General features: G+C 43.6%; 49 protein-coding genes and 1 tRNA gene (1 of these 50 running past the window's edge). 30 read left to right on the top strand and 20 right to left on the bottom strand.

Annotated elements, in window-relative coordinates; translation table 11 throughout:
- Nucleotides 1-178 precede the first annotated feature (178 nt).
- Together QUB39_RS07590 and QUB39_RS07595 are read left to right on the top strand one after the other, a co-directional pair.
- Nucleotides 179-697 (top strand): hypothetical protein, encoded by a 519-nt coding sequence (locus QUB39_RS07590; RefSeq protein ID WP_333208018.1) that lies wholly within the window; start codon nucleotides 179-181, stop codon nucleotides 695-697.
- Between the two features lie 434 nt (nucleotides 698-1131).
- Nucleotides 1132-2076: a glutathione S-transferase C-terminal domain-containing protein gene (locus QUB39_RS07595; protein WP_333057075.1), complete on the top strand. Its 945-nt coding sequence runs from the start codon at nucleotides 1132-1134 to the stop codon at nucleotides 2074-2076.
- Between the two features lie 538 nt (nucleotides 2077-2614).
- Here the strand turns inward: QUB39_RS07595 and QUB39_RS07600 are convergent.
- From QUB39_RS07600 to thyD, 3 genes are all read right to left on the bottom strand, one after another.
- Nucleotides 2615-3397, bottom strand: a complete 783-nt coding sequence (locus tag QUB39_RS07600; RefSeq protein WP_333208019.1) for a hypothetical protein — start codon at nucleotides 3395-3397, stop codon at nucleotides 2615-2617.
- Nucleotides 3398-4135: 738 nt separating this feature from the next.
- On the bottom strand, nucleotides 4136-4582 hold the full coding sequence (locus QUB39_RS07605; protein ID WP_333208020.1) for a transposase: 447 nt from the start codon (nucleotides 4580-4582) through the stop codon (nucleotides 4136-4138).
- 508 nt (nucleotides 4583-5090) lie between these two features.
- Entirely contained in the window at nucleotides 5091-6017 is a 927-nt protein-coding gene (gene thyD, locus QUB39_RS07610) for a thylakoid membrane protein ThyD (RefSeq protein WP_333208021.1), read from the bottom strand.
- A gap of 148 nt (nucleotides 6018-6165) precedes the next feature.
- Here thyD and QUB39_RS07615 point away from each other — a divergent pair, with 148 nt between their 5' ends.
- The gene (locus QUB39_RS07615; RefSeq protein WP_333057071.1) at nucleotides 6166-7800 is read left to right on the top strand and encodes a DUF3352 domain-containing protein; all 1635 of its coding nucleotides are present in this window, start codon (nucleotides 6166-6168) and stop codon (nucleotides 7798-7800) included.
- 509 nt (nucleotides 7801-8309) lie between these two features.
- Here the strand turns inward: QUB39_RS07615 and QUB39_RS07620 are convergent.
- The 3 genes from QUB39_RS07620 to QUB39_RS07630 all read right to left on the bottom strand — a co-directional run bounded on the left by QUB39_RS07620 (nucleotide 8310) and on the right by QUB39_RS07630 (nucleotide 9598).
- A complete protein-coding gene (locus tag QUB39_RS07620) occupies nucleotides 8310-8507 on the bottom strand; it encodes a hypothetical protein (RefSeq protein WP_006632682.1) in 198 nt (65 codons plus the stop codon).
- A gap of 195 nt (nucleotides 8508-8702) precedes the next feature.
- Complete coding sequence (locus tag QUB39_RS07625) at nucleotides 8703-9119, bottom strand: tetratricopeptide repeat protein (RefSeq protein ID WP_333055586.1); 417 nt, start codon at nucleotides 9117-9119, stop codon at nucleotides 8703-8705.
- A 125-nt stretch (nucleotides 9120-9244) separates the two neighbouring features.
- A complete protein-coding gene (locus tag QUB39_RS07630) occupies nucleotides 9245-9598 on the bottom strand; it encodes a HesB/IscA family protein (protein ID WP_006632680.1) in 354 nt (117 codons plus the stop codon).
- A 245-nt stretch (nucleotides 9599-9843) separates the two neighbouring features.
- Here QUB39_RS07630 and QUB39_RS07635 point away from each other — a divergent pair, with 245 nt between their 5' ends.
- The 11 genes from QUB39_RS07635 (at nucleotide 9844) to QUB39_RS07685 (ending at nucleotide 25937) form a co-directional block, all read left to right on the top strand.
- Entirely contained in the window at nucleotides 9844-11490 is a 1647-nt protein-coding gene (locus QUB39_RS07635; RefSeq protein ID WP_333055585.1) for a DUF6930 domain-containing protein, read from the top strand.
- Nucleotides 11491-11605: 115 nt separating this feature from the next.
- Entirely contained in the window at nucleotides 11606-11860 is a 255-nt protein-coding gene (locus QUB39_RS07640; RefSeq protein ID WP_333055584.1) for a hypothetical protein, read from the top strand.
- A gap of 4 nt (nucleotides 11861-11864) precedes the next feature.
- Nucleotides 11865-12221, top strand: a complete 357-nt coding sequence (locus tag QUB39_RS07645; RefSeq protein WP_333055583.1) for a type II toxin-antitoxin system PemK/MazF family toxin — start codon at nucleotides 11865-11867, stop codon at nucleotides 12219-12221.
- Between the two features lie 62 nt (nucleotides 12222-12283).
- Nucleotides 12284-13720, top strand: coding sequence for a 9,9'-di-cis-zeta-carotene desaturase (zds, locus tag QUB39_RS07650; protein WP_333055582.1), 1437 nt, complete (start codon nucleotides 12284-12286; stop codon nucleotides 13718-13720).
- A 193-nt stretch (nucleotides 13721-13913) separates the two neighbouring features.
- Nucleotides 13914-14360 carry an SRPBCC family protein gene (locus QUB39_RS07655; RefSeq protein WP_015175311.1) on the top strand — a complete coding sequence of 149 codons (447 nt, stop codon included), beginning with the start codon at nucleotides 13914-13916 and terminating at the stop codon, nucleotides 14358-14360.
- A gap of 106 nt (nucleotides 14361-14466) precedes the next feature.
- Entirely contained in the window at nucleotides 14467-16554 is a 2088-nt protein-coding gene (locus tag QUB39_RS07660; protein ID WP_333208024.1) for a serine/threonine-protein kinase, read from the top strand.
- 86 nt (nucleotides 16555-16640) lie between these two features.
- Nucleotides 16641-16714 (top strand) — tRNA-Val (locus tag QUB39_RS07665).
- 266 nt (nucleotides 16715-16980) lie between these two features.
- Entirely contained in the window at nucleotides 16981-20325 is a 3345-nt protein-coding gene (locus QUB39_RS07670) for a helicase-related protein (RefSeq protein WP_333055580.1), read from the top strand.
- Complete coding sequence (locus QUB39_RS07675; protein ID WP_333208025.1) at nucleotides 20318-24133, top strand: Eco57I restriction-modification methylase domain-containing protein; 3816 nt, start codon at nucleotides 20318-20320, stop codon at nucleotides 24131-24133. Before QUB39_RS07670 ends, QUB39_RS07675 begins: the two co-directional genes overlap by 8 nt.
- Nucleotides 24130-25611: an AAA family ATPase gene (locus QUB39_RS07680; protein ID WP_333208026.1), complete on the top strand. Its 1482-nt coding sequence runs from the start codon at nucleotides 24130-24132 to the stop codon at nucleotides 25609-25611. The genes QUB39_RS07675 and QUB39_RS07680 overlap by 4 nt, the downstream gene beginning before the upstream one ends.
- A gap of 176 nt (nucleotides 25612-25787) precedes the next feature.
- Nucleotides 25788-25937: a hypothetical protein gene (locus QUB39_RS07685; RefSeq protein ID WP_333055577.1), complete on the top strand. Its 150-nt coding sequence runs from the start codon at nucleotides 25788-25790 to the stop codon at nucleotides 25935-25937.
- A 1-nt stretch (nucleotide 25938) separates the two neighbouring features.
- Here QUB39_RS07685 and QUB39_RS07690 read toward each other — a convergent pair whose 3' ends face one another.
- Together QUB39_RS07690 and QUB39_RS07695 are read right to left on the bottom strand one after the other, a co-directional pair.
- Complete coding sequence (locus QUB39_RS07690) at nucleotides 25939-26166, bottom strand: hypothetical protein (RefSeq protein WP_333181070.1); 228 nt, start codon at nucleotides 26164-26166, stop codon at nucleotides 25939-25941.
- Nucleotides 26108-27106: a hypothetical protein gene (locus QUB39_RS07695; protein WP_333208029.1), complete on the bottom strand. Its 999-nt coding sequence runs from the start codon at nucleotides 27104-27106 to the stop codon at nucleotides 26108-26110. Before QUB39_RS07695 ends, QUB39_RS07690 begins: the two co-directional genes overlap by 59 nt.
- Nucleotides 27107-27382: 276 nt before the next feature.
- Here QUB39_RS07695 and QUB39_RS07700 point away from each other — a divergent pair, with 276 nt between their 5' ends.
- The 4 genes from QUB39_RS07700 (at nucleotide 27383) to QUB39_RS07715 (ending at nucleotide 30272) form a co-directional block, all read left to right on the top strand.
- Nucleotides 27383-27625, top strand: a complete 243-nt coding sequence (locus tag QUB39_RS07700; protein ID WP_293176868.1) for a helix-turn-helix domain-containing protein — start codon at nucleotides 27383-27385, stop codon at nucleotides 27623-27625.
- Nucleotides 27626-28039: 414 nt separating this feature from the next.
- A complete protein-coding gene (locus QUB39_RS07705) occupies nucleotides 28040-29356 on the top strand; it encodes a transposase (RefSeq protein ID WP_333208030.1) in 1317 nt (438 codons plus the stop codon).
- 130 nt (nucleotides 29357-29486) lie between these two features.
- The gene (locus tag QUB39_RS07710; protein ID WP_333055574.1) at nucleotides 29487-29768 is read left to right on the top strand and encodes a helix-turn-helix transcriptional regulator; all 282 of its coding nucleotides are present in this window, start codon (nucleotides 29487-29489) and stop codon (nucleotides 29766-29768) included.
- Nucleotides 29769-30002: 234 nt separating this feature from the next.
- A complete protein-coding gene (locus tag QUB39_RS07715) occupies nucleotides 30003-30272 on the top strand; it encodes a helix-turn-helix transcriptional regulator (protein ID WP_333038826.1) in 270 nt (89 codons plus the stop codon).
- A gap of 123 nt (nucleotides 30273-30395) precedes the next feature.
- Here the strand turns inward: QUB39_RS07715 and QUB39_RS07720 are convergent, their stop codons facing one another.
- The 3 genes from QUB39_RS07720 to QUB39_RS07730 form a co-directional block, all read right to left on the bottom strand.
- Nucleotides 30396-30635: a hypothetical protein gene (locus tag QUB39_RS07720; protein ID WP_333208032.1), complete on the bottom strand. Its 240-nt coding sequence runs from the start codon at nucleotides 30633-30635 to the stop codon at nucleotides 30396-30398.
- 71 nt (nucleotides 30636-30706) lie between these two features.
- Nucleotides 30707-31120 (bottom strand): alternative ribosome rescue aminoacyl-tRNA hydrolase ArfB, encoded by a 414-nt coding sequence (arfB, locus tag QUB39_RS07725; RefSeq protein ID WP_333208034.1) that lies wholly within the window; start codon nucleotides 31118-31120, stop codon nucleotides 30707-30709.
- 3 nt (nucleotides 31121-31123) lie between these two features.
- A complete protein-coding gene (locus tag QUB39_RS07730) occupies nucleotides 31124-31594 on the bottom strand; it encodes a restriction endonuclease (protein ID WP_333208036.1) in 471 nt (156 codons plus the stop codon).
- 77 nt (nucleotides 31595-31671) lie between these two features.
- On the opposite strand from QUB39_RS07730, the gene QUB39_RS07735 reads away from it, so the two are divergent.
- Both QUB39_RS07735 and QUB39_RS07740 read left to right on the top strand, forming a co-directional pair.
- A complete protein-coding gene (locus QUB39_RS07735; protein ID WP_333055570.1) occupies nucleotides 31672-31869 on the top strand; it encodes a hypothetical protein in 198 nt (65 codons plus the stop codon).
- Nucleotides 31853-32083 carry a hypothetical protein gene (locus tag QUB39_RS07740; protein ID WP_333055569.1) on the top strand — a complete coding sequence of 77 codons (231 nt, stop codon included), beginning with the start codon at nucleotides 31853-31855 and terminating at the stop codon, nucleotides 32081-32083. The genes QUB39_RS07735 and QUB39_RS07740 overlap by 17 nt, the downstream gene beginning before the upstream one ends.
- Nucleotides 32084-32186: 103 nt before the next feature.
- Here QUB39_RS07740 and gnd read toward each other — a convergent pair whose 3' ends face one another.
- On the bottom strand, nucleotides 32187-33641 hold the full coding sequence (gene gnd, locus QUB39_RS07745; RefSeq protein WP_333055568.1) for a decarboxylating NADP(+)-dependent phosphogluconate dehydrogenase: 1455 nt from the start codon (nucleotides 33639-33641) through the stop codon (nucleotides 32187-32189).
- Nucleotides 33642-33934: 293 nt separating this feature from the next.
- On the opposite strand from gnd, the gene QUB39_RS07750 reads away from it, so the two are divergent.
- The gene (locus tag QUB39_RS07750; RefSeq protein ID WP_333055567.1) at nucleotides 33935-34357 is read left to right on the top strand and encodes a hypothetical protein; all 423 of its coding nucleotides are present in this window, start codon (nucleotides 33935-33937) and stop codon (nucleotides 34355-34357) included.
- A 296-nt stretch (nucleotides 34358-34653) separates the two neighbouring features.
- Here the strand turns inward: QUB39_RS07750 and QUB39_RS07755 are convergent, their stop codons facing one another.
- The 7 genes from QUB39_RS07755 to QUB39_RS07785 all read right to left on the bottom strand — a co-directional run bounded on the left by QUB39_RS07755 (nucleotide 34654) and on the right by QUB39_RS07785 (nucleotide 46716).
- Nucleotides 34654-35250, bottom strand: a complete 597-nt coding sequence (locus QUB39_RS07755; RefSeq protein ID WP_333055566.1) for a Uma2 family endonuclease — start codon at nucleotides 35248-35250, stop codon at nucleotides 34654-34656.
- Nucleotides 35251-35725: 475 nt separating this feature from the next.
- Nucleotides 35726-37591, bottom strand: a complete 1866-nt coding sequence (locus QUB39_RS07760; RefSeq protein ID WP_333208038.1) for an ABC transporter ATP-binding protein — start codon at nucleotides 37589-37591, stop codon at nucleotides 35726-35728.
- Nucleotides 37592-37666: 75 nt separating this feature from the next.
- Complete coding sequence (locus QUB39_RS07765; RefSeq protein ID WP_333208040.1) at nucleotides 37667-42397, bottom strand: Ig-like domain-containing protein; 4731 nt, start codon at nucleotides 42395-42397, stop codon at nucleotides 37667-37669.
- A 221-nt stretch (nucleotides 42398-42618) separates the two neighbouring features.
- On the bottom strand, nucleotides 42619-43233 hold the full coding sequence (locus tag QUB39_RS07770) for a Uma2 family endonuclease (protein ID WP_333208042.1): 615 nt from the start codon (nucleotides 43231-43233) through the stop codon (nucleotides 42619-42621).
- On the bottom strand, nucleotides 43233-43589 hold the full coding sequence (locus QUB39_RS07775; RefSeq protein ID WP_333208043.1) for a hypothetical protein: 357 nt from the start codon (nucleotides 43587-43589) through the stop codon (nucleotides 43233-43235). The genes QUB39_RS07770 and QUB39_RS07775 overlap by 1 nt, the downstream gene beginning before the upstream one ends.
- Nucleotides 43582-43926, bottom strand: a complete 345-nt coding sequence (locus QUB39_RS07780; protein WP_333208044.1) for a DUF433 domain-containing protein — start codon at nucleotides 43924-43926, stop codon at nucleotides 43582-43584. Before QUB39_RS07780 ends, QUB39_RS07775 begins: the two co-directional genes overlap by 8 nt.
- A gap of 342 nt (nucleotides 43927-44268) precedes the next feature.
- Nucleotides 44269-46716, bottom strand: coding sequence for a glycoside hydrolase family 31 protein (locus QUB39_RS07785; RefSeq protein ID WP_333208046.1), 2448 nt, complete (start codon nucleotides 46714-46716; stop codon nucleotides 44269-44271).
- A 158-nt stretch (nucleotides 46717-46874) separates the two neighbouring features.
- Here QUB39_RS07785 and QUB39_RS07790 point away from each other — a divergent pair, with 158 nt between their 5' ends.
- Together QUB39_RS07790 and QUB39_RS07795 are read left to right on the top strand one after the other, a co-directional pair.
- Entirely contained in the window at nucleotides 46875-47288 is a 414-nt protein-coding gene (locus QUB39_RS07790) for an element excision factor XisH family protein (protein ID WP_333102649.1), read from the top strand.
- On the top strand, nucleotides 47276-47611 hold the full coding sequence (locus QUB39_RS07795; protein WP_333102648.1) for a XisI protein: 336 nt from the start codon (nucleotides 47276-47278) through the stop codon (nucleotides 47609-47611). The genes QUB39_RS07790 and QUB39_RS07795 overlap by 13 nt, the downstream gene beginning before the upstream one ends.
- Nucleotides 47612-47940: 329 nt before the next feature.
- Here QUB39_RS07795 and QUB39_RS07800 read toward each other — a convergent pair whose 3' ends face one another.
- Nucleotides 47941-48300 carry a group 1 truncated hemoglobin gene (locus tag QUB39_RS07800; protein ID WP_333055558.1) on the bottom strand — a complete coding sequence of 120 codons (360 nt, stop codon included), beginning with the start codon at nucleotides 48298-48300 and terminating at the stop codon, nucleotides 47941-47943.
- 650 nt (nucleotides 48301-48950) lie between these two features.
- On the opposite strand from QUB39_RS07800, the gene QUB39_RS07805 reads away from it, so the two are divergent.
- The 7 genes from QUB39_RS07805 to QUB39_RS07835 form a co-directional block, all read left to right on the top strand.
- Nucleotides 48951-49553: a 2OG-Fe(II) oxygenase gene (locus tag QUB39_RS07805; RefSeq protein ID WP_333208048.1), complete on the top strand. Its 603-nt coding sequence runs from the start codon at nucleotides 48951-48953 to the stop codon at nucleotides 49551-49553.
- A gap of 250 nt (nucleotides 49554-49803) precedes the next feature.
- Nucleotides 49804-51093, top strand: coding sequence for an AAA family ATPase (locus tag QUB39_RS07810; protein WP_333055555.1), 1290 nt, complete (start codon nucleotides 49804-49806; stop codon nucleotides 51091-51093).
- A 4-nt stretch (nucleotides 51094-51097) separates the two neighbouring features.
- Nucleotides 51098-51754 carry a DUF4276 family protein gene (locus QUB39_RS07815; RefSeq protein ID WP_333055554.1) on the top strand — a complete coding sequence of 219 codons (657 nt, stop codon included), beginning with the start codon at nucleotides 51098-51100 and terminating at the stop codon, nucleotides 51752-51754.
- Between the two features lie 632 nt (nucleotides 51755-52386).
- Entirely contained in the window at nucleotides 52387-53661 is a 1275-nt protein-coding gene (locus QUB39_RS07820) for an alpha/beta hydrolase (protein ID WP_333208050.1), read from the top strand.
- Nucleotides 53662-53827: 166 nt separating this feature from the next.
- A complete protein-coding gene (locus QUB39_RS07825; RefSeq protein ID WP_333208051.1) occupies nucleotides 53828-54001 on the top strand; it encodes a hypothetical protein in 174 nt (57 codons plus the stop codon).
- Between the two features lie 663 nt (nucleotides 54002-54664).
- Nucleotides 54665-56839: a glutamine synthetase III gene (locus tag QUB39_RS07830; protein WP_333231102.1), complete on the top strand. Its 2175-nt coding sequence runs from the start codon at nucleotides 54665-54667 to the stop codon at nucleotides 56837-56839.
- Between the two features lie 252 nt (nucleotides 56840-57091).
- Nucleotides 57092-57671 carry the 5' portion of a BMP family protein gene (locus tag QUB39_RS07835; protein WP_333055551.1) on the top strand. It continues 491 nt past the right edge of the window, so 580 of the gene's 1071 nt are visible here — the first part of the coding sequence; it begins with the start codon at nucleotides 57092-57094; the stop codon falls past the right edge of the window.

A 57671-nucleotide genomic window follows, 5' to 3' on the forward strand; every position in this document is an offset into this window, starting at 1 on the left:
AGAATTGCCGAAATAGCTTCTACATGTGTTTGAATCGCCTGTTGCTCTTCGTCCGTCATAGTTCAATCGCCATTAATTAAGACATCATTATTATCGCCGATTTTGCCCAAAAATAGCTCAAAACCTCTGCCCTAGTATTTTTGGGTATTTATACTCATTGCAAAAGTGACACGCTCCCGTGGCGATCGAGCTAATTGCCTACTGCAAACTTAACAATATTTCCCTTAACAATGTGGGAAGCTTTGGTAATTATTTATCCCATTACAAAGACGAATCTCTGATGCGGATGGCTGCTTTAGTTTGTGCTGACGGTTTAATTCCCCTTGGCCCGGACTTCCTTAGAGTAGCACAAAATACCCTAGGCGGATTGAATCCTTCAACCTTGCAGCAAAACTCAACATTCCAAAATATCAGCAACCTAATTCCCGGCGCTAATAATGCAGCAAAATTTGGATTCGTGACAACAACTTTCGCCTCAGCGCAAGGTTGGATGAACAATTTAGTACAGTCTCGCGGCTTAACTCCCGCCATAGTTTTAGGCCATCTCAAGCAATACATTGATGTTACCGATGACAAATTGGATTATGTGGCGGCGTTTTTAGACATGAGTACCAATTATTACGAACATACCGGAATTCAGACGGTTGCTCGCCGATTGATCGATCGAGCTTATGGCGAAATAGCCTCGGATAGATAGTATAAAACTCGTCGCTCATCATTCTCGCTTAACAGGCTTTCCGGCCTGTTCCACAAAAATTAAATTTTATTGTGGGGAGTAGGGGTTGGGCTTCTAGCCCGCCCTGAAGGGCATTATTGCAAATGATCCAAGATATAAAGGGAACAAACCTCGTCGCTCATCATTTTAAAGAACAGGCCGAAAAGCCTGTTCTACAAAAATTAAATTTATTGTGGGCCGTTGCTCCTAGCCCGCCCGGAAGGCGGGAGTGCATTATTAATTGCTGAAACCATTGCTTAGTTTGCCTTCTTCCTTCTTCCTTCTTCCTTCTTCCTTCGGCTGTGAGTTAAAATAAGCAGATTATGTTTAGCAAACCTCTTTTAATCGCCGCCGTGAAAAACAAATCGCTTCCTTCATCCGTAACAGTCAAGCTAGGTAAATTTGTCTGGACATCAATGTGGCAATTAATGATGTCAAAACTAGCGCCGCCCGATCGCACGGGAGCATACATTCGCCCCAGCAGCAGTTTCCGGAACTTTGTCAGCACTGCACCAGACAACCCTCACGGGCCCGCCACGGGACGGTATCGCCTCTTCGTGGGTAAAGGGTGCCCTTGGGCGCACCGCACTCTGGTGACGAGGGCGCTCAAAGGGCTTGAAGATGCGATATCCGTATCTATTGTCTATCCCTCGGAAGGGGGAATGTGGGTGATGGAGTCGGAGACTTTTGGCTGCAACACGATGCCGGAACTTTACCAGTTGGCTTTACCGGGCTATCAGGGGCGGTGTACGGTGCCGGTGCTGTGGGATGACTCGAAAAAGGCGATCGTCAATAATGAGAGTTCGGAAATTATTGTGATGCTAAACTCGGAGTTTAACGAGTTTGCTAGCAATCCTCAAATGGATCTTTATCCTCTGGATTTGCGAGAACAAATTGACGAGTGGAATGAGAAGATTTACCAATCGGTGAATAACGGCGTTTATCGCTGCGGTTTCGCGCAATCTCAAGCTGCTTATGACTCGGCTTGCAGTGAATTGTTTGCTGTTTTAGACGAGATCGATCGCTCGCTCTTGAGGAGTCGTTACTTGTGTGGCGATCGGGTGACTTTAGCAGACGTGCGGCTTTTTACTACTCTATTCCGTTTTGATGCCGTTTACTACAGCTTATTCAAATGCAATCTGCGCCGCATTCAAGATTACGAGCATTTGGGAGCTTATCTGCGCGATTTGTACCAGTTACCGGGAGTTGCCGGCACTTGCGATTTGGAGGCTGTCAAGCGCGATTATTACGGCAATTTGTTCCCGCTGAATCCCGGCTGCATTATCCCGGCTGGGCCCGATCCGGCGAGTTTGCTCAAAGCTCACGATCGGGCAGGGTTCAGAAACCGGGTTTCTCCATAAATCTCTGTGATTATCGAAATTGAAGCGAATAAAATGACCTCGTTCGGGGATATATTTTAGCAAAATTCTTCTCCTTCTGGTTTTCCCCAAGAGATTTCTTCGCCCGGTTCTATTTCGCCTGCTAATAATTCATCTAGGGTATATTTGGAAACTTTCTGATTTACAGGCTCTATGACTATTTTTCCATTTTCTATACTGCAAATTACTGCATCATCTGCTTTCAGGTTGAAATATTTGGTTCTTCAGTACGTAGTATGCTAAACAACCCAAAATCAAGCTGTAAACCTTGTTATATCAAATCCGGTAGCATCGGAATTATTCATCTCTCTTATCTCCCTCTGTGTTCTCTGCGTTCTCTGTGGTTAAATCATTCCGATGCAACCGGAAACAATATTAAATAAGGATTAAACGAAATATCGCTCATTCTAGCCCAATTCATCTAAATAAATAGTCAAAACCTTTGCTCCGCAAAGGTTTTGACTACATTTCTATACAATTTGGCATACCAAGTAATGAAGAGCCATTATTTTTTGTATACTCATCCAAAGATTTTATAATAATTAGGATCTTTTTTAATAAAAACTCTCAGTCTAAATAATCGATAATAAAACACAACCTGTTTACTTAGTTTGTTGTTGATTTTCTTCCAAAGAGAACGTTTGGGATATTCAATCTGTTTATGGATGTCGAAGTAAATTTGTTTCTCCTGAATAATTGCTTGTCCATTTTGGATTCTTACTCGTTCAATATTATCCTTAAAGAATGGAAATTTGTCTTCGCGGAAAAAATCAAATGTCATCCCAATTCGAGCCGCAGCTAGCCCCATAGCATAACCCTCACCATGATAGATTTCTTGCATTTCAAAAAAGTAAGAAATTGTCTGCCAAAGTTCAAAAAATTCTCCTTCTAATCCATTCTGTCTCTTCATGACAAACATAAACTCGTGAAGCCACTTCACTTGTTGAAGATCGATATTTAGTTTTTGCCCTGCTGCTTTTATAACTTCAATTTCTTTCGGATTTTTAATGTTTTGTATGTGTTTGACCAAATCAGTACCTGCTCTTGCTGTAATTCCAGGAGACCAATTCATTTCTTCTACTAGAGGGCCTAGCAATCTAACATCAGAGTCTAAAAACATACAACTCTCAAATAGTGAGAGAGCTTTTTCAAGAACGAAACGTTTGTCATGATACCCTTTCACACTCTGGAGGTGGTGCTTGAACACCAGAACATGAGGGAAATTTTTAAACTGCTCTGGTTGATCGCTTAGGATACATAAAGTTGTGGAAGGCATATGGGTCTGGATATCTTGAGCTAGCATCTTTACATGAGCACGATACCTATCACCTACAGCTAGAGTACAAAAACAAAACTTTTCAGATGTGTCCATATGATTTGAGCGCAAGAGATGTGAGTTAAACTTGCAGAAATTTTTCGTGAATCCAACTTATGAAAATATTATAACTGACTTATGGTTACTAGATTACTCTGAAACAGTTTCAATAGCAAGGAATAAACAGAATATTAAGAATGCGTTTATATTGCGATCGCAATATTGAAGATTAAACCCTATATCCCTCTTCTGTCACTCTCCGGGGGGGGATCGCGCTTAATCTTCATCTGGCAATTAATACAAGCTATTCTATTAGAAGAAAAAATGCTCAGGTTTATTTATTATAACAACTAGATATAGTCGCGCGTGGGGCTCAGAAACCGGGTTTGAAACCCAAATCTTGGGTAGGATGCCTAAATTATCACAGAAACCCGGTTTCTTGGCTCAGGGTTAGGCGCGATCGCGTGGGGGGTTGAGAAACCGGGTTTGAAACCCAAATCTTGGGTAGGATGCCAAAATTATCCCAGAAACCCGGTTTCTTGGAGTTTCTGGGAACACGCGTGGGGATTCAGAAACCGGGTTTCTTACCCAAATCGGGCGTGAGGATGTCAAAATTATCCCAGAAACCCGGTTTCTTAAAGCCTTCAATTCTTCAAATGTTAAGTCACGATAAGCATCGGCTGAAAAAAATTGCGATCGCACTCCATCTATTTTAGGTAAACTTCCCTAACGCAAATCAATATATTCCTGATAGCTGGAAAACTCCCAATCCTCTGCTTTTTCAACTATATTAGCACAGACTGGGTTTAAGTAAATATATCGAGTTAAGTGTAATAAATAGTCTTCTCCATCCACATGAATCGCCTGAAACCGTCCCTGAAATAGTGAACCCACCCTTTGATAGCGTTTATTGAGAGCCTTAGCATAAGACAGAGTAAATGACTGCATCAGCTTGGAAAAATCATCCGTTTGCAGGTAAACTAATAAATGATAGTGGTTCGGCATCAAACAATAAGCAATAATATCGACACCATGAATAATCAGATGGTTTCTTAATTGACGTAAAAAATAAATATAGTTTTCTCGCTCAAAAAAGATAAGCTGACGGTTATTACCTCGGTTATAAACATGGTAGTAATTACGCGCTTGGAAGATAATTTGGCGACGTGGCATATCAGAGGATAGGTGAGTGGCTAGCGGAAGGGGAGGGTTCAGAAACCGGGTTTCTTACCCAAATCGGGCGTGAGGATGCCAAAATTATCGCAGAAACCCGGTTTCTTGGCTGAGGCTGAGGGGCGCGCGCGTGGGGTTCAGAAACCGGGTTTCTTACCCAAATCGGGCGTGAGGATGCCAAAAGTATCGCAGAAACCCGGTTTCTTGGCTGAGGCTGAGGGGCGCGCGTCGGGGAGTCAGAAACCGGGTTTCTTACCCAAATCTTCGGTAGGATGCCAAAATTGTCGCAGAAACCCGGTTTCTTGGCTGAGGCTGAGGGGCGCGCGTCGGGGAGTCAGAAACCGGGTTTCTTACCCAAATCTTCGGTAGGATGCCAAAAGTATCGCAGAAACCCGGTTTCTTGGATGGTTGGCAGGGCCTCAGAAACCGGGTTTCTTCACCAAATCGGGCGTGAAGATGCCAAAATTATCGCAGAAACCCGGTTTCTTGGACAACGAGGATGCGACTTCTAACTTCCCGATAAAATCTCTTCGAGTGCTAATTTCAGCGTCGGATATTGATATTGAAAACCACTAGCTAAAGTTTGTTTCGGCAACACTTTCTGCCCTTCCAAAACAACTTTTGCCCCGTCTCCCAAAAGCATTTCTAAAGCAAAACCTGGCACCGGCAACCAAGAAGGCCGCTTTAAAACTTCCCCTAAAGTTTGGCACAATTCATTCATCCGCACCGGATTCGGTGCTGTTGCATTCAAAACGCCTTCAACTTGCGAATTTTGCAAAGCGTACAAAATTAAATCAACCACATCCTCGCGATGAACCCAAGAAAACCACTGTTTTCCTGTCCCAATTGGGCCGCCTGCAAATAGTTTAAAAGGTGGCAGCATTTTTGCCAACGCGCCTCCCATTCCCAAAACTATCCCCAGCCGCAAAATTGCTAACCGCGTTCCCGCATTTTTTGCAGGTTGGGCGGCTGCTTCCCAGTCTTTGCAAACTGTTGCTAAAAAATCGTTTCCCGCGAGGCTCGTTTCGTCAAACTCAGCGGTTTCGCTGGTTCCGTAATAGCCGATCGCCGATGCGCTCACAAACACCGATGGTCTAGGATTAGCATTGACGATCGCCTCGACCAATTTTGCCGTAGTCAGTTTGCGACTGTCCAGAATTGCTTGCTGGCGCGCCTCCGTCCACCTTTCCTCCGCAATCGGAACCCCAGCTAAATTGACAACAGCGTCGCAGCCCGCGATCGACTTTTGCCAATCACCAGACTCCGCTGGAGTGTAGGCGACAACTTCCAAATTCGGATAAGCTGAAGCCGGAAAAACTCGGCTAGCCTTCGCCCCATCCCTGCTCAAAACCACAACTTGATGTCCCGCAGCTTGCAGCTTCTCCACCAGCCGGCTACCTACAAATCCCGTTGCTCCCGCGATCGCTACTTTCATCTTTTACCCGCAATGCACATTTTTAGTAGTTTAGACGATCGTCCAAACTTGTGTTAAATCATACAAAAATAAACAGCAGCCTCGATCCCCTCCCGACAAGCCAAGTGTATTTTCATTAAACTGATAAAGGACACGAGGAACACAAACCATGCCTGCAAAAAAATCAAAGCTTCTAATTGCTGCCTCCATCGCCGCAGCAGGTAGCGCTGCGGTCTACTTTTACTTCCAGGGTTTGAGCCAACAAGTATCCAACCCTCAAGACAGCGCCAAAGTTGTACCCGACGAAGCAATGATGGCCGCGTTTATCTCCCCCAATCCCCAAGCGCTGTCACAATTGCAGCGATTTGGCACGCCAGGGGCTCAAAAGTTGATCGGTCAGGGTTTGAAGGCCTTTCAAGAACAAAGCTTGGCAGGCACTCAAATCGACTTTGACAGGGACTTAAAGCCTTGGCTGGGGGGGGTGATGGTCGCTTTGCTACCCCCTGATGCTGTCACGAATACAGAGCCTCCAAAACTGCTGGTAGTAGTCAGCGTCAAAAATAAAATTAGCGCTTGGAATTTTGCGAATAAATTAAAATCTCAGCCCGGTGCAACTACTCAAGAAACCGAGTATAAAGGAGTTAAAATTTTTGAGATTGCAGAGCCAACTGGCAAGCGCTACAGTGTGGCTTTGCTGAACGACCAATTAGTGATGGCTCCTTTGAGACAGCCTGTGGAATTGGCGATCGATACTTTTAAAGGAGAACCCTCCCTCGCTACGCAGCAGAGCACAACTAAGTTTTTTGCAGAGAGTGCTGGTGTCAAGAATCCGATCGCAACTGTTTATATTGCTGACTATCCTGCGGCAATTGAGCAATTGAAAGCTAATTTGCCCGCTGATATCCAGTTGCCTTGGACAGTGTTTTCGCAGTTCAAACAGGTTAAGTCTTTGGTTGCGGGAATTGGTGCGGATAGTGCGGGATTGAGGGTAAAAACTATTGCTCAGTTAGACCCTAAATTCGTGCAGCAAACTCCACAATTTACATCAAAATTGTTGCCCAGATTTCCTGGTGAAACTCTTGCTTTAGTCGGCGGCAAGGGAATCGATCAAATTTGGTCGCAAGCAACCGCTGAGGCACAAGATAGCCCGGAAGTTGACAGGGGAGTTCAGCAGGTGAGGGATAGTTTTAAGCGGTTGGATTTGGATGCGGATCGAGAGGTTTTTGGTTGGATGAATGGGGAATTTGCGATCGGGGCGATCGGTTCGGATCAAGGGATTTTGTCTCAGTTGGGCATGGGGGCGGCGATGATTTTTGAAACCAGCGATCGCCCTGCTGCAGAAGCAACTCTGAAAAAACTCGATGCGATCGCCAAAAGCAATCCTACAGTCAGTGTCGCCCCCAGACAAGTTCAAGGAAAGGAAGTTACGGAATGGAAAATACCCCAGCAAGGCACTTTATTCGGGCACGGTTGGCTGAATGAAAATTCTGTGTTTGTAGCTTTCGGCGGGCCTTTAGTTGATGTGATTACTTCGACGCCGCCCCAGCCGTTAAGCAGCAGTCCGAGTTTTCAGGCGATCGCCACTTCTTTACCGCAAGCCAACCAAGGTTACTTTTACATAGATATGGAAAAAACCCTGTCTTGGGCTAACCAATATTTGCTTGCAGTACAGCCAAATTTAGTTTCCCCGCCCGCCGCTGAATTGCTGAATTCTCTCCGAGGAGTTAGCGTAGCCACAGCTTCTACGCAACCGACAACTGCTGAGTTGGAGATGCTTTTTGCCTTGAAATCTAACAACAATTAGGCAATTTGTAATCGGTAATTTGTAATCGGTAATTCTTCCTTCTATCCTTCTAAGGATCGCGAATTAAATAACTTACAATTTTAATTGTTATTGTGGGATGGGCCTGAAAGCCCATCCCACAAACTTTTGGAAGTTATTTAATTCTCATTCCTAAGCTGTTGCGGCCTTAAATTGTGTGTCAAAAAAAAATCAAAGTCTTGTGGGGAGTAGGGGCCCTAGCGTCCCGCCCGCCCAAAAATACAATCTAGATTCGTAACAGCCTATCCCTTAAATCCCGATTCATATCATGTCCGGTGAATCGATCGTGATTGTTGTAGGGGCGGGTTCACCGTGATATTCAACACAAATCCCAAATCCAATAAACCCGCCCCGACCGGATATTATGGTTGAGCGACCTGACATGAGCTCACTGCGCGTTGCCGGACTTTTTTCTTACTAAAAAAGATGCTGCCCTCCATGGAGGGCAGCTACTCAAATAAAGCATCTTAAAGTCTCTCACAACTTCAGAATTAACCTTCAGACATTCCTGATTTATTGGGCAATTGCAAATCATCCGGGTCTACGTAGTGACAAACTGCTTTGTCCATGCAAATCAAGGCCCAACCGGATTTATCGATGCTCATCAACTTGTAAGAAGCTGGCTGAATAAAGAAACCTTTGTGGTTGCGGGTTGCGGGTTTGATGTTAACGTGGCTGTCAGTGCTCATGTTTTTACAACTCCTAGTATTATCGTAGTAAAATCTGAAAACCGCTGAGCGGGTTTGTCAATCGTCTAAGTCTTCAAATACTAGCACTGACTTTCTGAGTTTTCCATAAAGTTATTTATTGATTTATTACGATGTCGTAATAAACCGCAAAGCCACTTTCGTCGATCCCCGCCCCAAATAGACTTGTTTGCGCGGTTACGGCTCCAGAAGCCACTGTTTAACGCGGGCGAGACTCTTCCAGTCGGGTTTTCTACTTAATCCTTCTTCAAAATTTTTTTTAACTTCGTCGAGTAACTCTTCGGAAGCCATCAGAAGTTGCTGAGCCACTTCTACGTGGGGACGCACTCCTTTCTCTTTGAGATCGAGGATCGCTACTGCTAGGTTGATGCGAGCTTGGGGGTCATGAGGGTTCAATTTAACGGCTGTTTTCGCTGCTTTTTGAGCCGAAGATGGTTTATTTTCCAACAGGTAGAGCCACGCGAGGCTAGCCCAAGCATTGCCATTTTTGGGAGCTTTTTCGCACACTTCTTTAAACACGGGGATCAGATTAGCCGGGGCTTCGCCAGCTTGGTAGCGATCGAAACCGTCTTTAAACAATTCTTCAGGGGTCATTCGATTTTAGATTTGGGATTTGAGATTTTAGATTGGAAAGAGCATTGGGTGCCGGACGCCGCAAGGCAGTCCGAGGCATTCTCAGCAATTAGCAATTACCAATCCCCAATGCCCTATTTTCCAATTTATGTAGAAAATGAACTGCCACAACCGCAAGTTTGAGTTGCGTTGGGGTTAGTAAACTGAAAACCGCCCCCGATCATAGCATCGCTGAAGTCGAGAACCAAACCGTAGAGATAAAGAATGCTCTTGCGATCGCAAACTACCTGAAAACCATCGTAGTCGAACACTTCATCGTCGGATTTCACAGTGCTCGGATCTGCGAAATCCATGACGTAAGACATACCAGAGCAGCCGCCCTGGCGCACCCCTACCCGCAAGCAGAGGTCTTTACCTTGTTTCTCTCTCAGAGCTAAAACTTGACGGACAGCAGAGTCCGTCATTTGAATGCCGCGCTTTTCAGAAATGGCTTGAGTCATAATTTGCCGAACTCCTGAGATTGTCTAATGCTAAGAGTGTAATCTTATCCCTCCATTGTACAGGCATTCGCCAGAAGGCATAAGGTTAGATGCTGAAGGCCGAATTTTTAGCTTCTAATTTTTAATTCCCGTGGGGCCTCGTTCCCCAGCTCGATGTCCTCTCCCCCTATAGGGTTTATGATTGATAAGCAGCGGTTGACCGGCTACCGGCACCGCAACAATGCTTCACCCAACGGGCTTACTCTATGGCAGCGCTGAATCGCACTACTCTTCGTCGGCTACAAAACTTACCTCAAATTCCCAGCGTGTGGGAGGGCGATCGCCGACCCTTATCTAATGCTGACTCACACATGATGCTAGATGACGATGACGTTCTAGAAGCTGGTGGCGAGTGCATTCTCTGGGTCGATGGCTCCGAAGGAGTCGTGAGGGCTATGGACATGGTAGGCCCAGATGCCGGCCCAGAGGCGCTCGTCCGGGCCCTGCTACGGGCAATGGAACATCCCCAAAGTCCGGCTCCCGCAGTCCGCCCCCAAAAAATAGTAGTCAAAAACCGAGAAATTCAATTTTATCTGCGGGGCGTACTTCAAGATTTAGGCATTTCCATTGACTACGTGCCGGAATTGCCCCTAATTGACGAAATATTTCGCGGCATGGAAGAGGTCGCCATCAACAGACCTCCTGAGTTGCCACCTCAGTATGCTGAAGTTTTAATGGAAAAAGCTGCTCAAATTTGGCAAGACGCTCCGTGGCGGACTTTGAGGGAACACCAAATTATATCTATTGAAATCAATCAGTGGGATGTCGCCAGCCTCTACGTGTCCGTATTGGGGCAAGGCAGAATGGATTACGGAGTTTTACTGTACCGTTCTCTAGAATCCTTGAAGCGGTTTCGAGAACGAGTCGTCAACGATGAATCTTTTGAAGATTTAGAACAGGCTTTTTTAGGGCAAGACTGTTTGTTTGTTACCTTTGAAAGTGCAGCAGATATTGATGAGGACGACGAGGACGAAATTGATTTAGCCGATTTGCCTCCCTCGGAAATTGAACCAAATTTCGGCAACCTACATCCTTTAGAAGGATTGCGATCGATCCTTTACGAAGAAGAAGCCCTCACGATGTTAGTTGCTCTCGAAGCATTTCATCGCTTTTTCCGCAACGGCCGCCGGAAATTGGGCTCAGACACTTTTCCCACTCTTAGCAGCCGCTACCGCATCCCTGTTCCGCAGCCTGACGGAGAAATTCAACAGGTATCCGTTAAAGTTTCCACGATGCCCGATGTGTCAGACGAATTATTACAGATGCTCGGTGATGACGATGATGACGATGATGACGATGATGAATTTGACAAGCCACTGCTGCGGGACGATTTAGTACCGCAAAATTCATTTTTGAGTCTCGGTGCCGTACCTTGGGAAACGGTAGATTTCCTGCGCCAAAGTGTCCAGTTTCACCAAGGTGCAGAAGTTGATATTAATACCGCCGGAGATGGTTTGCCGGTGGTGATGATCCAAACTTCTCATCCGAAGGCAAAAACTATGATTCAGGATTTGAAAGAAGCTGGAGGTGTGAAGGGGATTGGTTTTAATCCGGGCGAAAATCCTTTTCAGGATGAGCAATTCGACTTGGGTATTTTGCAAACTAAAAATGGGGAGCTGTATTTGTTTGGGGAGTTTAATGAAGACGATCCGGTGCATCAGGAAGCTCGCAAGAAATGGGACCGTCGCTGTAAATTAACCAACGGTTGGTGCGGTTTGATTATTGCTAAAGGGTTGATGGGTGCTTCTCGCGGTCAGCCTCAGTTTAAGGATATGATCGCTTTGCTTGAGGTTCGCTGGGTGTCTGCTAAAGAGTTGGGAATTGGGCCACTTCAGTTAATGCCGATGTTTTGAAGGAATAAAGAAGCAGGAAGAAGGAAGAAGGAAGAAGGAAGAAAGAATATGTAAAAGTAATTTGTAAGGTGCGCCCCAGCGCACCCTAGTTTTTAAATTATAAAGGAAAATGATTATGTCAAATTCTACTCAAAAGCGAGAAGTGTTAGTCGCCCTTGATGCTGAATTCGCGGAGAAAATAGACCAACTTACTGATGATTGGACGGAGGCGATCGAACAAGCTCTCCGTCTCTGGTACGCTAAGCAAATAGAAGATAAGTTGCGGAAGTTTTATCAAAACTGCAGCCAAGAAGATATTGAGTTTGAGGAAGAATGGGCAACATTTGCTCAGGAACAAATGGAAGAAATTTTAATAGAGGAAGGTCTTTGATACAATGACAGAAGCTTATCCGCGACAAGGCGAAGTTTATCTTGTTAGAGCTTTGCGAACGATCGGAGATACCAAAAAGCGTCCTGTTGCTGTCGTTTCCATAGATAGCCGGAATGAATTGAGCCGTACTGTACTGATTGTCCCTTTTACTAGCGATTTGAGAGGGGGCGAAACTCCGAGTCGGGTTTTGATTCCGCCTGGTGAAGGAGGGTTAGAATCTGACTCGCTGGCTGTCTGCGAGCAAATTATAACTGTCCAAAAGACTTATCTGGAACAAGGCGCTTACGGTCAACTTAGTGCCGATGTCCTAGCCAGAATTCAGAGGGCTATACAAGTGTCGATCGGCATTTACGAACTTTAATAATATTTCTAATATTCTAAATTTTGTTACAATTTGTAAAAATACTGTAAAGGATAGGTAAAATGCGGGTTGCGATCGCAGGTGCGGGACTGGCTGGAATGACCACAGCAGTCGATTTAGTGGAGGCCGGCCACGAAGTAGAAATTTTTGAATCCCGCCCCTTTGTTGGCGGCAAAGTCGGCAGTTGGGTAGATCCCGACGGCAATCACGTTGAAATGGGTTTGCACGTCTTCTTCGGTTGCTATTATAACTTATTTGCCCTGATGAAAAAAGTGGGAGCTTTTGACGACTTGCTCGTCAAAGAACACGTCCACACTTTTATCAATCGAGGCGGCGAAACTGGTTCTTTGGATTTTCGCTTTCCGGTGGGTGCTCCTTTGCACGGATTGAAGGCATTTTTTACTACATCTCAGCTATCGGTACAGGACAAAATCCAAAATTCGATCGCCCTGGGAACTAGCCCGATCGTCCGAGGTTTGATCGACTTTGACGGAGCGATGAAAACCATCCGCGATTTGGATAAAGTTAGCTTTGCTGACTGGTTCCGCAGTCATGGCGGCAACCAAAACTCGCTCAAAAGAATGTGGAATCCGATCGCCTACGCACTGGGTTTTATCGACACCGAAAATATTTCTGCTCGGTGTATGCTGACAATATTTCAATTCTTTGCTACCAAAACAGAAGCATCAAGGATGCGAATGCTGGCCGGTTCTCCCAGCGAATATTTGCACAAGCCAATTGTGGAATATTTGGAAAAGAAAGGAGCAAAAATTTACACGCGGCGCAGAGTCCGAGAAATTCAGTTTGAAGAAGGTGCAGAAACCCGCGTCACAGGCTTGGCAGTAGCTAGCGGCGAAACTGAAGAAACTATTACCGCTGATGCTTATCTTTTTGCATTAGACGTACCAGGAATTCAGAAAATATTGCCCCCAGCTTGGCGCAAATGGTCAGAATTTGACAACATTTATAAATTAGATGCGGTGCCAGTTGCTACAGTGCAATTGCGGTTCGACGGTTGGGTAACGGAATTGGAAGACGAAGCCAAGCGCAAACAGTTGAGCCACGCTGTCGGCATCGATAATTTGCTATATTCAGCAGATGCAGATTTTTCCTGTTTTGCTGATTTGGCGCTGACAAGTCCCAAGGATTATTATAAGGAAGGACAAGGTTCTCTGTTGCAGTTGGTGTTGACTCCGGGAGATCCGTTTATTAAACAAAGCAATGAGGCGATCGCCCAACACGTACTTAAGCAAGTTCAGGATTTATTCCCGTCAGCGCGGGAATTAAACATGACTTGGTACAGTGTAGTGAAGCTAGCTCAATCTTTGTATCGCGAAGCACCGGGAATGGATGTTTTCCGCCCTGCTCAAAAAACTCCGATCGCCAATTTCTTTTTAGCAGGAAGTTACACTCAGCAAGACTACATTGATAGTATGGAAGGAGCGACACTTTCAGGCCATCAAGCCGCTAAGGCAATTCTCGAAGCTTACAGTCATTAGTCCTTAGTCTTCTATCGTTTTCTCTCGTTCCCAGGCTCTGCCTGGGAAGGGCGATCGGGAGGCTCTGCCTCCAGTATTCGAGAGGAAAAGTGAGGCGGAGCCTCTGGATCTGCGTTACCAGGCTCTTCCTGGTAACAAGAAAAAAAGAAACAATTCTTCAATCTAAAATCTAAAATCTAAAATCTAAAATCCCATGACTGATTGGTTAGAACACAGTGTCCAAGTAGAAGTGGCAATTCCCATCGAATTAGCGTGGCAACTCTGGTCAGATTTAGAGCAAATGCCGCGCTGGATGAAGTGGATAGAATCTGTTCATGTTCTCGAAGAAGATCCAGAGTTGTCTCGCTGGAAACTCGCAACTGGCGGGTTAGAATTTAGCTGGCTTTCTCGGATTCTCAAATTAGTGCCGAATCAGATAATTCAGTGGGAATCGGTAGACGGCTTACCAAATCGAGGTGCCGTAAGATTTTACGATCGCAAAGACAGCAGTATCGTCAAGCTGACAGTGGCTTACGGAATTCCCGGCTGGCTGGGAAAATTGATGGATAACCTATTTCTGGGCCGCGTGGTTGAATCGACAATTCAGGCTGACTTGGAAAGGTTTAAAGAGTATGCTCTGAAAGTAAAAGCCACATCTTAAATTCTGACGACTCAAGTCCTTTGGTTTTTAATTGTAACGCGAGAGTCGATCGCGCTTGGGCGTCAGTATCATAGAGATGTGCTGCTGATTCCTTCTCGGTTTAGTTATGAGTTATTGCCTAAACCCCGCCTGTCAAAACCCGCAAAATGCCGATCGTACCCAATTCTGCCTGAATTGCGGCTCCAAACTGTTGCTCAGAGAGCGTTACCGCGCCATCAAACCCCTTGGGCGCGGCGGTTTTGGCCGCACTTTTTTAGCAATAGACCAAGACAAACCCTCAAAACCGCGCTGTGCAATTAAACAGTTTTTTCCCCTATCCCAAGGTACCAGCAGCAGCGAGAAAGCAGCAGAATTATTCAACCGAGAAGCGGTGCGGCTAGACGAATTGGGGAAACACCCGCAAATTCCCGAACTGCTGGCGCACTTTCAGCAGGAACGCTATCAGTATTTGGTACAGGAATTTATAGAAGGTCAGAATTTACAGGAAGAGTTGGCGCGGAGTGGGCCTTTCAGCGAAAGTCAGATTCTTAGTCTGCTGAAGGATTTATTGCCAGTATTGCAGTTCGTGCACGATCGCAGTGTAATTCACCGAGATATTAAACCCCCCAATATTATCCGCCGCCGCCTTTCTCAAACTCCCACCATTTATACTTACCCAACATTAACCGGGGAATTAGTTTTAGTTGATTTTGGCGCTGCAAAACTTGTGGAGGGTTTGAGAGAAACCGGTACAGTCATCGGTTCTCCCGAATTCGTCGCGCCGGAACAAATTAGAGGTCAAGCGGTTTATGCCAGTGATTTGTATAGTTTGGGAGTAACTTGCATTTATTTGCTGACTCAAATATCTCCTTTTGATTTGTTCGATATCAATCAAGATGCTTGGGTTTGGCGAGACTTTTTGAAGGTTCCAATTGATCCGAAATTAAGTCGCATCCTCGACAAAATGATCGAATCGAGTCTCAGTCGGCGCTACAAATCTGTAGCTGAGGTATTGAAAGATTTGCAGCCGCAGCAGTCGGCGGGGGCGGGCACGGGGGCGGGCACGGGGGCACCGCCCCTACCAGCGCCTAAAATTTCCGTGCCGCAGAGGACGCCTGTGGTGCAGAATGCAGTGCCGCCAACGGTTGCAGGCACCATTTTACCTGTGCCGCCGATGCAGCGGGTTGTGCCCGCACGCGCGCCTACTTGGAGGTGTGTTCATACTCTGGTAGGGCATTCTAATGCTGTTACGTCGGTAGCTTTCAGTCCTGATGGCGCGACTTTAGCTAGCGGCAGTGAGGACAAGACGATTGAGATGTGGAAGTTGGAGACTGGTAGGCGGTGGTACACTCTTACGGGTCATTCTGACTGGGTGACTTGTGTGGCGTTTAGTCCTGATGGCGCGACTTTGGCTAGTGGCGGCCGGGACAAAATGATTCATATTTGGGATTTGAATAAGGGTAAGTGGTGGTACGCTTTGGCTGGTCATTCTGACAGGGTTGCTGCTGTGGCGTTTAGTCGGGATGGTCAGGTTTTGGCTAGCGGCAGTCGGGACAAAACTGTGCAGTTGTGGAATTTGAATAAGGGAAGGCCGATGTCGGCTTTGACTGGTCACGCTGGCGGGGTGGAGGCGGTGGCTTTTAGTTCTGGCGGGGAGTTTTTGGCTAGCGGCAGCCGGGACAAGACTGTGCAGTTGTGGGATTGGCAAAAGGGTCGATCGATTTGTACTCTGGCGGAGCACGGGGATTGGGTGCGGGCGATCGTTTTTGCGACCCCCCCCAGCCCCCCCTTGGTAAGGGGGGGAGTAGGAGAAGGATTGACTTCCTCTGTGTCCCCTGCCGGTCAGACCCCCCCCAGCCCCCCCTTGGTAAGGGGGGGAGTAGGAGAAGGATTGATTTTGGCTAGCGGGAGTCGGGATGGTACGGCGAAGCTGTGGCGGGTGGATGCACAGGGGCGTGGAATGCTGTTGCGGAGTATGAGGGACAATTCTGGGGATGTTTTGTGTGTGGCGTTGAGTCCCGATGGTCGGGTTTTGGCGACGGGGAGTCGGGATGGGACGATTTATTTGTGGGATGCGGGTACGGGGGGTTTGCTGGAAATTCTGACGGGCCACGGGGAGGAGGTTTTGTCGGTGGCGTTTAGTGCTGATGGGGGGAGTTTGGCTAGCGGTGCGGGCGATCGAACTGTGAAGATTTGGCGGGGGATTGGGCATTAGGGGCGATGTCAAGAGTGCCCGCTTAAAAAATTTCATATTTATGCTTGACAGGCGATCGAATGTTCTGCTACATTAGGAATTCGTGAGGACGCATAGCTCAGTTGGTTAGAGCACTACGTTGACATCGTAGGGGTCACTGGTTCGAGTCCAGTTGTGTCCATGAATTTAAATCATTTATAAATCAAGGGTTATAGGTTTTCGATCCTACCGAGAGTTCTGTTTTCCGCTGATATTTCGCTCACTCTTCCCTTAATGTAGCCTCTCCGTAGGGTGTCCCGGAGCCGAAAAATCTGTTGAAATCGAAATAATCAATGTCCGGGGCATCCTACAAGTTGATTTAACTGTGACACTTGCGTAAGTCCTACAAGATTTTAACATTCTTAAAAAAAAATATGTTTAACAATAAACCTTGAACAGGTAAAAAATATGCCCCGTTCGATTTTTTCCTTATCATATTCAGGCATTAAAGATAACCACACACGGGGGTGTGTTGGTGATTTTTTAAGATTTAAAATCAAAGAAGGTTCCCGCTTATCAATTGTTTCAGCTTATTTTACAATTTATGCTTTTGAAGAGCTGAAAGAACAGCTATTGAAAATTGAAAAATTACAATTCCTGTTTGGCGAACCAACTTTTGTTCTCGATCCTCACAGAAATGAAACCAAAGCCTTCTTAATCGATCGAGAAGGGTTAACCCTCCTAAAGCAGCTTCAACAAAAACGTTTAGCCAAAGATTGTGCTGACTGGATTAGAGAAAAAGTAGAGATAAAATCGATCGCAAAGTCTAACTTCTTGCACGGAAAACTCTATCATATTGACAATGAAGTACAGGACATCAGACCCGATGGATCGACTACCATTTATCGAGTTCCCTCCGCGATTATGGGAAGTTCTAATTTTACCATAAAAGGCTTAGGATTGTCTGACAATATCAACAATATTGAATTAAATTTAATCGTCAGTAGCATAGAAGACACTTATGATTTCAAAGTTTGGTTTGACCAAATTTGGAACAATGAAGAACTGGTCAAAGATATCAAAGCAGATGTGTTGTTTTATTTAGAACAATTATATACTAACTCCACCCCAGAACTGGTTTACTACAAAACCCTATTTCATATCTTTGAAAAATTTTTAGCAGACCAACAATACGCTGGATTGTTCAGTGAAAGCAACCAGCTAGTTGATACTACCATATGGAATACTTTATTGGAATTTCAAAAACATGGCGTAATAGGAGCAATTAATAAAATTCGCACCCATAATGGTTGTATTATTGCCGATAGTGTGGGTTTAGGAAAAACCTATGAAGCCTTAGCAGTTATTAAATATTTTGAAATCCTGAACTATAGAGTTTTAGTGTTATGTCCAAAAAAATTACGCGAAAACTGGACAATCTATCACGCACAGAATAATAGTGAAGTAAATCCATTTGTTAGCGATCGCTTTAATTATACAGTCTTATCTCACACAGATTTAAGTCGTGAGTCTGGCAAATCCGGTGATACCGATTTAGGGACTCTTAACTGGGGAAATTATGACCTAGTAGTAATTGATGAATCCCATAATTTCCGCAACAACACTAAGGGTAAGCGAGATGAAGATGGGAATATAATTCGTAAAAGTCGTTATGAGCGACTGATGGATGACATTATTAAAGCGGGCATTAAAACCAAGGTTCTATTACTCTCTGCTACTCCTGTTAATAATAACCTGACTGATTTAAGACATCAGCTTGAATTTATCACTGAAGGCAAGGATGATGCTTTTCAAGCAGCAATTGGTGTAGTTAGCCTGAAAGATACTCTAGCTAGCGCTCAACGAGCTTTTACCACTTGGTCAAAAAAGAGTAGTCGCATAACTAGCGAACTCTTAAATTCCCTTGATTCTGGGTTTTTTAAACTGCTTGACGAATTAACCATAGCTCGTTCTCGCAAACATATTCAAAAATATTATAAAGATGTTGTAGAGCAATTAGGCGGCTTCCCAATTAGGATAAAACCCTTGTCTATCTTTCCAACAATTGATTTGAAAGGTAAGTTTATGTCCTACGACAAACTCAATGATGAAATTTCTAATTATAAATTGTCATTATTTAACCCTTCTAAATATGTTTTGCCGCAGTACAGAGAAGAATACGAACATAAATCAGGACAAAGATTTAAGCAGAGTGTACGCGAATATTTTCTCATCGGGATGATGAAAGTTAACTTTCTTAAACGGCTGGAAAGTTCGGTGACATCCTTTGCAATTACGATGGCAAGGACTATCGCTAAAATTGCAGATTTACAGGAACGAATTAAAACCTTTAAGCAGTTTCGAGATCAAAACCAGAATATTGAGTTTAATCAGTTAAATCTTGAAGATATTGATGATGAAGAACTACAAGCAGCTATCGAGGTTGGTTCCAGGTTTACTTTTAAGATGGCACATCTTGATACTGATGAATGGTTAAAAGATTTAGCAGAGGATAAGCAACAACTCAAGATTCTTTATAATTCCGCTTTGCAGGTTGATGAAACGCGGGATGCCAAGTTAGCCGAATTGAAAAAATTGATTCAAAACAAAGTAAAACAGCCAACAATTAATAAACAAAATCAACCTAACCGTAAAGTTTTGGTATTTACTGCTTTTGCCGATACAGCAGAGTATCTTTATCAGGCTTTGCACGAATGGAGCGCAACTTCTAAGCTCAATATTAACATAGCTTTAGTAGTTGGGGGAACTGGCCGAAATAAAACTACATTTGGCAAGAATGAGTTCAATCAAATTCTGACTAATTTCTCTCCCATTTCCAAAAAGCGCGACAAGATGCCATCTATGCCCCAAGATGGAGAGATTGATTTATTGATTGCGACAGATTGTATTTCTGAAGGGCAAAATTTACAGGATTGCGATTATCTAGTTAATTACGATATTCATTGGAATCCAGTCAGAATCATTCAGCGTTTTGGACGGATTGACCGTATCGGTAGTGTTAACCATACAGTACAGTTAGTGAATTTCTGGCCTACTGATGACTTAAATAAATACATCAATCTCAAAAATCGAGTAGAAGCAAGGATGGCGTTGGTAGATATTGCCGCTACCTTTGAAGACAACTTGCTGGAACCGGATGAAATTGAAGAGTTAATTCAAACGGATTTAAAATATAGAGATAAACAGTTATTACGATTGCAGAATGAGGTATTAGATTTAGAGGATTTCAACGAAAGCGTTGCCCTCAATGAGTTTACCTTAGATGACTTTCGCATTGAACTAAGTAATTACTTGCAAAGGAACCAGAAACAGCTAGAAGATGCACCTTTGGGTATTTATGCAGTCGTTCCACCAGCGTCGGAAAATCCGATAATTGCACCAGGAGTAATTTTTTGTTTAAAACAGAAAGGTGATACTTCGGGAAATGAGCAGGTTAATCCTCTGCAACCGTACTTTCTGGTGTATATTAGAGAGGATCAGGTAGTACGTTTCAGTTTTGCTCAACCTAAGCAGATTTTAGAGATGTTTCGGTTGTTATGTGCGAATCAGGCGCAAGCTTATGACTCGTTGTGTAATTTGTTTGACAACCAGACGAATAACGGGGAAGATATGAGTGTTTATAACGATTTGCTTGAGAGGGCGGTTGATTCGATTACTCGGACTTTTAAGAAGCGGTTAGGTAGTAATTTGTTTAAGTCTGGTAAAGGTGCGGTAATGCCAGAACACAAAAAACAGGTGACAAGCAAAACTGATTTCGATTTAATTACATGGTTGGTGATTAAAGATGAATGAACGAGAGATGAAAGATAAAATTGCGAAATCTATCCAAAGTTTAGCTGCGGGTAATGCAGCCGAGAAGCTAGAGCTATTATTCCAAACCCTAGGATATACGACGCAAAGAAAATTTGAGTTAGATAGCAATTCCCCTGAAGATTTTATCGATACTTTTGGATTTGGGGAAATCAACCAGCAACGGGCGAGTTTATCTCAATGGAAGTCGGTTGATTTTTTGTTTCAACTGACTGAAGATGAGATTAAATCCAATCGTAAATTAGGATTTTCTAGTAACATAGATCAAAATTATCTGCAATCTTATATTTTCTTGGCGGTTGAGTTGCGGGAGAATGATTACACACGCAGTCAGCTATCGGACATTACTCGCGAAGTTAACCGTCAATCTGATATTCCGATTATGGTTTTATTCCGACATGGTGAGTGTTTTACTTTGTCGATAATTAACCGCCGTCCTAATAAACGAGCAACTTCTAAGGATGTTTTAGAAAAAATCACTTTAATTAAAGATATTAATATTTTTCAGCCCCATCGCGCTCATATTGAAATACTTTTTGACCTTTCATTACCTCAGTTGTTTAAACAGTATCAATTTACTAACTTTGACCAATTGCATGATGCTTGGCAGAAAACTCTTGATACTTCTGAACTAAATAAACGGTTTTTCAAAGAAGTAGCTAACTGGTATTTTTGGGCGGTACAAAATGTTACTTTTCCCGAAGGTGCGGGGGGAAATGTCGAGATTCGTAATGCTACTAGCGTTATTCGTTTAATTACGAGATTGATTTTTGTTTGGTTTCTCAAGGAAAAAGGGTTGGTACCAGATGATTTGTTTAACTATCAAAGGGTACAGCAATTAATCAAGTCCTATGAACCGACAGAAAGCACTTATTATAAAGCGATTCTGCAAAATTTATTCTTTGCAACCCTGAATCAGGAGATGAATACTCCTAGTAAACCTGATAATCGTAAGTTTAGAAATAAGGCGAAGCAAGCAGGGGGACGTGACCAAAATTACATGGTGCATAATGTCTATCGCTATGAGCATTATTTTCACGATTCCCCAGCGATACTCAGATTGTTTGATAATATTCCATTTCTGAATGGTGGTTTATTTGAATGTTTGGATAAACCCGATCAATATCAGCCTAAACAGATTGTCCGCATTGATGGTTTTTCGGAACGTCAGGATAATCGGCTAAATATTCCTAATTGTCTATTTTTTAGTGAATCCGCTCAACAAATTGATCTGAATGATGTTTACGGGACAAAAAACAAGCGCTATACGGTGCGAGGTTTAATTAATATTTTTCATAGTTATAAGTTTACTGTTACTGAAAATACCCCGATTGAGGAAGAAATTGCCCTTGATCCTGAGTTGTTAGGGAAGGTATTTGAAAATTTACTCGCTGCTTATAACCCGGAAACGAATACAACTGCTAGGAAGCAAACCGGATCTTTTTATACGCCGCGTGAAATTGTTGATTACATGGTAGATGAGGCATTAATTGCTTGTTTGGAAGGTAAATTGACTTCACTCAGTGGAGAAAAAGAAGTGAATCAAAGGTTGCGCCATCTGTTTGCTTATAATAATCAGTCGCATCAGTTTACAGATACAGAAGTATCAGGATTGATTGAGGCGATTGATAATTTGAAAATTCTCGACCCGGCTTGCGGTTCGGGTGCTTTTCCGATGGGTATTTTGCATAAATTGGTGTATATTTTGAGTAAGCTTGACCCGCAAAATGGCAGATGGAAGGAAAAGCAAATATCTAAGGCTAGTGAGATTCCTGATGGCACGATTCGAGAAAAGGTAATTGAGGATATTGAGCAAGCTTTTGAGCATAATGAGTTGGATTATGGACGGAAGTTATATTTAATTGAAAACTGCATTTATGGGGTAGATATTCAGCCGGTGGCTATCCAGATTTCTAAGTTAAGGTTTTTCATTTCGCTGATTGTTCACCAAAATATTGATGATTCTCAGGAAAATCGGGGTGTACGTCCTTTACCGAATTTGGAAACTAAGTTTGTGGCGGCTAATGCTTTGATTGGAATTAAAGGGGCTGCTGATTTTACTTTACGTGATCCTCGCATTGAACAAAAGGAAAAGGAATTAGCAGAGGTTCGCAGAAGTTATTTTATGGCTCGTACTCCTAAAACTAAGGCTAAGTATCGAGAATTGGATGATCAAGTTCGTCATCAGATTAGTGAGATTCTTAAAAGTGGTGGGTTTCCGAGTGAAAGTGCGGAAAAGTTGGCTAATTGGAAGCCTTATGAGCAAAATGCTGTGGCTGATTTTTTTGATTCAGAATGGATGTTTGGGCTAGGTGATGGTTTTGATGTTTGTATTGGCAATCCGCCCTATGTGCGCCAAGAACAAATTAAAGAGTTTAAACCCATCTTTAAAAGTCAGTATGATTGTTATACAGGTGTAGCTGATTTGTATGTTTATTTTTATGAGCAAGGGTTAAAGCTCCTGAAAAATCAAGGTATTCTCTGCTACATCTCATCAAATAAATATTTTCGCTCTGGTTACGGGGAAAAGCTGCGTAAGTTTTTAGCTAATGAATCGACTATTCAGCAATTAATTGATTTTGGTGATGCACCGATTTTTACGGCTATTGCTTACCCTAGCATCATTATTGCTAGTAAAGAACAGCCTAAAAATCATCAAACTCGCGTTTTAAATTGGGAATTAGGGCAAGCTGTCGATCAGTTTGCTTCAGTGTTTGAAAATCAGAGCTTTTTGATGGCACAAAAGGAGTTGACTGCTGATGGTTGGCGGCTAGAGTCGTCAACAGTTCTCAATTTGTTGGAAAAACTGCGAACAACTGGTACACCGCTAGGGGAATATGTGAATGGCAGATTTTATTACGGTATTAAAACAGGCTTTAACGAAGCATTTGTGGTGGATAGAGAAACGCGAGATAGGCTAATTGCTGAACATCCATCATCGGCGGAAGTTCTCAAACCTTTTTTGCGCGGAAGGGATGTTAAAAGATGGAGTGTTGAATATCAAAACTTATGGTTGATTTTTACAAGACGAGGAATTGATATCAAGAAGTATCCAGCAATTGAAAATTACCTAAGCCAGTACCAAGAAAAGCTCACACCAGGTACAGGTAGAAAAGTCGGTACTTATAAATGGTACGAAATTCAGGATAACGTCGCTTATTGGCAAGAGTTTGAGCAGCCTAAGATTGTTTACCCAGATATTGCTATTCGTTGTGAATTTGCTTTTGATACTAATAGTTTTTACCCTGACTGTACCTTGTTTTTGATTCCAGCAGAGTCAAAATATTTACTAGGCTTTCTTAACTCTGGAATGATACAATTTTTTATCAATCAAATTTGTCCTGCTGTGCGTGGTGACTTTAAGCGTTTCAAATCTATCTATGTCTCTCAAATTCCTATCCCTACGACCACTGAACCACAGCGCAATGTTATTGAAACCCTAGTTAATTACATAATCTACCTCACCGGCGAACTCAAAGATATTCCTAGTCATGGCGAAAAGATGGTAGAAACAGCAGAAGACAAATTGATGCTGAGTTATTTTGAGCAAGTTGTGGATGCGCTGGTGATGGAGTTATATTTACCGGAAGAATTGCACAGCCATGACAAATACTTCATGAGTCATGTGTTATCGGAAAATCTTCCCGTTTTCGATACCATCAAAGGTGATAAAATGCCAGCGCTGAGACAAATCTTTAAACGACTGTTTGACTCTGAGCATCCGATTCGGGTTAATATTTATTTTTTGAATAGTTTAGAAGTCGTTCGTATTATTAGAGGTTTAGGATGAGAATTATTAAAGTTGAGATTAAAAATTTTCGTGCTTTCTACAATCATCATATTGTCGAATTAGCAAAAGTTGGAGAACGTGGGAAACCAAACTTACTGATTTATGGTGAAAATGGTAGCGGTAAATCCTCCCTTTTATTAGCACTTCAGTATCTGCTTGAATCTGGAATTAATAATCTAGACTTTGAGCAATATAAAAATATCTTTGCACCGGAAAATGAGGAAGGCTATATCAAATTCTTTTTGCGACAAAACCTGAATACACCCCAAATTGTTCACGAGTGGTCATCTACCACCCGCACTACCAACGATCCAGACATAATTGCCGCATCTCAAGCTAAAGGTATCCTAGACTATAAACGTTTACTTGAAGTTCATTTTATCCATCACAAAGAGTCCGAAGTCAATATTTTTGAGCTATTAGTTCATAGCCTGTTAGGACAGTGTATTAATGACCTTCATCCTCTGCAAAGAACCTTTCCTGATAACTGGAATGACTTACTAGCAATTGTTCCAAAACAAAAAAATCACAAGCGCAAAATTGCTATTTTTGAAGCCGAAAGCCAAATCTTTAATCAAGGACTACGCGCCAAGCTCAACGAGTTAGAGCAAAAAGCTACACAACTGATGGAATATTTTGGCTATAAAATTGTCATTTCTTTACATTTTCAAGGCATTACTTTTGATAACACAGCCAAATATAGAGACGACCAAAAAGAAAATTGTATTGACAATCGGAAGATTTTATTAAATATTAAGTTCCTAGAACGAGAAATATCTAGTCCACATCACTTCCTGAATGAAGCAAAACTCTCTGCTATTGCGATCGCGCTTTATTTTAGCTCTCTCCTCGTAGCACCGAAACCCCAACTCAAACTACTCGCCTTAGATGATATTTTTATTGGCTTAGATATGTCTAATCGCCTCCCCTTAATTGATATTATCAAAGATCAATTCAGCGAGTACCAAATATTTTTGATGACCTACGATCGGGAGTGGTATGAAATTCTTAAACAGAGATTTGATGGTAACAAATGGGTTTTTCAGGAACTTTATTGCGGAAAAATTACAGAGGATTTAGAAATTCCTGTCTGGAAGCAAGACACTGATTATTTAGACAAAGCACAACAATATCTTACCCCGGCTCCCCCTCAAGCTCCCGATCTCAAAGCATCCGCTGTATATTTGCGTACCGCCTTTGAAGTCATCCTCAAAAAATTCTGTGATAAGCATTACTTAAAGGTAAAATATCAAGAAGAGTCTAAAAAATTAACAACCGATGACTTTTGGCAACCACTTATCGCCTACAAAAAGGATGGAACTCTGTTTCTAAGTGCAACCTGTAAACAAAATATTGAATTATATCGTACATTAATTATGAATCCCCTAAATCATGCACAAATTAGCCAAACTTACGGTCGCGAAATTCAAGAAGCAATTGATGCAGTAAAAACTCTCAAACATGAGTTGGGCATATGATATTAAACTAATACTGAGTGATATCGAGAGAAAACGTCATGACCGAACTGTTAGATGAGGTGCGATAGATAGAAATCGCGACCCCGATCAAAAGCAAAGCTAAAACTTGCTTTGACAACGCTTGTAAGGCAGCCTTAGCTATTGAGGGGGCGCTCTACGTCCAAGGCTTTTTGGCCGTGCCCAAAGCGCCCTACAAGCCGATCGACAATCCGACTTTCAACCAGTATAAACGATCGCCCCCTGCATCCCCAAATGATATGAAATCAGATCGATCGCCTACCAGCCCCTTCCGGGACACGGCTGTGATGCCGTGTCCTTACCCGTAACTTATCGGCGACAGCCTTCGGCGATCGCCCTTAACACCGCTAGCCGCACTTCTGGATGAAATTTCTCAAGCCCGTTAGCCCGAAAAATCCAGTGTCCGCCGCCCGCGTGCTCGATCGCAATTTTCTGACCGTCAGGCAAAACTATTTGCCACCAATTCAACACACTGGCTTTAATAAGGTGGCACTGAATTTCGTTCAGTTGAGCCTCCATTAATTTCAGTTGACGCATGATAGGATTTTGGGCAGATGACTTCATGATTTTTCTCATTAAATGAATTCGACTGTTTCTCGGCTTTGATTTCAGTTTGCCGATTTTTGAACTTAACTTCACCTTCCGAAGTTTTCGCCTTAACTTCCCTTTCCGAAGTTTTCGCCTTCACTTCCGTTTTACCACCTTTAGGCTCAACTTTGACTCCAAAACCTTTAGACTTAACTTTTCCTGGGGCAGAAGTTGAAGTCGGTTCCGTGGCAGGCTTCTTAAACTCCGCGTCTAATTGGTCTAAAATCTCCTCTTGTTCGGGAGTATGTTCCGCTGGCTGGTCTGAATTTCTGGGATTGTATTCGCCAACCAACCTTGCCAAAAATTCCGAAATTGACAGTCCGGCTGCGGCTGCTTTTTTCGTTAAAATGGCGTAGGTGTCGGTTTTAATCCGAATTTGTTTGAGCCGGAGGTTGGGATTGTTGTCAACGGTTTCAGCAATAGTTACTGCCGTAATCCTTTCTTTGGGTATGACATCGACAACTTCTTGCCACTTTTCCTGTAAACGACAGTCGCCGTATTGGTCGGTAATTGCGTGTTTGAACAAAGGGACAACTTGAGCAACGCAGCTAGGCAAAATCTCAAATCCGGCTTTAATTAAGCGCAGGCAAATGCTCGCAGCTTTGATAATTTGCGTGCAGTAAAAATACTGCCTGCCTAATGCTTGTTCGCAGTAACTTTTAAAAGTTTTGAATTTGTCTTTGTACAATCGCAGCTTTCGGATGGCGTCCAGCATGATTCCTTGACGCACGTAGTCTAGGAATCCCCTTTTAATTTCGCCTGTGAGGTAATCTAAATCGTGAAAGGGAGATTGATTCTGGATTTCTTCTTCAAAGTCTAGCAGCGGGCCTGCAAAGTGAAAGTTGGAGGCGACATCGCCTAGGTAGAAGTTGTCAATTGATGTGGACATGATCTGGAATGGTTCGAGAAAGGGCACGATAGCACGGAAGTTGTGCGATCGCAAAGTTGAAGTTTTGGTCTGGATCTTTGATACAATTTTGAGTTGGGCTGTCTTGTGAGGTCGATCGACCTTTTACATGGCACCACCTCAAGGCGGTTATTCAAAACTGTAGGTTTTGGCTGTTCGCCCTGACCGGCCAGCTTTTGTTCTGTCACTTGTATCTCATTATGAGATGTCGATTTAAATTTGTCAAGTATGACATCTCAATTTGAGATTTATGTTACAATGTCATCAAGAAAAGAACGAAGACAGGAGGGCAATTCACCATTGGAAGCCCTAAGAATCAACAAAACAGACTTATCACAAGATGAGTTTGCTTTTAGATGCGGGATTCCCCGGGCCACGTATCATAGATGGATATCTGGAGCCACAGAACCAAAATTTTCTCTCTTTCAGTTGAAAGCTATTTGCCGAGAACTAAAAATAGAAAAAATCGATGAACTTCCAGAGAGCTTTGGGCCGAATTAGCAATTAAATTAAACCAACAGTTAAAAAATTATTACTGCTGATACAATTTTGAGTTGGGCACTCCTGTGAGGTCGATCGACCTTTTACATGGCATCACCTCCTCGGCGTTGAGAAAAAAGGGGCTTGAGGTATGCGCCCAACCCCCGAAAATACGCTTGGCTATGCAGGCATAATTGATAGACACGAAAAATAAGGCGGTTCTTCAACTAAACCAAAAGGAGTCCCGCGCTCTACCTGTACCTAGGTGAGCGTCGGGAGGAATTTGCGTGAGCCAGGAGAGCCGTCCCGAACCAAACCGATGACTTTATGTGTCGGAAAGTTCGGGGCGGTCGATGAGCGAACAAATAATTTTTGCTACACCACTTGCTTTTTCCATGTTCACGAGATAGAATTTTCTCAGACTTCGTGAAAGTAATGCCTCAAATAATCACCGCCAAGCTAAAACTCAACCTGAATGCCGAGCACAAAGGTTTGGTGTCTCAGACTACCTTGGCTTATCGCGATGCCTTGAATCATACTTCGCGAGTTGCTTTTGATGCGAACAAAACCAGCAATGGCGCTAAGTTGCAAAAGGCTGTTTACAACGAATTGCGTGTTCGATTTGGGCTGGGCGCTCAGATGGCTTGCAATGTACCCAGACAAGTGTCGGCAACCTACAAAACACTCTGGACTAAGGTAAAACAATCTAACGATGCTATTGCCAAAGGATACACCAAGAAAAGGTACAAAGGACTAGACCAGCCCCCTAAGTATATTTCTCGAACCTGTACCTTGAATTATCAGCGCGACTACTCGTTCAAATCCGAGCAGAGGGTGAGTATTATTACCCTAGCTGGTAGAATAGTAGTTTCGTATGATGGCTACAACAAGCATCTGGATTTGATTGCCAAGGGTTCCAAGTTTGGAGCAGCTAAAATTGTCTATCAGCGTTCCTCTAAGGTTTACTATTTGATGGTAAGTATTGAGGTAGAAACCCCTGAACTCGACCCACTGAAAATAACTAGAGTTTCTGGCGTTGACGTGGGGATGCGCTACTTAGCCGTAGAAACAGACTTACAAAACAAGTCGAATTTCTACTCAGGTTCCGACGCTAGACATAAAGCCAACCGCTATCATAAAGCTAGACAAACTCTTCAGCGTAAAGACACTCGTTCGGCAAAGCGCAGACTAATTGCTTTGTCGGGAAGAGAAAGACGGTTTATCGCTGACGTGAACCACCAAATTAGCAAGGATATTGCAAAACCTAATACTTTGATTGGACTGGAAAACCTAACCGGAGTTCGGGAGAGAATTAAGTCCAAGTCTGGTAAAAAGGCTAGCAAGAAACAGCGAAGAGCTAATCGAAATAAAGTTAAATGGTCGTTTGCCGAATTGCACGGCTATATTGACTACAAAGCTAATTTGAACGGCTCTTTAGCTACTAAAGTCCCAGCTCATTATACTTCGCAAAGCTGTCCAAAGTGCGGACACACATCAGCAGGCAATAGACCAAAAAAAGGGCTATTGTTTCGCTGTGAATGTTGCGGACACGAGCTTCATGCTGATTTGGTGGGTGCGCGAAATATTGCCATGAGAACGTTGCTTGTCCGGCAGGACTGGACGAGTACGGGGAGCTTGTCAGCATCCCCTAATGTGTCGGGCCGTGAAACTAAAGCTGAGATTCTGCAAAGATTCTCGGAATTGCGGTGGAGCTCAGATACAAGCCCACATCTCCGGCGGTACTCCGCTTGATGCTGGGTAGTTGACACCTGCATTTTGACCTTGGAGGCTCGTTGAGCGGCCTTTGTTTTGCCTACTAACATGAAGTTTACGTCTTATTCAAGCCTTTGTTAAGACGTAAACTTCATGAATATTTCGTCCCATGATAGAAGAAGATTTACAAGAAAAGGAGAAGTCTCCATTGAGACTACTCAGAGAACAAGCTGGACTAACACGCCCTCAAGTCAAAGAAAAAATCGGAATTTCCGAGCGAAGACAAGCTGACTGGGAATTAGGCAAGGCCCTACCTAATGCTGAAAACATACTTGCTATGGCTAACCTGTACCAGGTTTCTCTAAAAACTATGTTTGAGGTTTTAGGATTAGACGTAACCAAAATTCCCGATGACTTACCAAGTCGTGAGTCCTCACCGAACGATAACTAACCCGCAGGGGTTTGTCCATGTCTAGGGAAAGGGGCTTGAGTCATGCACCCAAGCCCGGAAAATACTAAGGGTATGCAGGCATAATGGGTAGAAACTACAAATAAGGCAGCTCGCTAAACCAAAGCGTTTCCACCGTCCGGCTAAAGGAGCCGCCTTTCTGTTGTCTCTATCTTAAACAACCTTAGTTGTATTTTAGCAATTTGTCAACAACTTTGGTTGTGAATTTTCTATGATATGCCCCGAAAGAAACAAACTCAAGAGTCGAAAGATATACCAGCACTGCAAATCTTGCGGGAGGCTGTTGGTTTATCACAATCCGCGTTAGCAAAACAAATTCCCGACAAGACTCGCACAAAAACCTTAACTCAGCAAGCCATTAGCAAATGGGAACGAGGACTAGACGAACCCGAACTGACCATTGCTCAAATGAAAGCTCTTTGCAAAGCTTTGGGAAAAACGCTTAACGATTTACCTAACGACTTAGGCCCACCAAATCCCGACTGACAACATTTGTTGCTTGGTTCTAATTAGACCAACCTAAAAAAGCAGATTAGATGCCCGACTTCTTCAAGAAGTCGGGCATCTAACAAGCAAGTTATAAAGAGGATATTAAAGTAGGATTTGGTATTACTTACGAAAAACAGAAGTGATAATCACCGTGATAGTGGCGCTTGCAATCAAAGTGAAAGCAAGTTGCACAACCCATTGGGTAGCTTTCTGGTAGTTATCGAATTTGTCATTGAATCTGTCGGTTTTGTCATTAGTTTTCTCAACATCAGTTGATAATTTCTCAACTTCAGCCGATAGCTTGTCTAGCTTTTCAATAACATCGGCTAGCGTCGGCTCGTTACTTGCAGTAGTTGTCATTGCCGTTTCCTAAAACTAACCATCATCACCTACAATTATATCCTAATTTTAATAGGAATTGAGATTATCAATCACTCCGTGACTTTCCCTCTCATAGCTTTAATCTGCCCTCGCTTGGTTTTGCTGTCGAGACGCTTGCGCTGGGAACTACGAGTCGCTTTGCTGGGTTTGCGCCTTTTCGGTATGACGATCGCACTTTTAATCAGTTCTTGCAGCCGTCTCAAAGCCTCTTCCCGGTTTTGTTCCTGGCTGCGGTGTTCCTGAGCTTTGATGACAATCACACCTTCGGAGGTGATGCGCTGGTCGTTGATTTGCAACAAACGCTGCTTGTAGCGATCGGGCAATGAGGAAGCTGGGATATCAAAGCGCAAGTGAATCGCACTCGCCACCTTATTGACATTTTGCCCCCCCGCGCCTTGAGAGCGAATCGCACTAATCTCGATTTCGCCATCAGGAATGAACACAGTATTAGAAATTTGTAACATGATTTATTGATAATTCTTAGCTGTGAGTATAAACTCAATTAGTTTTTTTCGATCCCATAACTCTACATCGTTAGATTGAGCAAGTTTGCAAGCGTTTTCTGTAAATCTGTTGTTAGTGATTACTCTACCTTTATTTCCTTTGTAATGTCTGACGGCTCCTGCTACTTCTTGAACTGCTTTAATCCCAACTGGATTTTTGCTTCTTTTGGCTTGAACCACGGTTTTTGAGCCATCTTTGTATAAAATTAAATCAGCCCCATAATCTTGACTATCTTGAGTTAAAGTAACACTATAACCCAAGTTCCTAAAATGGATATTGAGAAATATTTCAAACTCTTTACCAGTCATTTCATCCACTTCCAGAATACCACTATCTAATAAACGTTTTCTTTGATCTTCTTCTGTTAATTTATCAAATACCAATGCTGCAATATCACTGAAAACGGCTGCTGCTCTCACTATAAAAGGTTTCATAAAATTACATTTATTTTAAAGGAGTAGTTATAATTGTACCAGATTTGCTCAGTACAGGCTCAACTACACATCAACCTATGCCATCATCAGGAGTTCAATACTTAATTATCAATGCCCTGGAAACTCTCGACTTGCTCATCTGGAGAATATATGATGAAGAAAAGGGCTTTTGGTACATCGAAACCCCTAGTCGAGTTTTACCAAGGGCTGCTATACTACAAAGTGGCGAGATTATTCGTATAGACGAGCTGGAAGACTATGACGAAACCGCATGATATTAGAAGAGAACAAGACCGCAGATTGGGAGAATTAATGGCGATCGCACGTCAGCGATTCCTCGATGCAGGCGGCGATCCTCGACACCCGCCATCAGGTATAAAAGGCGATGATTACATGACAGACGCAGAAAGACAAGAAGCACTGACGATCGCCCGATCGCTCTTTAACGACGAATATATTAAAACCTATCTCAAAAACAAACGTCAATGAATTTTAGATTTTAGATTCTAGATTTGAGAGGCGAGCCCACGGATGAAGCGGTTCAAAATCCGAAATTAGTAAGGTGCGCCGAAACGCACCCTACAAAAATTAATTAGTCCGTAGTACCGGTTTGCAGCGACTCTTTAGCAGTCTGCGTCCACTCAGAGTGGAAGAATTCACCGCGCGGTTTGTCGGTGCGTTCGTAGGTGTGAGCCCCAAAATAATCACGCTGAGCTTGCGTGAGGTTTTGTGGCAATCTTTCGCGTCGGTAGCTATCAAAATAGTCCAGCGAGGCGCTAAATGCTGGCACTGCAATCCCCAGTTGGCAAGCAGTAGCTAACACGTCTCGCCAAGCCGATTGGCGATCGAGAATGCTCTGTTTGAACTCCGGCGCTAACAGCAAATTCGGCAACGTAGGATCGTCCTTGAAAGCTGTTTTAATCTTGTCCAAAAAGCCAGCCCGAATGATACAGCCACCCTTCCAAATTCGGGAAATTTCGCTCAAACTCAAGTCGTAATTGTAGGACTTCGATGCCGCGCTCAACAGCGCCATGCCTTGAGCGTAGGAGCAAATCTTCGAGCAGTAAAGCGCATCCCGGACTTTATTCACAAACTCTTTAGTATCGCCTTCGTACTTGCCGCTAGGCCCGGTTAGTTCTTGGGAAGCTTTGATGCGCTCGTCTTTGTAAGAAGACATGATTCTGGCATTCACAGCAGCGATAATTGTGGGAATGCTCACGCCCAATTCCAAAGCACTCATTACAGTCCAGCGGCCCGTACCTTTCTGACCGGCTGCGTCCATAATTACCTCAACTAAGGGTTGCTTAGTTTCCGGGTCAATGTACTTGAAAATATTAGCCGTAATTTCAATCAAAAACGAGTTGAGCTCGTCTGTGGTATTCCATTCGGCAAAAACTTCCTGCAACTGCTGGCCGTTCAATCCACCAACGTTTTTGAGCAAATCGTAGGCTTCAGCAATGAGCTGCATATCACCGTACTCAATGCCGTTGTGAACCATCTTCACGTAGTGGCCAGCGCCACCAGGGCCGATGAATGTGACGCAGGGGCCGTCATCTACTTGAGCGGCAATTTTGGTGAGAATTGGCTCTAGTAGGCCGTAAGCAGTGCGGGTGCCACCGGGCATCAAACTAGCACCATTCAGCGCGCCTTCTTCGCCGCCGCTGATTCCCATGCCGACAAATCCCAGTCCGATCGATTCTAAATCTTTGGTGCGGCGTTCGGTGTCGTCGTAGAGCGAGTTGCCGCCGTCAATAATCATGTCGCCCGGTGACAGCATGGGTTTGAGCTGGTCGATGACTGCATCTACGGGTTTCCCAGCTTGCACCATGACTAAGATTCTGCGCGGGGTTTCTAGGATATCGACGAATTCTGTCAGAGTCTTGGCGGCTACAATGTTCTTGCCGGGGGCGCGCTTGGCCATGAAGTCGTCGGTTTTGGCTGCGGTGCGGTTGTATACAGCCACGGAGAAGCCTCTGCTTTCGACGTTGAGCGCTAGGTTTTCGCCCATCACTGCTAGACCGATTAAACCAAAATTTTGCTTTGTCATGCTAATAACCCGCTGGTTGTTCCCGCTTGATGATAGGTTTGCGAGAGAGGAAAGCGAGGCGGGGTGTACCGCTTTCCGGTGGACTAAAAGTATTGGACAATAGACCTAGGAGGTTTAGGTTTATTTTTATATTCTCAGAATTGCTGTTTGGTAAATCAGTAGGGTTTTTTTAAGATTTAAGGGATATTAATGACGCCGACAGGTGATGATAAGGCAGGTATTATGTCGATCGCGGTAACGGTAGATACAAACAAGCGGACATTTTGAGGAAAATTGAGGAGACTGTTGTAACTATGGAAGATTTGCAGTATCTCGCGGCCTGGGTGAAGGAGCAACACGCTCGCGAGTATATTTTGACTTGGCTGCTGAGTCAACAGGGGCTGTGGTGGTCTGATGGGGATATTTATCAGGCCGTTTTGCAAAAGTCGGGAAAGCTTTTGAAAGCTTATGTTCAAAAAAGGCAAGCGGGAGAGTTATTTGAGGGAATTTCTGAGAAGTTGGGAGGAGATGAGAATTGGGATGATTTGGCGGCGAGTTTGGCGCGAATTCTTGCGGTTTATCAAGAGGAATTATCGCATTTGCAAGAGCGCGATCGCAAGGGGGATGGGGTAAAAAAAAATTTGATTAGCCAACCGTTGACTGGAGATCCTTTGCCGCTTTTGGAGGTGCAGCAAGCTTTGCCCGATCCTTATGCGGATACGTTGACGGGGAGATAATTTGCGATCGACTTTTTGGAGGCACAAGAATCTCAGAAACCGGGTTTCTTCCTATATCTCTCGTACTCAACCAAAAATTGTCGCAGAAACCCGGTTTCTCGCCACGCAGTTAATCCCAAAAACCGGGTTTCTTCCTATATCTCTCGTACTCAACCAAAAATTGTCGCAGAAACCCGGTTTTTCGCCACGCAGTGAATCCCAGAAACCGGGTTTCTTCCTACATCTTTCGTACTCAACCAAAAATTGTCGCAGAAACCCGGTTTCTCGCAACTTGGGCGACAGTTCTCGATCTAGATTCAAGGATTGAGAATAGGTGTAATATCTAGAAGAAATCCGGGAAGTACATCTTCACCCGAAAGTGTAGGCGGTTGGTCAAAAGAGAAATTAATCACTTCTGCTACATCTTCAGACAAGCGATAGATTTCTACTAAAGGCGTTTGGGGGTCAATTAGCCAACCTAAGCGACAGCCGTTAGTTCGATAATACCGCATTTTAGCCCGCAATGTTTCTAGGGAATCACTTTGCGAACGCAATTCTATTACAAAGTCCGGGCACAGGGGAGGAAATTTGCGCTTATCTTCTGCGGATAATGCTTCCCAACGTTCTAGGAGTACCCAAGCAGCATCAGGGGAACGCTTCGCACCGTTGGGTAATTGAAAGATAGTGGAAGAGTCAAAGACTTTTCCCAATCGAGTCTGACGATTCCACAAACCGAGTCCCAGGTTGAGATCCGAATTTCTGATGCCGCTTTCGCCGCCTGTTGGAGGCATAATAATTAGTTCTCCTTCGGGGGTTTGTTCTAATCGCCACTCTTCATTAGCGATGGACAATTGATAAAATTGTTCGTCGGTTAAAGCGACGGATGCAGGTAGGTTGAGAGTTATAGTTTCCATCGTTGATATTATCGCCAACTAGCTTGGTTTTATTATAACTCGCACTTTCTGACAATTTTCTCAAAAAGATCGCACGCTCAGAAACCGGGTTTCTTTCGATATTTCTCGTGCGAGGCGGAAAATTGTCGCAGAAACCCGGTTTCTCGCCACGCAGCTAATCCCAGGAACCGGGTTTCTTCCGATATTTCTCGTACTCAACTGAAACTTGTCGCAGAAACTCGGTTTCTCGCCACCTAACGAGAGAAATTAGAGCGCAAATCCGCGATAATCGATCGCAATCACCCGCGCCAAATTCCCCACGCTAACCCACAAGTCCGCCGGGGGTTGAAAGCCCGCGTCTCATAGCAAAAGTCCTCTCAAAGAGGACTGAAAGACACATTTTTGAACAAGCATTGCAATATCTCCCCAGTCGGTTTCAACCGAGTTTCGCTCTCTCGACAGGGGTTTTAACCCCTGGCGGACTGTTTGTTTAACTCTAAATATAGCTGCTAGCTTGACGGGTGAACATTGAGCAGTAAATTCCGTTTGATGCTATCAATTCGTCGTGAGTTCCTATTTCTGCTATTTTACCGTTTTCCATGACGGCGATGCGATCGGCAATTTTTGCTAAGCCCAATCTGTGACTGATGACTATGGTTGTTTTCCCGGCGGCTATTTGGCGGAAGATGCTGTAAATTTCGTGTTCTGTCTTGGGGTCGAGGGCGGCGGTTGGTTCGTCAAAAATGAGCACTTCGGCTGTAGAAAGCCGCATTAAGGCGCGGGCGATCGCAATTCTTTGCCACTGTCCCCCCGATAAGTCTATGCCGTCTTCTAATTGTTTCCCCAACGGAGTCTCTAAACCTGCGGAAAGACTATTTACTTTGGCGCTAATTCCTGCTTCGGAAATAGCTTCATTAATTGCGGTGTCATCTGACAGTGAAAGCAAGTCGCCGAAACCGACGTTTTCGCGGACTGTCGAGGGGAAACGGGCGTAATCTTGCATGACGACGGCGATGCGCGATCGCACGTATGCTAGAGAGTACGATCGCAAATCTTTGCCGTTCCAGTCGATCGTACCGCTTGTCGGATCGTACAGTCTGCCGAGCAGTTTGCCAAGGGTGGTTTTACCCGCGCCATTTTCACCAACAAGCACTAGCATTTCACCCGGATTAATGGTTAAGTCGATATTTGCGATCGTGCTTTTATTGCTACCGGGATAGCAGAAAGATAGATGCTTAATCTCGATGCCAATTTTATCTTTTGTGGGGCAGGCATCTAGCCCGTCTTCTGGTAAACTAGGCAGGCGAGATGCTACATCTCCAAGCGGAGACTGCAATTCTGGTTTGAGTTCCAAAAGTTGAAAAATCGGAGTAACACCGAGGGAAATATCGTACAAATTAGCATAATTGCCTATAAGTAACTGCAAACTTTGCTCCACCTGAACAATCAAACCCGAATACAGCGCCAAATCTCCCAAAGTATAGCGCCCTCCCAAAGCTCCCATTACCACATAAACAAAGGGCAAAGCTACTCCGATTCTACTAAACACTGACCACAAAAGTAAAACAATTGCTCCTTTTTTTCGGATTTGCTGCATCTCGCTAAAAAATTGCAAAAACTGCTCCTGCCAGCGTTTGAGCCAAAGTTCCTGCAAGCCAAACAAACGCAATTCTTTAGCATATTCTTCGCCCGTCAGGACTCTAGCGGACAAGTTCATCTCGCGGCTGATTTTAGCTTGCTTTCTTTGAACTCTCCAGATGATTTTGCTATATTTTCTTTGGATGTAAATTGAGGGACAGGATGAAATCAACATCACCACTGGCACCCACCAAGCTATTGCAGCAGCAAGGCCTATCGATGGAATAAATATAAAAATTCCCGTGATGGTCATGCTGATGGTAAATGCTAGTTGCTGTATTTTGAATACTCCGGTTTTTGCGAGTTCTACTATATTTAATAGTTCCGGGTTTTCAAACAGGGCAATATCGTCGAAATTGGCGACTTTTTCGAGGACTTTTCCTTCGACAAAGCCTTGAACGCGATCGCGCAAAGATGTCGCTGCAAAAGAACTCATTGTGTCTAGGGCATCGCCGACTAACCTAAGACTTAAGACTCCGCCAATACTCCACAGCAATATTGGTCGGGAAAGCATCAAAGCAAGGGGCTGTGCTGTTTGGGTTTGCGACAGCAACCGAGATACTTCATCAATGATTAATTTATCTAAAAAAAGCACGGCAGATGGGGCAGCACCGGCGATGATGTTGAGTATTATTAAATGGCGGAGTTCAATTGGTGCGGCTTTGATTATCAGGCCGAGGCTGCGCCACAAAGCTTGGAAGGTGGTAATTTGGATGGCTTGCATAGTTTGTGGGTAGGTGTCGGGTCTAGTCATCCCCGGACGGTATATTATAACAAAGGTGCTTTTCACGATCTATTCTTACAGACTCAACTCTGGGATTCCCCATATGCGAATAGTTCCATCACAGTGACTACTAATAATTTGTTTTCCATCTGGCGTAATTGCAAGGCAAGAAACCCTATTAGCGCGGGAAAAATACTCTTTTAGGTACTCCTGCACAACTTGAATAGCTATAGCTAATGATGGCGTTCGATGACTCTTTCTGTGTGACAATATGCCACTGTCCATAGCTTGCAAAACTTTCATAACTTGCATAACTAATGATGGCGTTGGATCTAATCCTCTCTCTCTAAGGATTGAAAAGGCTAAACATCTGACTTGGGCAACACTACTCTCTTTTATATGGTCTATGAAATGCTCTTCTATATGGCTGCTGAAATACTCTTCTATAGAGTGAAATTTTTCTCCAGTATTTAAGTCCCATATTTCAATAAACGACTCATAATCGTCATCGTCATATCCAACCGATACAATTCTTTGACTATCAGGTGTAAGTGTAAGAGTCCGCACTATAGCAGAACTCTTTAAACTTAGCCGAACACCTGGAGATTCCTTCGTTAAGTCCCATATTTTAATCGTGTTGTTATTATGGCTAGTGATGAGTGTTTTACCATCCGGTGTAATAGCCAAAGCATAAATCCATCCTAAATCACATCCTATAATAGTTCGCAATTTTCCAGTTATTAAATCATAGGATTTGATAATTTTTTCACTTCCTACAATTATTCTCTGTCCATCTGGAGAAATAACAATCCTGTTAGTATTACTCCAATCAATATAAAATGCTTTCAAGATTTCTTGGTTGTTTAAATCCCATGTTTGAATAATGTTGTTGTCTTCAACACTAATAAACTTTTTCCCATCTGGTGTAATAGCCACTAAATAAACTGAATCTGAATAATGTAGAGAGTGTAGTAACTCATTCGTCTTTAAATCCCAAATTTTTATGGTGTTATTCGCACCACTAACAAGTGTTTGCCCGTCTGGAGTAATAGCAATAGGGTTAATATAGTGTTGAGGAGCTTCCAGTGTACTAATTAATTCTCCAGTGTTTAAATTCCATATTTTTATGGAATCGTCCCAGTAACCACTACTAACAAGTCTCTGTCCATCTGGTGTAATAGCCAAAGAAGTATGAATCAATTCATGATATCTATAATATCCATGATAACGATCAAAATGAAAATCAAAATCAAAATCATTATCAAAATGACCATTAAGGACATTAAGACATTTAAAACATTTATAGGGATTGTATTTAACAGCCAAAACAAAGACATCAGCAGAAGCGCTTAAGTTTGCACTCGCCTCACTCAAACAGAAACGACTGATAGATAAGAAAACCCTAGCTACTAGCTTTTGCAGCTTTTTCCAAAACCACCCTTCTAAAGCCGTATAAAAATCTAATACATTTGGATCTACAATTGTATCAATATCTGTTGTTTGATCTACCTCTATATCTAGTTGTTCGTCAGCTTCTACTATCGTATCCGTCTCTTGAATTGCCTCGAATTTATCTGTACTTATATCTAATTCTTGTGTCTCATCAACTATTGCATTATCTAATTTTTCCTCGGTATCTGTTGAGCCTGAATCTAAAGAAAATATTTCTTGGAGCAGCATTTCATAGGAAATTAAGTAAGATATTATTCTGCTAGAAATACCAGTATATAAAAAGAGCTTTCTTATATCTTGCGTATACTTCGGAGCTAATTGAGATGTTGCAGTTACTTGAAAATAACCTTGCTCATTCTGGGTAAAATTTAATGTACCATCTTGAGCAATTTCACCTCCGGTTGTTTCCCAATCAACCTCACCGGGCGCGAGTGAAAAGCCGAATTGATCTAATCCTTTAACAACAAATGTTTGTTGTTCGCTTGATTTAAGATAAACAAAACCAGGCTGAACTTCTAAACGTCTTAAAACAGGTAGGAGGATAACTTTAGCTGTATCACTAAGTTTTCCTAATTTTGCGGTGACAGTAACTTCGCGCTTTTGATAATCGCCTTTAAAAGCTCCTTTATTGGTAATTAATCCACCAGTTGTACTGTTCCATCTAACATTCGTTATTTCTAAAGGATCGCCGACTTGATCGAATCCAGTTACAGTAAAAGTAAATGATTCGTCTGGTTTAATTTCTACCTGTTCAGGAGATATTTTTAGCCCTCTCAGAACAGGAGTAACAGTAACTTCAGCATTAGCGCTTAAATGCCCTACATTGACGGTTACTTGACAAGCACCTTTTTGCTGTTCTCCACTGCAAAAATTGCCATGTCGATCGATTAAGCCCTCTGTTGCATTCCATTCTATATTGCTGACAGATATTTCTTCACCTCGTTGATTTAAAGCAACCACATTAAATTTTTGGCTTTCTCCTGGCTCTAAAGTAACAGATGAAGGTAAAATCTCTATGAATGTTAACCGAGAAGGTTCGTAAACTTTAACTTCTGTGCAAGTGTTAATTCTCCCTACACTTGCTTTAATAATAACAGTGTCTTCTCGATCGCCCGCATAAAATACACCCCGATTATCAATGTTTCCACTAATTGCTGACCAAGTAACTTTTCCAGCTTGTATGTTGTTACCATACTGATCTACTCCCTTAACTTCAAACTGAAAGCTCTGGTCAAACTCTAATTGAGGTATTGAGGATGTAATAATTAGTTCTGCTAGCCTCGGAGGTTCAATAATCGTAATTGGGATAACTCGACGAATTGAACTAACTGAAGCGATAACTTCAAAGTTTCCTTGCTTGTTGACAGCTATAAAATAGCCAGTTTGGTCAATTATTCCACCGCCGCTACTTGTTGACCAAGTAATTCTCCCAGTTTGTATGCTGTCACCATACTGATCTACTCCTTTAACTTGAAACTGAAAACTCTGCCCAAACTCTAATTGAGATGTTGACGATATAATAATTAGTTCTGTTAGCTTCGGAGGTTCAATAATCGTAATTGGGATAACTCGACGAATTGAACTGACTGAAGCGATGATTTCAAATTTACCTCGATCGCTTCCAGCTACAAAATTGCCATTTTGATCGATCGTTCCACCTCCGCTTACTTCCCACAATACAGTTTCCGGCATGGGATTTCTGCGTTGATCTAAAACTTGTGCTGTAAATTGTTGCGTTTTACCAAACTCTAAAGTAATCCTAGAAGGAGTAACAGAAATCTCAGTGATTCTAGGGGGCTGAATAATAGTAATTGTGACAGAAGTCTCAAAAATTCCTATCTTTGCTTTAACTTCAAATCTTCCTTCCCGTTCACCTGCTGTAAATAAACCTTGTTTGATTTTACCGCCAGTAGTTTCCCATTCAACATCTTTATCGTTAAGGTTGATATCTCTATTATTCTGGTCTAAACCTTGGACAGTAAAATATTGAACTTGACCACAAGTGAGTGCTTGGGAAATTTCATGAATAACAATCTTGCTTAATTTTGGATAAGAACATCCCTTAATAGCATGAAGTGGTTTTCCTGTTTGTGGTTCCAATAATGTTACCCAATCTTTCCCTGCAACAGCAAGAGTTTTTCCATTAGGACTAACTGCTACAGAGCTAATAAAATCAGGCTGCTCTGGTAAAGTGTAGATGACTTTATTATAATTATATCTTAAATCAAAGATTTTAATTTCTCTGGAAACACCTACTACAAGTATATTTTGATTGATATTACAACCTAGAGAATTAATTGATTGATTATTTGGGTAAGTCTTGGTGCATTCTAAATTTTGAAGAGGTAGTACAGAAACACCTCCATTATCTGCTGCGGCAACAATAATTCTACCTAATACCCAAGCCCCTACAGCTATAGGCCCTCCTAATGAAAACCCTGCGACAGTAGCTGCTACATCTACTAAACCTTTACCCAAAGCTGAACCTGATTGATTTGAAGATTGTTCTCCAGATTTTGATTGCCAAAATTTTACAACACCATCACGACTGCCACTAATTAAGGTTGTGTTGTCTGAAGTAATAATTAAAGATTGAATCCAAGCTGAATGTCCTTCAATACTGCGTATGAGTTTACCGCTATCCAAATTCCATAAGGTAATTTTATTATTAGTGCTTCCACAAGCGATAACTTTTCCATCATGGCTAATACATAAGCTCAAAACAGAAGATAGTTCCTTTGGATCTTGTAGAGTTTCATTTAATTTCCCAGTATTTAAGTCCCATATTTTGATGGTTTTGTTGGTGCTACCACTAACAATGGTTTTTCCATCGGGAGCGATCGCAACAGCAGTAACCCAACTAGAATGCCAACTTAGATCGATTAATGTATGAATAAGCTGCCCTGTTTTTAAATTCCATACCTTAATATTTTTATCTGCACTTCCGCTAACCAAGGTATTGCCATCAGGACTAATAGCAACTGACAAAACCCAGTGCGAATGTCCTTCAATACTACGAATTATTTCCCCTGTTTGCAAATTCCATACCCAAATCTTTTTCCAACTCCCTCCTACTAAAATACTATTACCTGGACTTATTGCCAGAGAAGTAATAACGTCTGTTGGGGAAGGTGTTAAGCTTTCTGGTGCATTTGCCCTCAAACAATAATTATCAGCACGAAAAACTCTGTAGGCAAATTGTTTGACTCTCTCCGATCGATCTTTGATAGACTGTTCAATCAATAGTTCTAAACCTTGTTGACCATAATTGAGAGTCTCTGATAAAGCAGCAAGTCTTTCTTGCTCACTTTGACTAGATAACTGCTTCTTAACTTCTTCAATTCTTGTAGACATTCTATTTCTCTCCCAATCATTAACTTTCGGATTTTTTGCCAGCCACAAGCAACAAATTAGCTAGGTGATAGGGTTATAGCATAAATGTGGTGATAATAAAAGTTCATCTAAGTTATTTATGTAGATTATACCAGATGCTCGGTTAATCATTGTAAATGATGATGACATAATTTCTATTTCTTTATCCTCACGCCCAGGTTGGTTGAAAATTTATCAGTGCATTACACTGACCCACCGTTAAAAATTTGCTTTGCGGTCAAATTCAACTCTGGAAACACTGCCGATTCAACCCTTTCATCTCCTCGAAACAGCTTAATTTGATACTCGCTATCTACTAGCTGATAAACTGATAAAGTCGGCTGTTTCGGAGAACCAATATAACGGCTACCACCTAAACCCAAATAATCTACAATCCAATATTCAGGAATGCCTAGTGCTTCATAGTCAATCATTTTGTGGGCATAATCATCCCGCCAATTAGTGCTGACAACTTCAACAACTAATTTAACGGAATTTCCCTGAGTGATGACTGATTCTCTTTCCCATCGAGGCTCATTGGCTTCTACAGCTTGTTTATCTAATACAATTACATCAGGATCGTAGCCAGAGTTATCGCTAAATTTAATTGTACATTCCTTGGGAATAAAGTAAGGAAGTTGCAATCGCCTGATTTCAAAGCCCAATTCGAGCGACTGAAAACCGGCAATCGCTGAGTGTTTACCAGTTGGATTGGGCATTTCAACAATAACTCCGTTATGTAGTTCATGGTGTCCTTTTTCTGGCTTCCATTCCAGGAAGTCATCAAAAGTTATTAACTTGGGTATAGCTTGAGTCATCAGGAAACCTCTTTAGTGATAGGTAGATGAATAATTTGATCTTGATATTCATTGAGAAAAGAACATTCGGCAATCAAAATTAATTCCTCTATGTTTTGCCCAACGCTTAAATTCGCATTTAAAATAAATATTCCAGGAATATGACGATTGGCTTGCAAATGATCGTTCAAGTGAACAGGCATAGATTTACGGTTATTCGTGACTAGGATAAAGTCATATTTTTCACACCATTCTAAAATTTCAGGGTCTTTAGTTCCTTTGGCTGGTATAAAAGGTTCGCCAATGACCCGAATAATTAATTCTACTTGTTTACTCCGAATTTGAGTAGGATAAACCGGGTCAATATTTTCATCCATTAGATACTTGAGGACCATTTTTTTTAGTTCTTTCTTCCTTAATTTTTTGCAGTCTAATCGAAGCTGGATGAGGGTTTAATTGTTGGGCTTTTCTTTGTTGGTGTGACCATTCTAGCCAGTCTTCGATATATTTATCTAAGACGGCTTTATTGTTTAAATAATACAGGATTGTTGCGTAAATTTGATCCAGGGTCAAAGTGTAAAAGTGTTTGATGATTTCCTCTGGTGAACGTTGATGATAAATATATTCATAGAGGATGCTTTCTATTCCTACTCTTGTCCCTTTTACTCGAATGTCATCCTCGGCTAAAAATTCAAAATATTCTTCTATTAGCATGGTTTATTCCTCCATTTGTTGAGTAAGGTTTGAATTGGCGAAAATAAAAAGCCTGGCTGCAATCGAATAATTTTCAAACTTTCAATTCCGCGATAGTCCACAATCTTGACAGGTTTACAATTTATCCAACCCCTTTGCCGAATTTGTTGGCTGTTTTTTTGGGATTTCTCTACCCCGCTAACATCTTTGCTACCGACTGATGAATTCGATCGCACCACACCGGAATCACAGGCTGACCAGATTTTCAGGATACGATCGCCCTTTCCATCTCAAACTCTGCCAGATCGAGCGATCGCCCTGAATCAATCCCACCATAGCATAAACCGCTTTATGCCAAAGTTATCAAAATGTCAAACGCCGCACCGTACCATCATCTGTAAATCGCTGTTCGCCAACGCCAACAACTTCCACAATAACTTCGCGTTCAGATATCAAAAATTGACCCTCTCGCGCGGCAATTTCAACGATGATTTTTTCCCCTTCCAAATACACCTTGTAATTAGTCGTAGCCCAGACACCTTTTTCATGTTCAAAACTGTGTCCATCGTCCTCATAAAGCGTCCATTCACCGCTTCCGGGCCAAATTCGCATTTTCAATGACTCAAGGGGTTCTTCGCTGACAAATTGCTTCACAGGTGCGATCGCAATTATGCCCCCGCCCCGCACGTAAAGCGGCATTCTCTCCAAAGGTGCATAAGCCAAAATGTGCATCGGGCCCTGATAGCATTCACCCGTCCACCAATCGTACCAAGTCCCCTCCGGCAAATACACGGCGCGATGCTCAACTCCCGGCCGGTAAACAGGTGCAGCCATCAGCGACGGGCCGAGTAATACTTGATCGTAAAGGTGATAAGTTGTGCGATCGCGCGGAAAGTGATATAGTAGCGGTCGCAAAATCGGCGTTCCCGTCGTCGCAGCTTCCCAAAACAACGTGTAAATATAAGGCAACAACTGATAGCGCAAATTGATGTATTCGCGGCAAATCTTCTCAGTGCGATCGCCAAAAACCCACGGTTCGTGCTGCGCCGTACTCATGGCCGAATGACCGCGCATCAAGGGATACAGCATCCCCACCTGCATCCACCGCGCGAACAATTCAGCCGTTGCATTCCCCGCAAAACCGCCGATGTCGCAACCGACAAACGCCACGCCGGAAAGCCCCATATTGCAAAGCATTGGTAGCGACATTTCTAAGTGTTCCCACAGCGATTGATTGTCGCCCATCCACACCGACGAGTAACGCTGAACGCCCGCAAAACCCGATCGCGTCAGCACAAAAGATCGCTCGCCAGATCGCACTTTTTGCAACCCCTCAGCACAAGCTTTCGCCATCATTAAACCGTACAAATTGTGGGTTTCCGCGTGAGTTGTGCGATCGGATTCCGGGCCTTGCGGTGCATCCAGGGGAAAGCTGATGTGTTCGCCGCCGTCACCAAAAGGCCGTTCGGCGATCGCAGGTTCGTTCATGTCGTTCCAAATCCCCGCAATCCCAATATCTGTCAGGGTTTTGTGCAATTCGCCCCACCACTGGCGCACCTCCGGCCGCAGGAAGTCGGGAAACACCGCTTTATCCGGCCAAACGTAACCGTGGAATAGCTTTCCCTCTGCGGTGCGGACGAAATAGTCATTTTCTACACCGCGATCGAATATTTCATAATCTGCTTCCGGTTCGTACTTGACACCGGGATCGACAATCGTGACAACCTTAAAACCCGCTGCTTTCAAGTCTGCGATCAGTTTCGCGGGATCGGGGAAACGCTTCGGGCTCCAGGTAAAAACGCGGTAGCCGCGCATATAGTCGATGTCGAGGTGGATGACATCGCAGGGAATCGCCCGATCGCGAAATTCCTTCGCCAACTCGCGCACAATGTCCTCGGATTCGTAGCTCCAGCGGCATTGGTGGTATCCCAGCGCCCATTTTGGCGGAAGCGGCATCCGGCCGGTTAACTGCGTGTAGGTGGCGATAATTTGGGCGGGTTCCGGGCCGTAAATGATGTAGTAGTCGAGTTCCGGGCCTCTGGTTTCCATCCGCAAAACTCCCGGTTGTTGGGCGCCGATGTCGAATTGACTCCAAAATGTCGTGTTGAAGAAAATGCCGTAAGCGCGATCGGGATTCATGGCGATGTAAAATGCGATCGCCTGGTACATTTCATCGGTGAGGGAATTGTAGTCAAGGGAGTCGGTTGTCCAGTTTGTCTTGACTTCCGAGAGTTTGTCGAGAAAGCCGGTGCGTTGGCCGAAACCGTAGAAGTGTTCGTCTGCTTCGATGCGTTTCCAGCCTGCGGTTGCGCCGGTGCGCCATCCCATACTGGGATCGCAGTCGCTAGCAAAGGGTTTTCCCGATTTGTCGAAGCATTCGATGGAAGTGCGATCGCGCTTTACGGAAATCAATATTTGTGATGTTTCAATTTCTATTTTTTCGTCTGTTTCTCGCACTTCAAATGGTATAATTTCCCACTCTTCGTCAGGGACTGTTATTGAGTGCGATCGGCTTTCTACCCCCCCTAGCCCCCCCTTATTAAGGGGGGGTTGGTCTATAATTTCTTCCTCCCCCTTGTAGGGGCGGTGCCTGCGTGCCCGCCCTAGGTGGGGGGGGTTTGGGGACATTCGCACTCGGATTAAATTCGGTGCGAGGATGCTGATGTTTAGGGAGGAATTGGTACAGTTGAAGTGAATTGTGCGTGAAGCGCAGCTATCCCGTAGGGAATCGGTTTTATCGATCGATTGTACAGAGCCAATAATTGACCAAGGCTGTTCGGTTGTTTGGAGTTTTCCGAAGTATTGCGGCATACACTCTGACTCGAAATATTATCGATTTTGCTATGAGCAGTTAAGGGTTGTCATCTGGCAAAAGGCTGAACTATAGCCAAACTGAGTATTCCCCACCCGTAGCCAGGGTATAATGGGCGACAAGGAGCCGACATTAAGTTGGATGAGGTACTCTGAAGATGGCTAAAGACATTTACCACAATACGGTGAGAACGGCTCTAGAAAATGATGGTTGGACGATTACTAACGATCCCTTAACCTTGAAGATAGGAGGACGCTCGGCTTATATAGATTTGGGTGCACAGAAGTTATTGGCAGCAGAGAAAGAAGGTCAGCGGATTGCAGTGGAGGTGAAAAGCTTTATCGGCCCATCACCCGTACATGATTTGGAGCAGGCGCTAGGTCAATACATCATGTATTCACAAGTTTTGGAGCGGCAGAATTCGGCGCGTTTGTTGTACTTAGCCATTCCAGAAAGCGTGTTTTTAGATTTTTTTTCAGAGGAGCTGCCACAATTAATGGTTGAAATTAATCACTTAAAATTGCTAATTTTTGATGCGAACACAGCGGAGGTTAGAAGATGGATAACTTAGAGTTTTATCGGCAAACGATCGAGACCATTTTAAGAAAGTATGCAGAAATTCCCTATTCTTTTGGAGAAATCGATCAGCACTTAATTGTCGATCGCGATCGCAATCACTTTATGCTGTTTGATGTGGGTTGGCAGCAAAAACGGCGAGTGCATGGATGTATAACTCACGTCCAAATTATTGATGACAAAATTTGGATTCAACGCGATGGCATTGAGGATGGGATTACAAATGAGCTAGTCGAAGCCGGGATTGGGAAAGATCAGATTGTCTTGGGGTTTCAACCGCCCAACGCCCGCCCTCATACGGGATATGCGGTGGCATGAGGTTGCCGGCGATAGAGTTAAAAACCTGTACTTCACCGAAGAAACAATCAGCGTCGCTCTCATGGATGGCCGAACAATTACTGTACTTTACTAAATCTACTTAAGCTGTTACGCATTTAAAATAGTATTGTATGGTGCCACGGGCCGCAGCGTTTTTCTTGCCTAATAAGTGAGCGAGCTGACGAACCCTACAGGCTACTTCCTTCGCCTCGAAAGCGGTTCATTATATCCGGCAAAAAACAAAGTGGAGCTTTCGCTTCACAATTACGAAATCTCCACTTTTATCACTATTCTAGTGGCTGCAAAAACCCAGTTGCATTCACTCGATCTTACTTGTACAAAACAGCCTCTTTCAAAGTCGCGATCTTACCTAGCGCTTCATCGAGATCCTCTTGGGATGCGCCGTGGGCAACTATTGCATCGGTCAAATGCTTCACAATTGCATCAAAGTGTTCAGGCTGTAAATTCAAACCTGCGTGTGCTTTCTCCATTGAACGGCCTGAGTATTGCTTGGTGCCGCCAAGGGCATAGGAGATAAAAGCAGTTTGATGGCGGCGCTGCTTTTCCATGTCTGTATGATCGAAGAAGTGGCTCACTATCTCGTCAGCCAAAACATCGCGGTAAAAATCATCGACTATCTCTTTAATGGCTGGCTCTCCACCCATTTTTTCGTACAATGTTGTTGCCATATCGTTATCGTTTCAGCGAGTTATTTTTTTTCCCTTACTCTTTAATTATAGCTGGCAGCTTGGCTTTTTTCCACTGTGAAATGTTAATTTAATCTGAAATAATTACTGAGTAACTGTTGCGACTGCTGGTATTTCTTAGACCACATTCTCTAATTGTAAACTTTATTAACGTTCTCTCGCCAGTTAGATATTGTCGATCGCCCTCCCAGCAGTTTTACCTAATGCACGGATTGCTGGTTTTAGCAAGATGTTTCCTATACACCAGCAACACGCATCTGTTTTCCAGCTAGCAAACTCAAGAAATCGGTGATAAAACAGAGGCCGGATGCGATCGCGGAAATTGCGATCGCCCCTGCAATTGGACAAGTTAAAATAAATGGGCGATCGGCTTCCCAGCAGCATCATGTATAATTAAACTGCAAATATAATCGAATCACCACAACGATCGCCTGTATACTGATATTCTGCCGTTGCTAGTCGGTTGCGAGACTTCCGGGCGATCGCCCGCAGTTAAGAAAAACCTTTGACTTAAGTACGCGGACACAAATAAACATTATTATCTCATTGCGAGAAACGAAGCAATCCCAAGTCTGAGCGATTGCTACATTTCTATCTGCTGTTTCCTTGAACTTTGATGATTTTTGAGTGCCTTGAAATACTATAGTCAACATCCTAACGCTTTCTCGATCGACTACCTCAACGACTTGCGAGGAGCAATTCTAGCCTCCCCTTATCTAGCAATCAACAACCTCAATCGCGATTTCATTGGCACAAAAGGGTTTTCCGTAGTGTTTCAACGTTCGGAAATCGCCGAAGTAGAACGGCGGTTCCCTTTGTTCAAACCCTATCTAGACCAAGCATTACTGCCTGAATGCAATGCTTTTTACCTCAACCCTTTGTTGCTGGGTGAAGGTTCCCGCGTCGATCCGCATATCGATCGATCTTTGCGATCGTACTGCAAAACAGTTGAACCTCCCGCAGCCGTCAGCGTTTTATACGTGCAAGTACCGCCGAACTTGCAAGGAGGAGAATTGATACTGCGGCGCAACAAACAGCAAGTCGGCCAGATTAAGCCACAAGCCAACTCGCTAATCTATTTTCAAGGAGATTTGACTCACTCTGTCAACGCCGTTAAAAGTACCGGCACTCGTTTGAGTTTGGTTTGCGAACAGTACAGTTTGAGCGAAACTGAACTGCAAGATATTCCAGGATTCACAGTGGAATCTAGGGCCGCAAAAGCAAAAATTAAGTAATGTTTATTCGATCGATCCTGGGAGGGTGATAAATTCAGGACACGCTTAACCAGCCGCTTGCATCAACGGTTCAATCACCGCCAACTTATGTGCTAGGAGATTATCCATAACAACTACTGCGATCCGAGTGGGTTAAGACCGAGCATTATGGGCGATCGGCTTAAGTAAAATCAAGTATAATGTTAGAGTTACTGAATTGTTATATGGTTAGAGTAACTTATAACATTCCTAATGAAGCAGAGGAACTTAAGTGGCAAAAATAGAAGGATTTAGGGTAATAAATTACCGCTCGCTGCGTGATATTACTATGGGCAAGCTGTGGAATACGCAAAATGCCGAGGAACTAACGCCAATGACAGCCGTTATCGGTAAAAATGGTGTTGGGAAGAGCACGCTTTTTGACACTTTTGGCTTTCTTGCAGACTGCTTAAAAGGGGGAGTCGAAGAAGCCTGTGATGCCCGTGGGCGGGGAGGTTTTGAGAGAATTCGATCCCAAGGACAAAAGGGAAGTGTTGAGTTTCAGATTTACTATAAAGAGGATCGTAACGCTCGACCAATCACCTATGATTTGGCAATAGACCTTGACTCTTCTGAAAGACCGTATGTAAAAAAAGAAAGACTTAGACAACGGAGAAAAAACGAAAAAAAAGGACAACCTTATTCTTTTTTGATTCTGAATGAAGGTAAGGGCTTAGCATGGAAAGGTGAAGAAGGAGGTCAGCTAGTTGATGAAGATCGAGGAGAATTTGATGTAAACAATTTAATAGAAGAAATCCAAATAGGTGAGAGATCAGAAGAAAGTAAAGAAAAGGAAATAGTTGAACTTGACGACAAGCGAAAACTGGGAATTGCTACTTTGGGAGCGCTCAAACAACACCCAAGAATTTCCGCATTTCGTAGATTTATCGAAGGATGGTATCTCAGCTATTTCACACCAGACGCTGCCCGTAGCTTACCTCTGGCTGGGCCACAAAAACATTTGAATATTCATGGAGATAATCTAGGAAATGTGGTTCAATTTATGGAGAGAGAGCATCCTAAGAAATTCCAATCAATTCTGCAAAAAATATCTAGTAAGATTCCAGGCGTGGCAAAGATTAGCACCGCTAAAAGTCCAGACGGTAGACTTCTGCTGCAGTTCAACGATCGAGGTTTTCAAGAACCATTTTATGCTCAACAAATGTCAGACGGAACACTGAAGGTATTTGCCTATCTCCTTCTTTTAGAAGACCCCTCACCACCGCCATTTTTGTGCATAGAAGAACCCGAAAACGGACTTTACCATAAGCTTTTAGAAACTCTAGTCCGAGAATTTCGAGAACACGCTACAGCTCGAAAAAGATCGCAAGTATTTGTTACAACACATCAACCCTATTTTGTAGATGCTCTTAACCCTGAAGAGGTTTGGGTACTTGAAAAGGGCGAGGATGGTTTTTCTACAATCAGACGAGCTAGCCAAGACCCTCTCATTAATAACCTTGTTTCTGAAGGATTGCCCCTTGGCGGACTTTGGTACAGCGATTATCTAGATAAAAGGTGAATAAATGCACTTTGAGATACTTGTCGAGGATATTTCTGGAAAAACGGCTCTTGAAATTCTTATCCCAAAGATTATTAGCACCGAACACACATTTAAGATCAGTTCTTACAAAGGACTTGGGCATAAGGTTCCTAAAGATATAAACTCTACTTCTGATGCAAAAAAACGAATTTTGCTCGACCTACTTCCGAAAATTGTTCAAGGATGGGGTAAAACATTATCTGACTGTCCTGATTACTCTTTTGTCCTCATTGTAATTTGCGATCTAGATAACCGATGCCTCAGTACGTTTCGCAAAGAACTACTAGATATTGTAGATAAGTGTAATCCTCCGCCAAAGACGCAATTTTGCATAGCAATTGAAGAAGGAGAAGCATGGTATCTAGGCGATTTAGCAGCAGTTAAGGCAGCTTATCCGAGAGCAAAAGAAGCAGTCCTAAATTCTTACACCAATGATAGTATCTGTGGTACATGGGAGAAGTTAGCTGAGGCGGTGTTTTCCGGTGGTGTACAAAACTTATCTCAACAAGGTGGGCAAGCAATTGGTTTAGAGAAGACAAACTGGGCTAACAATATTCCTCCCCACATGGACGTAGATAAGAATTTGTCACCAAGCTTCTGTTATTTTCGAGATAAACTTCGAGGCTTAACGAGTCAGTAAAGAAACCGGGTTTTTTTATTGGGAATCGCCTAGCGCCACGAAGAAGTAGACTCGTAAAAAAAACCGGTTTCTCGACACCCGTGCCTAAGTCCTGTCTAAATACCAAAATTGGAATAATAGCCAAACTTTTGATGAGTAATATCATGTCCGGTCGATTCCCTCCGCTTCGCTTCGCCCGAAATCAGGTAGGGGCGGGTTCACCAACAATATCTGCTAATAATTGACAATCTCAAAAACCCGCCCGGCCGGGATATTATGGTCAATCGATCGGACATGATATAACAGCCCATAAAGCTAGTTTAGCGGGACAACCTCAGCTTAACATTCCCAGAAACAGCGAACAACCCCAAAGAAGAAAATAGAACGATGCAAAGCATTTTCGCTCGCCGCAGGATGTCGGAGTCAATGAAGCTGCTGGTTTGGTAATGCCAGAGGCGATCGACTTATATCATGTCCGATCAATTAACTCTAATATCCCGGTCGGGGCGGGTTTTTGAGATGGTCAATTATTGGCCGGTATTGTTGGTGAACCCGCCCCTACAAAAATCGCGGTCGCTCGACCGGACATGATATTACCAATAAAAACCGCCAGATTAATTTAAACTGATTAAAAGTTAGGCTGCAAAAATCCGATGATCCACAAGAATAACCGCAAAAAGTTACCCTTATTAGCAGCATTCTTAGTCACGCCATTTATTTCTTGGTTCCTGAGTACGATCGCCCTATTTCTCAGTCTCTGGATCATCGTACCAGCACCCACGATGTTCCTGTACCCTTTGGCGGTGGGAGCACCAGAAATCAGTCCTTGGTTGGTTGGTATCAATACGATCGCCCTTCTGCTGAACCTGCTCAGACGGCATCAAGGCAAAGTCTACATTATTTTACTCATTTGTAACCTGTTCGCCCTCATCCTGGGCCTGCTTCCCCTGATGCAGTTCCCAGCAGCCAATACAGCGATAGCTACCCAAATGCAAGCAGTTTTAGGGGAAAACTATTTAGCAGCCCTTCCTCAAGCCCATCGCGCGCAGCTACGCCCTCAACCGTTTATCCTCGCAGATGCCTTCCGAGGAATTCCCATCAGAGAGGTTAGGATCGATCGGGCTATTGGATTTGCCAAACCTGACGGAGTTTCACTACAATTAAACCTTTACCGGCCGATGCAAATTGGCAAATATCCGGCGATTATCACACTCTACGGGGGAGCTTGGCAAAGAGGCAATCCCGATTCCAATGAGGAATTCAGCCGTTATATGGCCGCCCAAGGCTATTGTGTGGTTGCAATTGCTTACCGCCACGCTCCCAAGTATCGATTTCCTGCTCAGCTTGAGGACGTACAAGCCGCTCTTTCCTATATCAAAACTCATGCTGCTGATTGGGACATCGATCTCGATCGCATTGCTCTGATGGGAAGGTCTGCAGGTGCCCATTTAGCAATGCTAACTGCTTATAATTCTAGTGTGCTTCCAGTTCGAGCCGTGGTCAACTATTACGGGCCAAATGACCTGATCCGGGGATACAATGACCCACCTTTTCCTGATGCCATAAATGTTCGAGCCGTCTTGCGTGCCTTTCTGGGAGGAACGCCAGACGAACTCAACGAGCTTTACCGTCGGGCTTCTCCCATCAATTATATTAAACCGAATCTTCCCCCTTCTCTACTGGTTTATGCAGGTCGCGACCATATCGTTCAGCCCAAGTTTGGTCGATCGCTCTACCAACGATTGCGAGCCACGGGCGATTCCCTACGGGATAGCTTCGCTTCACCGGCTATTTTGCTCGAAATTCCTTGGGCTGAACACGCTTTTGATGCAGTTTTTAATGGCCCGAGCAATCAATTAGCTTTGTACTACACAGAACGCTTTTTGGCTCATACTCTGAAGTCTTCTGATTACCAACGAGTTAAATAAAAACTATCAACTTACTCATTTATGCTCAATAAACTGCGGCTATAACAGTTTAATAAGTTCCCAAATCTCGTAAAGATTTCTACGGCAAATTGTCGCACCAACTTTTAGAAGAGTTGCCAGACTTTATTTATCATATAGCAGTTCTTAAGAAAGTGAGGTATGCCCTATGCCCTATGCCCTATGCCCTATGCCCTATGCCCTATGTCCTATGCCCTATGCCCTATGCCCTATGCCCTATGCGAGTACGATCGCCCTTAGTTTGAGCGCCCCGCGTCCTGTTAAACTGAAATCCTGCGGTTGTGTGCGCTTGGTGCGATCGACCTTTCTGAAAAAAACCTAAAATTCTGTAGCCTACAATACATTTATTTGGTTAATGATTGTTTAAACTCTCCAAGTGTAGATTGTGTACTCTCCATAATTCTCCAAAACTCCTAAACGAGTGCGTTGTTTGCTGGACTGCGATTTATCGATCGTCGAACCGTTAAAAACCATAAGTAGTTTTGACCTGAATTCATCGGAATTGATTCGCACAAAATTTTTGAGCTGACCAGGGTAAAGATTAATTACTAAATTTGTGCAGTGCAGACATCTATAATGTTGACTCAAGTTTGTACAGGCTCTTGCCATCTATCTTCTTGCTAATAACCGAAATCCAACCGCATCTCACACTGGATTCTCACGCCCGGTGGACGGCGAAGTGATTGCGCCTCGCTCATCCAATCTTGTAGAGCCTGCCAAAAAAGGCATTCTCGCAAAAGTTAGCTTTGACAAAAAATGTTGGGTAAATCTCATATGTTGCACCATTCTCAATTAGCCTTTTATGAACAGGCTGGACGGCCTGTGAAGCGAGAAAATTGATCTCTTGTGGAACGGGCATCTTGCCCGTTATTGAGAATGGTGCAAAATCTTAGGTAAATCCAACAACATATTCGTCAATCGTTAGACTTTTGCTAACATCTATTTTTTCTCAACTACTCGTCCCGCAATACCAATAAAAATAACCATGAGTGGAAACGAATCGCGCGTTCAAGCAATTTCTCAAATCGTCAACCGCAAACTGATGCCTAGTCGGCCTCCCAAGCGGCTAGAAGATATGTGGGCAACAGACGTTTTTACTCTGAGCAAGATGCAAGAAAGTCTGCCCAAAAGCATTTTCAAATCAGTAAAAAACACCGTTCAAACCGGCCAAAAACTCGATGCTTCCGTAGCTGATGTAGTTGCAGTAGCAATGAAAGATTGGGCTATTTCCAAAGGCGCCCTCTACTACGCCCACGTATTCTACCCGCTAACCAACGGCACCGCCGAAAAGCACGACGGTTTCATCTCAGTGCAAGGCGACGGTTCCGTCATCTCAGAATTTGCAGGCAAAGTTCTCGTACAAGGCGAACCCGATGGCTCCTCATTCCCCAACGGCGGCATCCGTTCCACCGCCGCCGCTCGCGGATATACAGCCTGGGATGTCACCAGCCCTGCTTATGTCATGGAAACAGACAACGGCATGACATTGTGCATTCCTACTGTTTTCATCTCCTGGACAGGTGAAGCCTTAGACAAGAAAACGCCGCTTTTGCGTTCCATTGCCGCCATGAACAAAGCAGCAACTCGAGTGTTAAAGCTATTAGGCAATACCGAAGTTGCTCCGGTAAATTCCAGTTGCGGTTCCGAACAAGAATACTTCCTGGTAGATGCCAATTTCACCAACAACCGCCCCGATTTACTGCTAGCAGGTCGCACCCTGTTTGGCAAACCTCCTGCCAAAGGTCAGCAATTTGACGACCACTATTTTGGAGCGATTCCAGAGCGCGTTCAAGTCTTCATGCAGGAAGTAGAAGAAAGAATGTACCGGCTGGGAATTCCTGCCAAAACCCGCCACAACGAAGTAGCTCCCGGTCAGTTTGAAATTGCACCAGTTTTTGAAGCTGCAAACGTCGCCAGCGACCACCAACAATTAACCATGACAATTCTCCGCAACACTGCGAAGAAACACGGTTTTATGTGTTTGCTGCACGAGAAGCCTTTCGCCGGCATTAACGGTTCCGGCAAACACGTCAACTGGTCGGTAGGGAATGCCACCCAAGGCAACTTATTAGACCCAGGCGATACACCGCACTCGAACATACAATTTTTAGTGTTCTGCGGCGCTGTGATTCGCGGAGTTCACAAATACGGGCCGCTATTGCGCGCGGTAGTTGCTACTGCCAGCAACGACCACCGATTGGGTGCAAATGAGGCTCCACCAGCAATTATCTCTGTCTATTTGGGTTCGCAATTAGAAGATATCTTCGGGCAAATTAGCCGGGGAGAAGTTAAGGACTCTAAAGGTCGGGGAATTATGAACTTAGGTGTAGAAACATTGCCTACTTTCATGAAGGATGCTGGAGACAGAAACCGGACTTCGCCCTTTGCTTTTACTGGAAACCGGTTTGAATTCCGGGCAGTAGGTTCCGGTCAGTCTGTTTCCGGGCCACTGGTGGCGATGAATACAATTCTTGCAGATTCTTTGGACTGGATTGCTAACAAATTAGAAAGCGATTTGGCTAAGGGAACTGAACTGAATGCTGCCATCCAAACCATTCTCAAAGAAGTGATGGACGAGCACGGTGCGGTTGTATTTGGTGGCGACGGCTATTCCGAAGAATGGCACAAAATGGCCGTTGAGGAACGGGGTTTAGCTAACTTGCGGACTACGGCAGATGCTTTACCCGTGTTGAAGGAAGGATACATTGAAGACTTGTTTGAAAAGACAGGTGTTCTGACTCCCGTTGAATTGGAAAGCCGTTACGATGTTTATGCTGAGCAGTATTTGCTGGCAATTGAAGTCGAAGCAAAACTGGTAATCAGCATCGCAAAAACCATTGTTTACCCCGCAGCTTTGAGGTATTTAGCTGAACTTTCCGGCACGATTTCTAAATTGAAAGAGATTGGAATTGAAATGGAAAAGGAAAGTGCCGAAAAAGTAGCGGTGCTAGTTAAGTCCATGATGGATACTACGAGCAAATTGAGCGCGGCTTTGAGCAAGCACGATTTTGCTTCGACAGAAGACCATATGCAATATGCTTCGCAAACAATTCGTCCTTTGATGGATGAGGTTCGCCAGTATGCGGATGCCCTGGAAGGTGAAGTGGCTGATGATTTGTGGCCTCTGCCTACTTATCAAGAAATGCTGTTTGTTAAGTAAGAGCAAACAAATTCGGTTAATTGCAGGTTAGAGTTGTAAGGACACGGCAGTGCCGTGTCCTTACTTGTTTTTGAGCTTAAATGAGTGTTAAACTGTTGCAGCATTTAAATTGTATGTCAAAAAAAAATAAAGTCTTGTGGGGAGTAGGGGCCCTAGCGTCCTGCCCGCCCTGAATATACAATTTAAAGGCGGGACAGCTTACGCTGAATCTGTCAGAGTCATTAAATCCCAGCTACAGTAAGAGTTTTGAAGATGGTTGAGATAGCCTTCAACAAATTTATCGGCGTAGAAAAAGTAACCTTGCTGCGAAAAGCTATTATGCTGATTCAATCTCTCTTGAAACACATGACTCTGGCGGCTCTAGCTCTGGTTTTTGCGATCAGTTGCAGTCGATCGACTCCGAACCTAGACTCTGCCCCTGAAGCCAGCACCTCTAGCAGCTTTAGAGTGGCCATGCTCACCACAGGCGCCAAAGACAACCAAAGTTGGGATCAAGCTTGCTTTGAAGGATTGAATCTAATCAAAAATAAATTTAATGCTGAGGTAGACATTACTGACAGTATTGACGGTGAAAATAGTGAACCTATCATTCGCAAATATGCCCAGTCCGGCTATGACCTGATAATTGCCGCCAGTGGTGCCTATTCCACAACTGCCGAAAAGCTCGCTAAAGAATTTCCACGCACGAAATTTGCCCTGATTACAACGCATCCAGGGAATAACAGAAATTTAGGGGCTGTTGCTTTTCGATCGGGTGAGGTGGGATACCTCACAGGCGCTTTGGCTGCGATGAAGACCAAAAGCAATAAAGTTGGCTATATTGTGGGTGAAC

Source organism: Microcoleus sp. AT8-B5 (assembly GCF_036705565.1).
GTDB lineage: Bacteria > Cyanobacteriota > Cyanobacteriia > Cyanobacteriales > Microcoleaceae > Microcoleus.

Coding starts and splice junctions, on each gene's coding strand:
- QUB39_RS07735 (WP_333055570.1), top strand. CDS start 31,672: ATGCCATCATCAGGAGTTCAATACTTAATTATCAATGCCCTGGAAACT.
- QUB39_RS07800 (WP_333055558.1), bottom strand. CDS start 48,300: ATGGCAACAACATTGTACGAAAAAATGGGTGGAGAGCCAGCCATTAAA.
- QUB39_RS07830 (WP_333231102.1), top strand. CDS start 54,665: ATGAGTGGAAACGAATCGCGCGTTCAAGCAATTTCTCAAATCGTCAAC.
- QUB39_RS07625 (WP_333055586.1), bottom strand. CDS start 9,119: ATGACCCCTGAAGAATTGTTTAAAGACGGTTTCGATCGCTACCAAGCT.
- QUB39_RS07760 (WP_333208038.1), bottom strand. CDS start 37,591: ATGCAAGCCATCCAAATTACCACCTTCCAAGCTTTGTGGCGCAGCCTC.
- QUB39_RS07630 (WP_006632680.1), bottom strand. CDS start 9,598: ATGACTCAAGCCATTTCTGAAAAGCGCGGCATTCAAATGACGGACTCT.
- QUB39_RS07720 (WP_333208032.1), bottom strand. CDS start 30,635: ATGACAACTACTGCAAGTAACGAGCCGACGCTAGCCGATGTTATTGAA.
- QUB39_RS07755 (WP_333055566.1), bottom strand. CDS start 35,250: ATGGAAACTATAACTCTCAACCTACCTGCATCCGTCGCTTTAACCGAC.
- arfB (WP_333208034.1), bottom strand. CDS start 31,120: ATGTTACAAATTTCTAATACTGTGTTCATTCCTGATGGCGAAATCGAG.
- QUB39_RS07690 (WP_333181070.1), bottom strand. CDS start 26,166: ATGCGTCAACTGAAATTAATGGAGGCTCAACTGAACGAAATTCAGTGC.
- QUB39_RS07715 (WP_333038826.1), top strand. CDS start 30,003: ATGCCCCGAAAGAAACAAACTCAAGAGTCGAAAGATATACCAGCACTG.
- zds (WP_333055582.1), top strand. CDS start 12,284: ATGCGGGTTGCGATCGCAGGTGCGGGACTGGCTGGAATGACCACAGCA.
- QUB39_RS07780 (WP_333208044.1), bottom strand. CDS start 43,926: ATGCTAATAGAAGAATATTTTGAATTTTTAGCCGAGGATGACATTCGA.
- QUB39_RS07670 (WP_333055580.1), top strand. CDS start 16,981: ATGCCCCGTTCGATTTTTTCCTTATCATATTCAGGCATTAAAGATAAC.
- QUB39_RS07605 (WP_333208020.1), bottom strand. CDS start 4,582: ATGCCACGTCGCCAAATTATCTTCCAAGCGCGTAATTACTACCATGTT.
- QUB39_RS07765 (WP_333208040.1), bottom strand. CDS start 42,397: ATGTCTACAAGAATTGAAGAAGTTAAGAAGCAGTTATCTAGTCAAAGT.
- QUB39_RS07775 (WP_333208043.1), bottom strand. CDS start 43,589: ATGGATGAAAATATTGACCCGGTTTATCCTACTCAAATTCGGAGTAAA.
- QUB39_RS07710 (WP_333055574.1), top strand. CDS start 29,487: ATGATAGAAGAAGATTTACAAGAAAAGGAGAAGTCTCCATTGAGACTA.
- QUB39_RS07645 (WP_333055583.1), top strand. CDS start 11,865: ATGACAGAAGCTTATCCGCGACAAGGCGAAGTTTATCTTGTTAGAGCT.
- QUB39_RS07795 (WP_333102648.1), top strand. CDS start 47,276: ATGGATAACTTAGAGTTTTATCGGCAAACGATCGAGACCATTTTAAGA.
- thyD (WP_333208021.1), bottom strand. CDS start 6,017: ATGAAAGTAGCGATCGCGGGAGCAACGGGATTTGTAGGTAGCCGGCTG.
- QUB39_RS07640 (WP_333055584.1), top strand. CDS start 11,606: ATGTCAAATTCTACTCAAAAGCGAGAAGTGTTAGTCGCCCTTGATGCT.
- QUB39_RS07785 (WP_333208046.1), bottom strand. CDS start 46,716: ATGCCGCAATACTTCGGAAAACTCCAAACAACCGAACAGCCTTGGTCA.
- QUB39_RS07750 (WP_333055567.1), top strand. CDS start 33,935: ATGGAAGATTTGCAGTATCTCGCGGCCTGGGTGAAGGAGCAACACGCT.
- QUB39_RS07730 (WP_333208036.1), bottom strand. CDS start 31,594: ATGAAACCTTTTATAGTGAGAGCAGCAGCCGTTTTCAGTGATATTGCA.
- QUB39_RS07595 (WP_333057075.1), top strand. CDS start 1,132: ATGTGGCAATTAATGATGTCAAAACTAGCGCCGCCCGATCGCACGGGA.
- QUB39_RS07740 (WP_333055569.1), top strand. CDS start 31,853: ATGACGAAACCGCATGATATTAGAAGAGAACAAGACCGCAGATTGGGA.
- QUB39_RS07695 (WP_333208029.1), bottom strand. CDS start 27,106: ATGTCCACATCAATTGACAACTTCTACCTAGGCGATGTCGCCTCCAAC.
- QUB39_RS07635 (WP_333055585.1), top strand. CDS start 9,844: ATGGCAGCGCTGAATCGCACTACTCTTCGTCGGCTACAAAACTTACCT.
- QUB39_RS07820 (WP_333208050.1), top strand. CDS start 52,387: ATGATCCACAAGAATAACCGCAAAAAGTTACCCTTATTAGCAGCATTC.
- QUB39_RS07620 (WP_006632682.1), bottom strand. CDS start 8,507: ATGAGCACTGACAGCCACGTTAACATCAAACCCGCAACCCGCAACCAC.
- gnd (WP_333055568.1), bottom strand. CDS start 33,641: ATGACAAAGCAAAATTTTGGTTTAATCGGTCTAGCAGTGATGGGCGAA.
- QUB39_RS07700 (WP_293176868.1), top strand. CDS start 27,383: ATGTCATCAAGAAAAGAACGAAGACAGGAGGGCAATTCACCATTGGAA.
- QUB39_RS07790 (WP_333102649.1), top strand. CDS start 46,875: ATGGCTAAAGACATTTACCACAATACGGTGAGAACGGCTCTAGAAAAT.
- QUB39_RS07600 (WP_333208019.1), bottom strand. CDS start 3,397: ATGCTAGCTCAAGATATCCAGACCCATATGCCTTCCACAACTTTATGT.
- QUB39_RS07815 (WP_333055554.1), top strand. CDS start 51,098: ATGCACTTTGAGATACTTGTCGAGGATATTTCTGGAAAAACGGCTCTT.
- QUB39_RS07770 (WP_333208042.1), bottom strand. CDS start 43,233: ATGACTCAAGCTATACCCAAGTTAATAACTTTTGATGACTTCCTGGAA.
- QUB39_RS07660 (WP_333208024.1), top strand. CDS start 14,467: ATGAGTTATTGCCTAAACCCCGCCTGTCAAAACCCGCAAAATGCCGAT.
- QUB39_RS07675 (WP_333208025.1), top strand. CDS start 20,318: ATGAATGAACGAGAGATGAAAGATAAAATTGCGAAATCTATCCAAAGT.
- QUB39_RS07680 (WP_333208026.1), top strand. CDS start 24,130: ATGAGAATTATTAAAGTTGAGATTAAAAATTTTCGTGCTTTCTACAAT.
- QUB39_RS07705 (WP_333208030.1), top strand. CDS start 28,040: ATGCCTCAAATAATCACCGCCAAGCTAAAACTCAACCTGAATGCCGAG.
- QUB39_RS07655 (WP_015175311.1), top strand. CDS start 13,914: ATGACTGATTGGTTAGAACACAGTGTCCAAGTAGAAGTGGCAATTCCC.
- QUB39_RS07825 (WP_333208051.1), top strand. CDS start 53,828: ATGCCCTATGCCCTATGCCCTATGCCCTATGCCCTATGTCCTATGCCC.
- QUB39_RS07615 (WP_333057071.1), top strand. CDS start 6,166: ATGCCTGCAAAAAAATCAAAGCTTCTAATTGCTGCCTCCATCGCCGCA.